General features: G+C 43.3%; 58 protein-coding genes and 2 riboswitches (1 of these 60 cut by a window edge). Of the genes, 13 read left to right on the forward strand and 45 right to left on the reverse strand.

Annotation, left to right across the window (positions count from 1 at the left end; genetic code table 11):
- The 4 genes from CEF21_RS18165 to CEF21_RS18180 all read right to left on the reverse strand — a co-directional run.
- Positions 1-213: the 5' portion of a hypothetical protein gene (locus CEF21_RS18165; RefSeq protein WP_206427783.1), read on the reverse strand. It extends 54 nt beyond the left edge of the window; 213 of the gene's 267 nt are visible here — the first part of the coding sequence; it begins with the start codon at positions 211-213; its stop codon lies beyond the left edge, outside the window.
- 261 nt (positions 214-474) lie between these two features.
- On the reverse strand, positions 475-1,860 hold the full coding sequence (locus CEF21_RS18170) for a nucleoside recognition domain-containing protein (RefSeq protein WP_123918797.1): 1,386 nt from the start codon (positions 1,858-1,860) through the stop codon (positions 475-477).
- Positions 1,838-2,554, reverse strand: a complete 717-nt coding sequence (locus CEF21_RS18175; RefSeq protein WP_123918799.1) for a FeoB small GTPase domain-containing protein — start codon at positions 2,552-2,554, stop codon at positions 1,838-1,840. Before CEF21_RS18175 ends, CEF21_RS18170 begins: the two co-directional genes overlap by 23 nt.
- Entirely contained in the window at positions 2,547-2,798 is a 252-nt protein-coding gene (locus tag CEF21_RS18180; RefSeq protein WP_123918801.1) for a FeoA family protein, read from the reverse strand. The genes CEF21_RS18175 and CEF21_RS18180 overlap by 8 nt, the downstream gene beginning before the upstream one ends.
- A 233-nt stretch (positions 2,799-3,031) precedes the next feature.
- On the opposite strand from CEF21_RS18180, the gene CEF21_RS18185 reads away from it, so the two are divergent.
- Complete coding sequence (locus tag CEF21_RS18185; protein ID WP_123918803.1) at positions 3,032-3,520, forward strand: SH3 domain-containing protein; 489 nt, start codon at positions 3,032-3,034, stop codon at positions 3,518-3,520.
- A gap of 537 nt (positions 3,521-4,057) precedes the next feature.
- Here the strand turns inward: CEF21_RS18185 and CEF21_RS18190 are convergent.
- The gene (locus CEF21_RS18190; protein WP_123918805.1) at positions 4,058-4,990 is read right to left on the reverse strand and encodes a DUF3298 and DUF4163 domain-containing protein; all 933 of its coding nucleotides are present in this window, start codon (positions 4,988-4,990) and stop codon (positions 4,058-4,060) included.
- A 246-nt stretch (positions 4,991-5,236) separates the two neighbouring features.
- On the opposite strand from CEF21_RS18190, the gene CEF21_RS18195 reads away from it, so the two are divergent.
- On the forward strand, positions 5,237-7,279 hold the full coding sequence (locus CEF21_RS18195; protein ID WP_123918807.1) for a molybdopterin oxidoreductase family protein: 2,043 nt from the start codon (positions 5,237-5,239) through the stop codon (positions 7,277-7,279).
- 42 nt (positions 7,280-7,321) lie between these two features.
- Here the strand turns inward: CEF21_RS18195 and CEF21_RS21400 are convergent, their stop codons facing one another.
- The 7 genes from CEF21_RS21400 to CEF21_RS18225 form a co-directional block, all read right to left on the reverse strand.
- On the reverse strand, positions 7,322-7,498 hold the full coding sequence (locus CEF21_RS21400; protein ID WP_164462239.1) for a hypothetical protein: 177 nt from the start codon (positions 7,496-7,498) through the stop codon (positions 7,322-7,324).
- Between the two features lie 266 nt (positions 7,499-7,764).
- Positions 7,765-8,301, reverse strand: coding sequence for a helical membrane plugin domain-containing protein (locus CEF21_RS18200; RefSeq protein ID WP_123918809.1), 537 nt, complete (start codon positions 8,299-8,301; stop codon positions 7,765-7,767).
- Positions 8,294-11,251 carry a formate dehydrogenase subunit alpha gene (gene fdhF / locus CEF21_RS18205; protein ID WP_123918811.1) on the reverse strand — a complete coding sequence of 986 codons (2,958 nt, stop codon included), beginning with the start codon at positions 11,249-11,251 and terminating at the stop codon, positions 8,294-8,296. The genes CEF21_RS18200 and fdhF overlap by 8 nt, the downstream gene beginning before the upstream one ends.
- A gap of 246 nt (positions 11,252-11,497) precedes the next feature.
- Positions 11,498-12,304 carry a uroporphyrinogen-III synthase gene (locus CEF21_RS18210; protein WP_123918813.1) on the reverse strand — a complete coding sequence of 269 codons (807 nt, stop codon included), beginning with the start codon at positions 12,302-12,304 and terminating at the stop codon, positions 11,498-11,500.
- A 380-nt stretch (positions 12,305-12,684) separates the two neighbouring features.
- A complete protein-coding gene (locus CEF21_RS18215) occupies positions 12,685-13,173 on the reverse strand; it encodes an STAS domain-containing protein (protein WP_123918815.1) in 489 nt (162 codons plus the stop codon).
- Between the two features lie 190 nt (positions 13,174-13,363).
- On the reverse strand, positions 13,364-14,845 hold the full coding sequence (locus tag CEF21_RS18220) for a methyl-accepting chemotaxis protein (protein WP_123918817.1): 1,482 nt from the start codon (positions 14,843-14,845) through the stop codon (positions 13,364-13,366).
- A gap of 229 nt (positions 14,846-15,074) precedes the next feature.
- Positions 15,075-15,842, reverse strand: coding sequence for an SDR family NAD(P)-dependent oxidoreductase (locus CEF21_RS18225; RefSeq protein WP_123918819.1), 768 nt, complete (start codon positions 15,840-15,842; stop codon positions 15,075-15,077).
- 399 nt (positions 15,843-16,241) lie between these two features.
- On the opposite strand from CEF21_RS18225, the gene CEF21_RS18230 reads away from it, so the two are divergent.
- A complete protein-coding gene (locus CEF21_RS18230; protein ID WP_123918821.1) occupies positions 16,242-17,087 on the forward strand; it encodes an STAS domain-containing protein in 846 nt (281 codons plus the stop codon).
- Here the strand turns inward: CEF21_RS18230 and CEF21_RS18235 are convergent.
- From CEF21_RS18235 to CEF21_RS18245, 3 genes are all read right to left on the reverse strand, one after another.
- Complete coding sequence (locus tag CEF21_RS18235) at positions 17,051-17,350, reverse strand: hypothetical protein (RefSeq protein ID WP_123918823.1); 300 nt, start codon at positions 17,348-17,350, stop codon at positions 17,051-17,053. The two genes, CEF21_RS18230 and CEF21_RS18235, sit on opposite strands and share 37 nt — an antisense overlap.
- Positions 17,347-18,108: a sugar phosphate isomerase/epimerase family protein gene (locus CEF21_RS18240; RefSeq protein WP_123918825.1), complete on the reverse strand. Its 762-nt coding sequence runs from the start codon at positions 18,106-18,108 to the stop codon at positions 17,347-17,349. Before CEF21_RS18240 ends, CEF21_RS18235 begins: the two co-directional genes overlap by 4 nt.
- Before the next feature lie 94 nt (positions 18,109-18,202).
- Complete coding sequence (locus CEF21_RS18245; RefSeq protein ID WP_123918827.1) at positions 18,203-19,078, reverse strand: SMP-30/gluconolactonase/LRE family protein; 876 nt, start codon at positions 19,076-19,078, stop codon at positions 18,203-18,205.
- A gap of 266 nt (positions 19,079-19,344) precedes the next feature.
- On the opposite strand from CEF21_RS18245, the gene CEF21_RS18250 reads away from it, so the two are divergent.
- Positions 19,345-20,487, forward strand: a complete 1,143-nt coding sequence (locus CEF21_RS18250; RefSeq protein ID WP_123918829.1) for a SpoIIE family protein phosphatase — start codon at positions 19,345-19,347, stop codon at positions 20,485-20,487.
- Positions 20,488-20,845: 358 nt separating this feature from the next.
- Here CEF21_RS18250 and CEF21_RS18255 read toward each other — a convergent pair whose 3' ends face one another.
- A complete protein-coding gene (locus CEF21_RS18255) occupies positions 20,846-21,703 on the reverse strand; it encodes a CheR family methyltransferase (RefSeq protein WP_123918831.1) in 858 nt (285 codons plus the stop codon).
- A gap of 16 nt (positions 21,704-21,719) precedes the next feature.
- Positions 21,720-24,374, reverse strand: coding sequence for an ATP-binding protein (locus tag CEF21_RS18260; RefSeq protein WP_123918833.1), 2,655 nt, complete (start codon positions 24,372-24,374; stop codon positions 21,720-21,722).
- A 417-nt stretch (positions 24,375-24,791) separates the two neighbouring features.
- On the opposite strand from CEF21_RS18260, the gene CEF21_RS21795 reads away from it, so the two are divergent.
- From CEF21_RS21795 to CEF21_RS18280, 4 genes are all read left to right on the forward strand, one after another.
- Positions 24,792-26,156, forward strand: coding sequence for a L,D-transpeptidase family protein (locus CEF21_RS21795; protein ID WP_123918835.1), 1,365 nt, complete (start codon positions 24,792-24,794; stop codon positions 26,154-26,156).
- Between the two features lie 139 nt (positions 26,157-26,295).
- A complete protein-coding gene (locus tag CEF21_RS18270) occupies positions 26,296-27,789 on the forward strand; it encodes a peptide MFS transporter (protein ID WP_123918837.1) in 1,494 nt (497 codons plus the stop codon).
- Between the two features lie 222 nt (positions 27,790-28,011).
- Entirely contained in the window at positions 28,012-29,238 is a 1,227-nt protein-coding gene (locus CEF21_RS18275; RefSeq protein WP_123918839.1) for an ammonium transporter, read from the forward strand.
- A gap of 17 nt (positions 29,239-29,255) precedes the next feature.
- A complete protein-coding gene (locus CEF21_RS18280) occupies positions 29,256-29,621 on the forward strand; it encodes a P-II family nitrogen regulator (protein ID WP_123920379.1) in 366 nt (121 codons plus the stop codon).
- Between the two features lie 44 nt (positions 29,622-29,665).
- Here the strand turns inward: CEF21_RS18280 and gvpU are convergent, their stop codons facing one another.
- The 14 genes from gvpU to CEF21_RS18350 form a co-directional block, all read right to left on the reverse strand.
- Positions 29,666-30,046 (reverse strand): gas vesicle accessory protein GvpU, encoded by a 381-nt coding sequence (gene gvpU, locus CEF21_RS18285; RefSeq protein WP_123918841.1) that lies wholly within the window; start codon positions 30,044-30,046, stop codon positions 29,666-29,668.
- A 26-nt stretch (positions 30,047-30,072) separates the two neighbouring features.
- The gene (locus CEF21_RS18290) at positions 30,073-30,849 is read right to left on the reverse strand and encodes a YtxH domain-containing protein (RefSeq protein ID WP_164462240.1); all 777 of its coding nucleotides are present in this window, start codon (positions 30,847-30,849) and stop codon (positions 30,073-30,075) included.
- Between the two features lie 55 nt (positions 30,850-30,904).
- The gene (locus CEF21_RS18295) at positions 30,905-31,213 is read right to left on the reverse strand and encodes a gas vesicle protein (protein WP_123920381.1); all 309 of its coding nucleotides are present in this window, start codon (positions 31,211-31,213) and stop codon (positions 30,905-30,907) included.
- Positions 31,214-31,254: 41 nt separating this feature from the next.
- On the reverse strand, positions 31,255-31,563 hold the full coding sequence (locus tag CEF21_RS18300; protein ID WP_051860830.1) for a gas vesicle protein K: 309 nt from the start codon (positions 31,561-31,563) through the stop codon (positions 31,255-31,257).
- A complete protein-coding gene (locus CEF21_RS18305) occupies positions 31,538-31,798 on the reverse strand; it encodes a gas vesicle protein (protein ID WP_123918845.1) in 261 nt (86 codons plus the stop codon). The genes CEF21_RS18300 and CEF21_RS18305 overlap by 26 nt, the downstream gene beginning before the upstream one ends.
- Positions 31,776-32,618 (reverse strand): GvpL/GvpF family gas vesicle protein, encoded by an 843-nt coding sequence (locus CEF21_RS18310; RefSeq protein ID WP_123918847.1) that lies wholly within the window; start codon positions 32,616-32,618, stop codon positions 31,776-31,778. Before CEF21_RS18310 ends, CEF21_RS18305 begins: the two co-directional genes overlap by 23 nt.
- Positions 32,619-32,627: 9 nt before the next feature.
- The gene (locus tag CEF21_RS18315; RefSeq protein ID WP_123918849.1) at positions 32,628-32,885 is read right to left on the reverse strand and encodes a gas vesicle protein GvpG; all 258 of its coding nucleotides are present in this window, start codon (positions 32,883-32,885) and stop codon (positions 32,628-32,630) included.
- The gene (locus tag CEF21_RS18320; RefSeq protein ID WP_481747604.1) at positions 32,882-33,646 is read right to left on the reverse strand and encodes a GvpL/GvpF family gas vesicle protein; all 765 of its coding nucleotides are present in this window, start codon (positions 33,644-33,646) and stop codon (positions 32,882-32,884) included. Before CEF21_RS18320 ends, CEF21_RS18315 begins: the two co-directional genes overlap by 4 nt.
- Positions 33,647-33,651: 5 nt before the next feature.
- Positions 33,652-34,572 (reverse strand): gas vesicle protein GvpN, encoded by a 921-nt coding sequence (gvpN, locus tag CEF21_RS18325; protein WP_123918853.1) that lies wholly within the window; start codon positions 34,570-34,572, stop codon positions 33,652-33,654.
- A 27-nt stretch (positions 34,573-34,599) separates the two neighbouring features.
- On the reverse strand, positions 34,600-34,866 hold the full coding sequence (gene gvpO, locus CEF21_RS18330; protein WP_035412425.1) for a gas vesicle protein GvpO: 267 nt from the start codon (positions 34,864-34,866) through the stop codon (positions 34,600-34,602).
- Positions 34,867-34,945: 79 nt separating this feature from the next.
- Positions 34,946-35,209, reverse strand: coding sequence for a gas vesicle structural protein GvpA (gvpA, locus tag CEF21_RS18335; RefSeq protein ID WP_123918855.1), 264 nt, complete (start codon positions 35,207-35,209; stop codon positions 34,946-34,948).
- A gap of 22 nt (positions 35,210-35,231) precedes the next feature.
- Positions 35,232-35,810 (reverse strand): gas vesicle protein GvpQ, encoded by a 579-nt coding sequence (gene gvpQ / locus CEF21_RS18340; RefSeq protein ID WP_123918857.1) that lies wholly within the window; start codon positions 35,808-35,810, stop codon positions 35,232-35,234.
- 387 nt (positions 35,811-36,197) lie between these two features.
- On the reverse strand, positions 36,198-37,055 hold the full coding sequence (locus tag CEF21_RS18345) for a LysR family transcriptional regulator (protein ID WP_123918859.1): 858 nt from the start codon (positions 37,053-37,055) through the stop codon (positions 36,198-36,200).
- Positions 37,052-37,423: a winged helix-turn-helix transcriptional regulator gene (locus tag CEF21_RS18350; RefSeq protein WP_123918861.1), complete on the reverse strand. Its 372-nt coding sequence runs from the start codon at positions 37,421-37,423 to the stop codon at positions 37,052-37,054. Before CEF21_RS18350 ends, CEF21_RS18345 begins: the two co-directional genes overlap by 4 nt.
- A 132-nt stretch (positions 37,424-37,555) precedes the next feature.
- On the opposite strand from CEF21_RS18350, the gene CEF21_RS18355 reads away from it, so the two are divergent.
- From CEF21_RS18355 to CEF21_RS18370, 4 genes are all read left to right on the forward strand, one after another.
- Positions 37,556-38,536 (forward strand): zinc-binding dehydrogenase, encoded by a 981-nt coding sequence (locus CEF21_RS18355; RefSeq protein WP_123918863.1) that lies wholly within the window; start codon positions 37,556-37,558, stop codon positions 38,534-38,536.
- 316 nt (positions 38,537-38,852) lie between these two features.
- Positions 38,853-39,650 (forward strand): aminoglycoside phosphotransferase family protein, encoded by a 798-nt coding sequence (locus tag CEF21_RS18360; protein WP_123918865.1) that lies wholly within the window; start codon positions 38,853-38,855, stop codon positions 39,648-39,650.
- 475 nt (positions 39,651-40,125) lie between these two features.
- Entirely contained in the window at positions 40,126-40,656 is a 531-nt protein-coding gene (locus CEF21_RS18365) for a DUF420 domain-containing protein (RefSeq protein ID WP_123918867.1), read from the forward strand.
- 133 nt (positions 40,657-40,789) lie between these two features.
- Positions 40,790-41,620, forward strand: coding sequence for an undecaprenyl-diphosphate phosphatase (locus CEF21_RS18370; RefSeq protein WP_123918869.1), 831 nt, complete (start codon positions 40,790-40,792; stop codon positions 41,618-41,620).
- A 168-nt stretch (positions 41,621-41,788) separates the two neighbouring features.
- Here the strand turns inward: CEF21_RS18370 and CEF21_RS18375 are convergent, their stop codons facing one another.
- The 13 genes from CEF21_RS18375 to gnd all read right to left on the reverse strand — a co-directional run bounded on the left by CEF21_RS18375 (position 41,789) and on the right by gnd (position 54,841).
- Positions 41,789-42,958, reverse strand: coding sequence for an AI-2E family transporter (locus CEF21_RS18375; RefSeq protein WP_123918871.1), 1,170 nt, complete (start codon positions 42,956-42,958; stop codon positions 41,789-41,791).
- Positions 42,959-43,046: 88 nt separating this feature from the next.
- Complete coding sequence (locus CEF21_RS18380; protein WP_123918873.1) at positions 43,047-43,526, reverse strand: hypothetical protein; 480 nt, start codon at positions 43,524-43,526, stop codon at positions 43,047-43,049.
- Between the two features lie 236 nt (positions 43,527-43,762).
- A complete protein-coding gene (gene amyS / locus CEF21_RS18385; protein ID WP_123918875.1) occupies positions 43,763-45,304 on the reverse strand; it encodes an alpha-amylase in 1,542 nt (513 codons plus the stop codon).
- 515 nt (positions 45,305-45,819) lie between these two features.
- Positions 45,820-47,340 carry an osmoprotectant update ABC transporter permease/substrate-binding subunit OpuFB gene (gene opuFB, locus CEF21_RS18390; RefSeq protein WP_123918877.1) on the reverse strand — a complete coding sequence of 507 codons (1,521 nt, stop codon included), beginning with the start codon at positions 47,338-47,340 and terminating at the stop codon, positions 45,820-45,822.
- Complete coding sequence (locus tag CEF21_RS18395; protein ID WP_123918879.1) at positions 47,337-48,302, reverse strand: ABC transporter ATP-binding protein; 966 nt, start codon at positions 48,300-48,302, stop codon at positions 47,337-47,339. Before CEF21_RS18395 ends, opuFB begins: the two co-directional genes overlap by 4 nt.
- Before the next feature lie 287 nt (positions 48,303-48,589).
- On the reverse strand, positions 48,590-49,612 hold the full coding sequence (locus CEF21_RS18400; RefSeq protein WP_123918881.1) for a ThiF family adenylyltransferase: 1,023 nt from the start codon (positions 49,610-49,612) through the stop codon (positions 48,590-48,592).
- Positions 49,605-50,375 carry a thiazole synthase gene (locus CEF21_RS18405; protein WP_123918883.1) on the reverse strand — a complete coding sequence of 257 codons (771 nt, stop codon included), beginning with the start codon at positions 50,373-50,375 and terminating at the stop codon, positions 49,605-49,607. The genes CEF21_RS18400 and CEF21_RS18405 overlap by 8 nt, the downstream gene beginning before the upstream one ends.
- Before the next feature lies 1 nt (position 50,376).
- Positions 50,377-50,574, reverse strand: coding sequence for a sulfur carrier protein ThiS (gene thiS / locus CEF21_RS18410; protein WP_241156890.1), 198 nt, complete (start codon positions 50,572-50,574; stop codon positions 50,377-50,379).
- Entirely contained in the window at positions 50,564-51,667 is a 1,104-nt protein-coding gene (gene thiO / locus CEF21_RS18415; RefSeq protein ID WP_123918887.1) for a glycine oxidase ThiO, read from the reverse strand. Before thiO ends, thiS begins: the two co-directional genes overlap by 11 nt.
- Positions 51,664-52,278, reverse strand: coding sequence for a thiamine phosphate synthase (locus tag CEF21_RS18420; protein WP_123918889.1), 615 nt, complete (start codon positions 52,276-52,278; stop codon positions 51,664-51,666). Before CEF21_RS18420 ends, thiO begins: the two co-directional genes overlap by 4 nt.
- Positions 52,279-52,350: 72 nt before the next feature.
- A riboswitch (TPP riboswitch) is annotated at positions 52,351-52,455 on the reverse strand.
- 188 nt (positions 52,456-52,643) lie between these two features.
- Positions 52,644-52,750, reverse strand: a riboswitch (TPP riboswitch).
- 44 nt (positions 52,751-52,794) lie between these two features.
- Positions 52,795-53,127: a CHY zinc finger protein gene (locus tag CEF21_RS18425; protein ID WP_123920383.1), complete on the reverse strand. Its 333-nt coding sequence runs from the start codon at positions 53,125-53,127 to the stop codon at positions 52,795-52,797.
- A 237-nt stretch (positions 53,128-53,364) separates the two neighbouring features.
- Complete coding sequence (locus CEF21_RS18430; RefSeq protein ID WP_123918891.1) at positions 53,365-53,655, reverse strand: hypothetical protein; 291 nt, start codon at positions 53,653-53,655, stop codon at positions 53,365-53,367.
- 283 nt (positions 53,656-53,938) lie between these two features.
- Positions 53,939-54,841 (reverse strand): phosphogluconate dehydrogenase (NAD(+)-dependent, decarboxylating), encoded by a 903-nt coding sequence (gene gnd / locus CEF21_RS18435; RefSeq protein ID WP_123918893.1) that lies wholly within the window; start codon positions 54,839-54,841, stop codon positions 53,939-53,941.
- A 377-nt stretch (positions 54,842-55,218) separates the two neighbouring features.
- Here gnd and CEF21_RS18440 point away from each other — a divergent pair, with 377 nt between their 5' ends.
- Complete coding sequence (locus CEF21_RS18440) at positions 55,219-56,394, forward strand: glycosyl hydrolase family 18 protein (RefSeq protein WP_241156706.1); 1,176 nt, start codon at positions 55,219-55,221, stop codon at positions 56,392-56,394.
- 45 nt (positions 56,395-56,439) lie between these two features.
- Here the strand turns inward: CEF21_RS18440 and CEF21_RS18445 are convergent, their stop codons facing one another.
- Positions 56,440-57,474 carry a glucosaminidase domain-containing protein gene (locus CEF21_RS18445; protein WP_241156707.1) on the reverse strand — a complete coding sequence of 345 codons (1,035 nt, stop codon included), beginning with the start codon at positions 57,472-57,474 and terminating at the stop codon, positions 56,440-56,442.
- Between the last annotated feature and the right edge of the window lie 197 nt (positions 57,475-57,671).

A 57,671-nucleotide genomic window follows, 5' to 3' on the forward strand; every position in this document is an offset into this window, starting at 1 on the left:
AAGTTCGTTAAATTGTGAATCAAAGCTGTGATCATCCAAGGTGAGAGAGGTTGTTCCATTGATAGGAACGTTGCAGACAGGGGAATGAACTTTTTCCAAATCAGCCTCCTGCCCCATCAGCTCAAAATACCATTGGGCAGAAGCCTTTAAATTCCTCACGTGAACAAATACAGCATTCATTTGGTTTTTAATCGGGACTGCAGCAGCTTTCATTTTCAACCTCCTATGGATGTAGTAACTCTATTTTATTCCTTTTGTTCCCAAACAGGAAGCTCTACTCGACTGTTCATTTCTGCTCCTGGCGGCCGGTGACCCTTCAGTCTGCGAGGTCTCATCTGTCCCGCTGCTTCCGCAGGTCCTCCTCTCCATTAAGCAGGTGTTAAAAAATCAGCATCATTTATTAACCCAGCCAAAAAGAAAAAAGCAAAAACCCTTTTGATTGAGGATTTTTGCTTCTTTTCCATTACTCTTTCCTTAAACCCACCCAAACAGCTGCGCCGCCCTGGCAAGAATAAACGTCACCGCAATTGCTATAACCGTCGGAATGATAAAGGACATGAACGTCCATTTCTTGCTTTTTGTTTCTTTATAGATATTGATTAGTGTCGTGCCGCACGGAAAGTGAAGCAGGGAGAACAGCATCATATTTAAAGCCGTCAGCCAAGTCCATCCATGATCAAGGAAAATTTGTTTTAGATCCATTAAATTATCGACTTCCGTCAAAGATCCTGTGGAGAGATACCCCATTAAAAGGACAGGCAAAACAATTTCATTTGCCGGCAGGCCGATTATAAAGGCAGCTAAAATATATCCATCCATTCCGAGCATTTTCCCAAATGGATCGAGAAAATTGACGAAGTACATAAGGATGCTCGTATCTCCGATAAAGACGTTTGCCAGAATCCATGTCAGCATCGCAGCCGGTGCAGCAATCTTTACGGCCCTCATGAGGACGGAAATGGACCGGGTAAGAGAGGCACGGATAACGGTATCCCAGACTTTCGGTTTCCGATATGGCGGCAATTCCAGCGTATAATGGGTCGGTACCCCTTTTAAAGCCGTCTTTGACAAAACGTAAGAGACCGCAAAGGTAACGATAATTCCAAAAAGAACAATTCCAACAATGACAGCGGTTGTGATTAGAGAAGCCAGGCCTCCCGTAAATCCTGCTGCCATAAATAACGAGGACAGAACAATGAGCGTTCCCCATCTTCCATTGCAGGGGACAAAGTTGTTCGTGAGAATGGCAAGCATTCTCTCTCTTGGTGATTCAATAATTCTCGTAGACAACATGGCAGCGGCATTGCATCCGAACCCCATTGCCATCGTCAGCGACTGCTTCCCATGTGCCCCAACCTGTTTGAAAATACGGTCCATATTAAACGCAACCCTTGGAAGATATCCAAAGTTTTCAAGGAGGGCAAATACAGGAAAGAATATGGCCATTGGAGGCAGCATAACGCTGATTACCCAGGTTGTTCCTCTAAAGAGACCGAGCACCAGGATTCCATACAGCCAGTCAGGGGCTTTAGCCCATTGAAAAAAGACGGACAGATACCCTTCCAGCCAGCCAAAAAATTCACCAAGCATGGAAGAAGGAATATTGGCTCCCGCAATTGTCAAATAAAAGACTGCCCCGAGCATCACAAGCATAATAGGAAAACCGAATACAGGAGAAGTCAGCACAGCATCAAGCTTTTCAGTACGAACATCCTCCTTCGTTTTACTGTACGTCACCGTTCTGGCACAAAGCTCTTTGCTTCTTTCGTGGAGGCTTTGGACAATCCCGTCCCTTATTTCATCGGAAGATATGTCCCTTGCTTCTCTAAGGACCTGATCAAACTGAAGACTTAATTCCACTGGGAAGTCCCTCCTTTTCCGCCATACGTCCTTTTAATTCATCCAGCAGAGATTCGTCTCCGTCCAACAGCCTCAGGGCCACCCATCTTGCCGAAAGTTCATCATCGATGAGCGGACTGACAAGAGGTTCAATCCGGCTGATTTTCTCCTCAATCACTTCATTGTAGCTGATCAATTTAGGCTGGCATTCTATGACTCCTTTAACCAATCGGTCCATCGTGTCAAACAGGATGGGAAATCCTGTTTTATTGCGGGCTGATATTTTGACGACAGGAACACCGAGTCTCCTTGTCAGCTGCTGTTCATTAATATGAATGCCCCGTTTAGCAGCTTCATCTATTAAATTGACACATACAATAACATTTGTTGTCATTTCAAGAACCTGCAAAGCAAGGTTCATGTTGCGCTCAAGGGATGTAGCATCGAGCACAACAAGCGTAAGATCCGGTTTTTCAAAAACAATATAGTTCCTCGCAACCTCTTCATCCTTTGAATTGGAAAATAATGAATACGTTCCCGGCAAATCAATTAGCTTATAGGTTTCGCCCTTATGCTGCATCGTTCCTTCAGCCATGTCGACCGTTTTTCCAGCCCAGTTTCCGGTATGCTGCTTTAATCCAGTCAATGCATTGAACAAAGTGCTTTTCCCCGTGTTTGGATTTCCGGCTAATGCTACGCGGTACACATTACTCATCAGCGATCAACTCTCCTTCGATCTTCATGCTTTCTTCTTTTCTTAATGCAATGATTGTTTGACTGACCCGGAATGCGATTGGATCTCCAAGCGGACTTTTTCTGACTACCTTGACAACAGCGCCGGGAATAAAACCTAAATCAAGGAGTCTTCTCCTCATCACCCCTTCAAGAGAGAGGGAGGTGATTCTTAAGGTATCTCCCTTATTCGCTTGGCTGAGACAAACTGTTTTAGAAATACCCATTTATTTTTCACCCTTACTATTATTTTTACCTAACGCAACTTTTTCTTTTATATTATGATTCTATTCATAAAATGTCAATTGCCAATCCAAAGTGAAGAAAAAATTTTTAAATGAAAACAAAAAACCTTCTGCCGAGAACGAAGGTTTTTTGTTTTATCTGAGTTTAACTTGTAACAATCTGCTTGTTCAGGCCGTTCTATTTTCGAATACAAATAACGATTGAGGTGGATAAAATGAACAGATGGTTCAAAACAGCAGGTACAACGGTTCTTGCCATTGGTATACTCTCGTCGCCGCTCAGCACAAATCTCCCTTTTGCAGAAACACATTCAGCTAAAGCATCCGCTGCCTACACGTATGAAGTGACGGCCAGTCAATTAAATATCCGTGCTGCTGCCAGTACGAAAGCAAAAATCGTCGGAACCCTTCCAAAAGGAGCAGCCGTTGAGATAAAACGGATCACCTCAGGGTGGATTTCTTTTCAATATAAAGGGAAAACCGCTTATGCCAGCTCTAAATACGTCCTTCCAATCGCCGGCACCGGGATAGCAAAAGCGAATGTAAACTTGAGATCATCCTCCAGCACGAAAGCGAAAAGCCTGACGGTCATTCCAAAAGGAGCAAAAGTGAAGGTTCACGAATGGGGTTCTGAATGGTCGAGAATCGACTATCGGGGAAAAAAAGGATGGGCCAGCTCCAAGTATTTACTTGGATTTGATTGATCGGGCCTTGGGGAAAAGGGGAGGTCCAGCCCTCTTTTCCCCAAGGGACTAGCCAGTCATATTAAATGAAAACAGGGAAATGCATAGAATGCGTTTCCCTGTTTTCATTTGATGAGATTTTTTAGTTTTAGAGACTCCATATCAATCCTTTTTACTCACAATGAGCGGCAAAGCATCAACAGACTTAAACTCCTCTTTATTAAACAAGCAAACTTCCATTAACTCTTTTATTGTCCCAGCTTGAGTTACCTCTTTTTGATCGATGGGGACAGTCCGGAGCTGCTGCTTCACCGGTCCGTTTGAGTTAGGTTCAATACAATACTCGGCTCCTGCCCGTTTCTGCTTCTGCGATGATTCCTCCACCCAGACAGGCAGTCTGAACGTCCATAACTGGCGGTTCTTCCCCTTTTTTCTGGTCTGCTGATTTTCAAAGGCGCTTGGCTGGCTGCCTTTATCCCCCGTCTTCTCTGTATGCCGAATCAGGGCGGTGCATTTTATTCTTTTCTCTAAGCATCCTGTTTAGACAAATCCAAAAGGCTATTGATATACAGAAATCGGTACGGTCACTTCCGGCATTCCGGATGCGTAAGGGCCCACTTCATATTGTTGAAAAATAAGCTTTATCCCTTTGCTGTGAAACGTCCATGTCCTGCTGTTGTTTATTGTTATATCTTTTAAAGCGTCTTCGAAAATAGCCGTCTGCTGTTTATTCGCCTGATTTCTCAAATCAGCAGCTGCATAATTTTTCAGTTTGGCTATTTTATCATGGATGACTTTTGTTAGTTGAAACGGAGTGCCATTAAGCGTATTAAAATTAAGCGTTTTTGCGAAGGTCGTCCCATGGGCTCCCCCTAAATACTGGTATTCATAAAATACAATACTCAGAAGATGATTTTTATTGAAGTGGATTTCATAAGTCGATTTGTACTCATATGGGACCCATTTATAAGGTTTGCCGTCTTTTTCCCATTGCTCTTTATCCTTCTCTTCTTTTTCTTTAAAGGCCTTGTATTGAACGGCACTTTTTCCCGCTTGGTTCTTCAGCTCCTGATTAATGGCTTTCTCTGCTTCCCGGTTCGTCATCCCGATCATTTGAGGATACTCTACAGGAGCAGAGCCCTCTCTCATTCTTATGGACTTGATCCCGTTTACTGCTTCATAACGGGACCTGGATGGAGTTTCATATTTTACTGTTCTGTCAGATTGGACATATTTCCCTCCGCCGATTCCAAACCAGCCGCCCCGATTTGTATAAACTCTTGATACATGGTTTTGTTTTAGAGTTGAAATCTTTTTGTAAGCAGAACCTTCTTTTGTATAAATGGAGGTATCTGTCAATGCTGTAACCCTTCCGATTTGCCCGGGTTTTAATTCTGAACCGGACCATGAAGCGGCTGCTAGAGCAGGCTCATGAGGCATTGCGCCGAAAGCAATTCCCAGTGCAAGTAAAGCCAACCATGCTTTTTTCATTATGCTGCATCCCTTCCTCTTGATTTGCAGAGAACCTCTCTGCTTACCTATAAAACGAAGCCAAGCGGAAAATAGTTTCCTTCCAATTAACCCATTCTTTATTTACGGTCAAATCCCTGCTTTTCATTTGCTCTGTTTATCAGTATGATAAAAAAAACAAAAACCGGAAAATATTTGCCCAGTCCTGCTCTTACCTGCCAGCTGGCAGGTAAGAAAGCTTCTATCCGAATCTCAGGAGGTTCTTCTATGAAATCTTTTGTCAGCCAGAAAAACGGGATATTCAAATCTGTATGCTCACTGGACTGTCCCGATCAGTGCGGATTGCTTTTGCATAAAGAGAATGGAAAAATCGTTAAGGTGGAAGGTGATCCGGAGCATCCTGTGACGAAAGGAAGCATTTGCAACAAGGTCCGTCATATGACGGATCGTATCTATGATCCGAAGCGCCTTGCTTATCCGATGAAGAGAGTTGGACCCAAAGGGGAAGGGCGCTTCGAGAGAATCAGCTGGGAAGAGGCGATTGAAACCATTAAATCCCGCTGGACCAAACTCATTCACTCCGATGGCCCGGAAAGCATTCTTCCATACAGCTTTTACGGAAACATGGGCCTCCTTTCTTCCGAAGGGCTGGACCGCCGGTTTTTCCATAAGCTGGGTGCCAGTTTGCTTGACCGCGCAATCTGCAATGTTGCGGGTTCGATTGGCTATCGATATACGATGGGAGGCAGTCTGGGAATCGATCCGGAAGAAACCATTCACTCCAAGCTGATTATTTTTTGGGGAATCAATGCAGTAAGCACCAATATGCACCAAGTGGCGCTCGCCCAAAAAGCGCGGAAAAACGGAGCGAAAATTGTGGTCATTGATGTGCATAAGAATCAGACCGGACGAATGGCTGACTGGTTTATCCCCATTCTTCCCGGAACCGACAGCGCTCTTGCCCTTGGCTTAATGCATATCCTTTTTAAAGAAAACTATGCTGATGAATCGTTTCTTGAAAAATACACGGTTGGTTATGCAGAATTAAAAGAACATGTCATTCAATATGATCCGGATACGGTATCCGCTATTACTGGAGTTCCTGTCGATGACCTCTTTCAACTAGCGAGGATGTATGGCGAGATAAGTCCCTCTTTTATTCGGATCGGAAACGGGCTTCAGCATCATGACAATGGAGGGATGAATGTCCGGACCATTGCCTGTCTCCCTGCTGTTACCGGACAATGGCTTCATAGAGGGGGCGGGGCAATTAAAGGAAATTCCAGCTACCTTCAGCATAACAGCGTGGCGCTGGAACGATTGGATTTGCTTGAAAAGAAAAACACCCGGATCATCAATATGAATCAGCTTGGACGAAGCCTGCTAGAGCTCAATCCGCCTATACAATCGCTTTTTGTTTATAACAGCAATCCCGCTGTTGTTGCTCCGGAAGCAAATAAAGTTAAAGAAGGGCTTTCCAGAGAAGATCTTTTCACGGTCGTTCATGATTTATTCTTAACGGAAACCGCAGCCTATGCCGACATCGTCCTGCCCGCAGCCTCTTCCTTTGAGAATACGGACTTTTATTCATCCTATTGGCATCACTTTATGCAGATCCAGCGGCCTGTGATTGACACATATGGGGAGTCCAAATCCAATACAGAGCTTTTTCGTATGCTTGCCAAAGCGTTTCATATGGATACAGAGCTTTTCGATGTGTCAGAGGCTGAATTAATTAAGCAGGCTGTGGATCAGTCAGATAACCCATATATTAAGGAAATAAGCTATGATGCCCTGATGGAAAACGACTATGTAAAAGCAGACGTCAAACCGCTGTTCCCAGGAAAGCTGCCGACGCCGAGCGGAAAAATTGAATTGTATTCTGAACAGATGATGAAGCATGGATACCCTGCTCTTCCATCCTACTCACCTCTCGTAAAAGACGGAGATTTTCCATTTCTTTTTGTTCCTGGACCCAATCATAATTTTTTAAACTCAACATTTAATAACAACCAAAAGCATGTTGAGCTTGAAAAGCAGCCTCGGGTGCATATCCATGAACTGGATGCCGGGCGTTTAGGATTGATCAGCGGAGATTTGGCCAGGGTCTGGAATGACCGCGGAGAATGTGAACTTGCAGTATCAGTAGGAACAAACGTCCTTCCCGGCGTTTTGGTCAGTCAAGGTTTATGGGCGGATACTAAAGAAAAGAAGCACCTTGTAAATTCGTTAACCCCTGACCGGCTTGCAGACATGGGCGGTGGAGCCGTCTTTTTTTCCGGACGTGTAAATGTTGAAAAATTGAACTAAAAAACAGGCAGCTTTGGACACAGCTGCCTGTTTTTATGCACCTTATTCAGGTTTCTGCAGTTCCTCTTCGAAATAAAAGGTACTGGGATTTTCGTTTACGATATACGAATACTTCTTCATATGTTTGACATATTGGCATTTTGCAATCGTCACGGGTTCTTTCGTTTTCTTAATAATGGCCCTTTCACCAGAGTGAAAAAGGTTGTTTGAGTTTTTCAAAAGGACACTCCCTCTCTATAGCAATTATACCATATAATACCCGTTCTAATGCCTGTATATAGGGATTGTGCCGCGACTATTTATCTAAAGCGCTTTCTTTTCCGGTTAGAGGACCAGTGAAAAGCATTCAAATACAAACAGGTACGGGAACACGTACCTGTTTGATTATTCTTTATGGCTGGTTCAGCCTGACTGTCTTCCTTTTTCTTCCGCTGAAAAACAAGGCACTTTCTGCTTCAAGTCTCGAAGCTCTCATCATCTTTTGCTTAATTATTTTCTCCTCTGTCTACACGTTCATGTGCTTCTTGCTGTTTATTTTTTTCCATATGCTCTGTTTCCTCCCCAACCCCCTTTAAAAAGGTCAGCATCAAGGTTAACGCTCTATTAATTTCCGGGTCCTTAAGTGCCCGGGCCATATCCAGATAGCCCGTTTTTTTATTTGTATCCTTTGCTTCAGCTACCCGCTCAACTCCCTTATTCAATTTGATGAGCAGAGGCTCAAGCTGCTGAACGTTAATTGTTCCAAGCACCCCAAGCATGAGCAGCATGTTTTTTAATGTATTGGTGTTTTCCGGCTTATCCATCGCTTTCACTAATACGTGAAGCACTTTATCGCCTTGCCCGAGCAGTCCGTTTAAAAGGGGCAGAATTCCTCTGTCCTGCATATGCTGCATCAGTTTCAGCGACTCCAGAATGGCTGTTTTATTAGACACCAGGGCATCTTCCACTTCACGCAAGTCCCTCTTCCGCTTATCCTCTTCACTTAATTCAAGTTTCGTGATTTTAGTCGTCGCGTTAGCCATTATTCTTCCGCTCCTTCCTGACCAGATCCCCAGGGAATACATAATCTTTTCTTGCCCATTTCCGCTGTACCTCTACTCCCGTCTGCGGATTCGGATTTCCGTTGCGGTGATTAACCCTTGGCAATGGATCAATTCCTTCTGTTTCAAGCACTTCAAGCCTCGCCTTTACTTCTTTATAGGCCGGTGTATCCGTATCTTTATCCGCATGGCTGCTTGTCAGGAGATTAATGGCTGCCTCCCCGCTGTCGTTCATCGGGAGATACACTTCTTTTCCCCTGACCCTGTCTGTCACATGCGCCTGTACCTTCACCTGTCCGTATGGCGTCACTAATCTTACTAATGAACCGGTCTTAATTCCTCTTTCATCTGCAAGCACTTCCGATACCTCTAAAAAAGCACGTGGAGTTTTGCCTGTAATGCCTTCAGATTTATATGTCATATTCCCTTCATGGAAATGTTCGAGCAAGCGCCCGTTGTTCACATGAACATCATACTCAGAGTCGTAAGTCAGCGGCTGTGTCCATTCAAGCGGAACAAGTCTTGCTTTCTTATCAGGGAATGGGAAGCCATCCGTAAAGAGCAGCGGGGTATCCTTTCCATCCGCTGCAACCGGCCATTGAAGACTGTTATATCCTTCAAGCCGGTCATACGTCACTCCTGCAAACAATGGAGCAAGCTGGGCCGCTTCCGCCATGATTTCACTTGGATGATCATACTTCCAGCCCGCACCAAGTTTATTGGCGATTTCCATGATGATCTTCCAGTCCGGCTTTGAATCGCCGAGCGGTTCTAGTACCTGATAAAGGCGCTGGATTCTTCGCTCCGTGTTCGTAAAGGTCCCCTCTTTTTCAAGACTTGGACTGGCAGGGAGAACCACATCCGCAAATTGCGCTGTCCGGGTGAAGAAAATATCCTGAACGACAAAGAAATCCAGTTTTTCATAGGCTGCCTGCACATAATTGATATTGGAATCCACAATTCCCATTTCTTCTCCTTTTACGTACATCGCTTTTAAGTTACCGTCATGGATCGCTGCAATCATTTCATGATTGTTCAATCCGGCTTCGGCCGGGATTTTCACTCCCCATGCTTTCTCATATTTCTCTCTCGCTTCAGGATTCGTGACTTTTTCATAAGAAGGGAACCGGTCCGGCATGCTTCCAAAATCACTCGCACCCTGGACGTTGTTATGGCCTCGAAGCGGATACGCTCCGGCGCCGGGCTTTCCGTAATTTCCCGTAATTAAAAGCAGATTGGATATAGCTGTGCTCGTGTCGCTGCCTCCAAGATGCTGGGTCACTCCCATCGCCCATAGCGCACAAACTGTTTTTGCTTCGTGAATCATTTCAGCCATTTTTTTCAAGTCTTCTATTTTGATTCCTGTTGCTTCGGACGCATACTCCATTGTGTATGGCTCCAGACTCCTTGTGTAATCTTTCAGTCCGTTTACTTGATTCGCCAAAAAGCTTTCATCCGCCCAGCCTTGGTCCAAAATGTATTTAGACACCGCTGACAGCCATACGATATCAGAACCCGGATTCGGATTTACAAACAAATCAGAGCGCTCTGCCATTTCATGCTTCCGTATGTCGGCTACAATCAATTTCTGATGATGCAGTTTGTGAGACCGCTTAATTCTTGTTGATAAAACGGGATGAGATTCCGATGTATTGGAGCCAATCACCAAAATAAGCTCGGACATTTCAATATCTTTAATGCCCCCTGAATCTCCGCCGTGTCCTACCGTTCTGAATAAGCCCATCGTTGCCGGAGTCTGGCAGTACCTTGAACAGTTATCAATGTTGTTCGTGCCGATGACCGCTCTGCCAAGCTTTTGCATCAGGTAAGACTCTTCATTTGTACATTTTGAAGAGCTGATGAAGCTCAGGGCATCCGAACCGTGCTCATTTTTTATCTCCGTAAATTTATTGGCAATCAGATTGAGCGCTTCCTCCCACTCTGCTTCACGGAAACCGTCTCCTTCACGGATGAGAGGCTTTGTCAGCCGCTCTTCGCTGTTCACAAAATCCCAGCCGAATTTTCCTTTTACACAAGTTGAAATACCGTTAGCCGGGGCTTCTGCCTGAGGCTCCACTTTTAAAATATCCCGGCCTTTTGTCCAGACGTCAAAACTGCAGCCAACGCCGCAATATGTGCAGACCGTTTTGGTTTTTTTAATTCTTTCTTCCCTCATAGCGGATTCCATATCGGAAATAGTCAAGATGGAGCCATAGCCAGTCTCCACGTTTTTGGTAATTTCGATCATAGGACGAAGTGTTTCCTTCTGAATGTCGGTCATATATCCAGCTTCGCCTTCCATTCCTTTTTCCATCATGGCGTTGCACGGACATACTGTAGAACAATGCCCGCAGGATACACAGGAGGACTCATTGATCGGCACATCGTTATCCCAGATTACGCGTGGTTTCCCTCTTTCCCAGTCAATCGAGAGGGTTTCTGTAACCTGAACATTCTGACACGCTTCCACACAGCGGCCGCAAAGGATGCATTGATCAGGGTCATAGCGGTAAAATGGATGAGAATTGTCGACAGGGTAGGGCTTTTGGGCAAAAGGAGTGCTTTGATGGTTGATTTTCATTTCTTTTACGGTGTTATGTATTTCACAGCCGCCATTGTTATAATCGCAAACTGTACAGTACAGCTCATGATTTTTCAAAATGCGGTCCATCGCGATAATTTGTGCTTCCTTCACTTCTTTGGAAACCGTGTCAATCTGATCTCCTTCTTTTAGAGAAGTCGAACAGGATCTTACAAATTCTCCGTTTACTTGAACTAAGCATGTGTCACACGTTTCAATGGCCCCAAGACTTGGATGATAGCAGACATTTGGAACCTCAATAGATGAATGAGATAAAAGGTCAAGGATGGTTTGATTCTCATGGGCTCTAGCATCTGTGCCATTAATTTTTACATTAAATGTTTCCGGCATATTTCCGCTTCCTCTCTGCACGAAAATTTCATGAAAAGCTTCTACCTTTTTCCTTTCCCCAACTTTATAGATGTAAACAGTATTGGAAAAAAATACTCTAATCCCGGTGGTTTGACAGCTAAAAAAAGGATAGAAGGCACACAGCCTATTTTTACCATTTTTTTGTTCTTTTATTACCCGGACCGCAATGTCTGGAGAGGATGACGATACAAAAAAACGCCCCTTTACAGAGGCGGTATCACAGCATTATTTCGTTTCAAAATATTTCGCAAGCTCCACAATCGCACTTCCCATTCGCTCATGATCCGGAACCACTATTCTGCTTATTCCTTCTTCCCTTAAAGACTGGGCCGTTACTTTTCCGACTGCGAGCGCCGCCACACTCTCTGAAAAGGCGGAAAGAACCTGTTGATCTGTACCGCAGTTTCTTGCGAATTCCATTAGAAATTTTGCCTGCGGCTTACTCGTGAAATAAACCGCGTCAATTTTTTGGCTGATGATTTCGTCCAGGAGCGTATGCATCGTTTGCTCATCCGGGGCAACGTGGAGATAAGGCTGGATTTCCTTGCATTCTGCTCCTTGCTGCTGAAAAAATTCAACAAGCATAGGGGCGCGTTCCCCATGCAGCTGAAGAACGACTCTCTTTCCTTTGAACTCATGTTTAGCAAGTTCCCTCAGCAATCCTGCATTGCTTCCATCATCATCCTTTGCTGCTGCGGAAAGATTCCTGCTCTTCAGGAATTGAGCTGTTTTGTAGCCCCGTATTCCGATAGACATCCGCTCCAGCTCATCAAGAAACTGCTTCTCTTTTCCCATCTCCTCCGCTTTTTTTACAATGGCTTCAGAGCCCATTCCTGTCGTCAAAATGATCCAGTCATAATGATGGTTGATCATATCCAGTACATCAGCTTTCAGCTTTTCATCATTGAGAAACACCGTTCCCTGTGCCGGACGGTGCAGGAACGTTCCCCCCATGTTCTCAATCATTTTTTTAATTTCGTCTGCTTTCCGCTGTCCTGCAAACACGATCTTTCTGTCTAAAAGTTTTTTCAATCGAATCCTCCCCTGTTCCTTTTCACGTGTTGAATAAAAGAGGCAAAAGCCCCCAAAAATAAGCAATTATTGAACGGAAGAAGTTCCCATCTGAATTACATATGTATCCTTGTTAAGAAGATATTTCAGTGCGGGGCTGATTGCAAAAGGCATAACAATTATGTATTTAAAAAGCTCTGTTAAACTTGGCTGTTGAATTCCTTTACAGGCGCTCTTCCTTCCGCGGGGCGGGCGGCAAGCCTCCTCGCCGCTTTGCGCCTGCGGGGTCTCACCCGCCCCGCTGCTCTAAGCAGGAGACTCACGCCTTCCACTTCGATCAACTGGTGTTAAAAATCAACATTAGGCTTTAACAGAACCATTTAAAAAACAAATCAGGCTGATTAAGAGAGTGTACGAAAAGCTATTCCCTTTTCCTTCATTAAATACTGCAAAGCGGTTTTAAACGTAGAGAATGTTTTTAATTCTTTCACAAAGGATAGGCCGGATTCTACAAGTACTTGTGTAATGGCCGGTGTAAAGCCGACATACAGAACCTGGACTCCCATTAAATTCAGGGTAGATGTAAGATTTTCAACGTATCTTCCAAACACGGAAACTTCACCAATTTCCTTTTTAGAGATAGCCGTAAAATCGATAACAGCTGTATTCACAGGTCTTGAAAATGTGTATTCCGTTATTTTGGCAATCATCATTTCAAACCGTTCCGCATACAGCATGCCGGTAAAAGGGACAAGGATTGTGTCGGGAATAATAGATGGAATAATGGGAGCGGACAAATCTTTGATCAGCTGTTCATAGTCAGCTACTATTTGTTTAAGTCTTTCTATTTCAGATTTTAATCCGTCAAGTTCGTTCTCTTCGCCTTTCATGCTCCACCTCGTCATTCCGTTTTATTTGAGAAGTCTATTATTCCATTCTATCACTTATTTCCTTACACAAAAAGAAGCCGGCCAGCGGCTTCTTTTTTTCACTCTTTAACTCTGTTAAATTTGGCTGTTGATTGCAGATGGCTGACGTTCGCTATTAAAAATCAACAATATGCTTTACATAGCCAACTCTTTACATTTGATGAATATCCATAATATTCTTTGCTTTTTCGGATGTCTGGCTCATCAGCTCTGCAATTTTCCCATTATCCTCTGTCAGCGTCTCGACGGCTGCATTCATTTCCTGAAGTCCTGCACTCGCCTGTTCAATAATAGCTGCCAGTTCTGCTGTTGCTGCTTCTACTTCTGAACTATTATCCAGCACTTGGCTGTATACCGTTTCAGCTGTTAAAAAATTTCCGTTCATTGTCTGAATCATTTCTTTTAATTTCCCGAAATATTTCCCGACATCTTCAGAAGACCCAAGAACATCGGCAATTTTCTTTTCGCTTTCCTCCATTTTTTGAAGGGTTGATTCATTATCATTGTTTACCTGAAGCAGGTTTTCTGTAATACTTTCAGCTGTTTTATTGGTCATTTCAGCCAATTTGCGGATTTCTTCCGCAACAACCGAAAATCCCTTTCCTGCCTCCCCTGCTCTTGCCGCTTCAATGGAGGCATTCAATGCAAGAAGATTGGTTTGTTCAGATATTTGTTTAATGCTGTTGGAAAAAGAATTCGTTTCCTTCACTTTCTCACTCAGCTTTTGAAAAGCACGGTTCAGATCCAATATGGTTTCCTGAATGTCAGATACATCCTTGGTAAAGTCGATTACCTTCTTTTCCCCTTCATTCGTAATGCCCTTCGTCTGTTCAGTCTTTTCTAAGAGCATTTTCATTTCGCCACTCAAGCCTGCCATCATTTCATGGGAAACAGCTGTATTCTGGGAGATATTCGAAATCTGTTCTGCTTGCTGGTAGCTGCCGGCTGCTATTTCGTTCACTCCTGCCTTCATATCACCCTGTGCGCTTAAATTGCTTGCAATCCGCTCGCTTGCAACGGTTACACTCTCAAGAATCTGGAGCATGTTTTCATGCAGCTGTTCTGCTTTGTTTTTTTGATCTGCTGCTCTTTCTTCCGTTTCAATCACTAGATGCTGGATTTTTTCAGACTGTTTTTTATTCAAATGTATGAGGACCGCCAAAATCAAACCGGATAAGATATAAGCCAGGATGACCATGGCCATGTTCGCCTGAATTTCGGCCAATTCCTTTGTACTGAAAACGGCGGCCAGCAATATAGTAATAAACCCAAGGGTGTAACCAATCGCAAAAATCAGTTTGCGGAAATGAACCGCTGCAAAAATGGCCAAAAAGAATGTAATGATGACTACTGTCCATCCTCCCCCGGCTACATAGATACCAATCATCGTAAATACATTGACCAGGACGACACTAATATAAGGAAACAGAATGAATTTCTTAAGGAACTTTTGAGCAAGGAAGAAAACGGCGGTAAATAAGATGAGTTCAGATGCAAAGAGGACCGCAGTTTCCGATTCTTTTACTGCGGCAGATTTTAAAAGGGCCAAAACAAGTGAAATTGTGAACGCAGTATACATTAATACATTTTTCTTTTTGATGTCCGCTGTAATCATTTGCTGAACATTCTCCATGTGAATACCTCTCCATCCAAATATTTTTAAAAAGCCAGCTCTGTTTAACCTGGCTGTTGATTGCAGCTGTCAGACGTTCGCTTATCCTCAGGCGGCCGGCAAGCCTCCTCGCCGCCTTGCGCCTGCTTGAGCCTCACGCCTTCCGTTCCAATCAGCAGGTGTTTCAAAATCAACACCATGCTTTCAACATAGCCAAAAAGATAAGCGGCACTTCTGCCGCTTATGCTGTTTATGGTCTGATGTCAGACTTAAAGCTCGCAAAACCGTCATCGGCCATTACGACAGAGCCATTGAGAGAACGCGCTTCATCTGTTGCGAGGAAAGCCACAATCGAAGCAATTTCTTCCGGTTCAATCAGCTTGCGCGTCAGCTGCTGCTGCTTCATGTATTCAAGCAGTCCTGCGTCTTTGTATCCTTGTACAATTTTTGTATTAACAGCCGCCGGACCTACTCCCACTACCCGGATTCCATAAGGGGCAAGCTCCAGCGCTCCATGCTTTGTCAGCATAACGACCGCTCCTTTCGCAGCCTGATATCCCGTAATGCCAAGTGTTCCAACAAAGCCGAAGACAGACGCATTATTGATAATGACTCCTTTTATGCCCAGTTCCTTCATCTTCCTTGCTGCTGCAAGCATTCCGTAATAAACACCATGCTGATTCACATCGACAACCTTATGGTAATCCTCGGGAGAGTGTTCTAAAAATGGCTTATTAAACCCGATACCCGCGTTGTTAAACATGACATGAACAGCGCCGTAAGTTTGAACCGCAAATTCTACGAGTGCTTCTACTTGATCAAACTTAGTTACATCTGTCTGGAAAAAAACCGCTTCTCCCCCATTTTCCTTAATGAGGCGAACCGCTTCTTCCCCCAGTTCCTTATTAATATCAGAGACAATGACTTTGGATCCTTCCGCCGCCAATCGAAGCGCCGTTTCTTTCCCAATTCCTTCTGATCCGCCGGTTACAATACTTACTTTATTTTTTAATCTCATCCGTGCTTACCTCCTCATTCTTCCTTCTACCAATATATAAATCGGCTAATTTAGGAAAATGTGAAGAGAAAAGGAAAAATTAGTATCGCAGGGTACTATTTAGCTCTCGTTTTACAGACTCTTTAACCATGTGTCTGATTAGTGATTAAGGCGAATCTACAGCGTCAAAGCATGGTTCGCTGTGAATCCCGTTCTAGTTGTCTGAAGAAGGATGAATAGCCGGGTCATCAAGTAATTTTTCTTCCTGTGAAATTATGCTGAAATATTGTTTTTCTTAATTGCATAAACACCCGGATGAATCAAGCGGCTCAGGCGGTTTATATATTTTCTCTCATACGGGTAACCGATTGTTATTTCTGGTAAAATGGCTAGTAGACAGACTATTTTAGGGGGAAACTTATGAATATCAATCAGGCGCTTCGAGACTATTTTAATGCTAACGCCAACAGACTCACTGAGGACTGGTACAGTACTCTGGAGAACTATGATTCCTCCACGGTTTACGGATCAAAAGACCCTGAAATCATTAGCGGGATTAAAGCCCAAAACTTGGAATTCCATCATATCGCACCTGATATTTTTATAGAGGATAAAGAAAAATTCATGGACCGTTTCTATGAATGGGTTCATAGAATTGCAAGAGACGGAGCCCATTTAAGAACTCCAAATCACTTCGTAATCAAGGAGTTTAAAAGAACGAGAAAACAGTATATTGCTCTGGTCAAAGAGTTTATCAGAGATCATGCTGATGATGTCTCCTGGGAACTGGAGGAGCGCTGGATTAATGATATGACAGAAGTATTTGATACAGCCATTTTAAAGTTTGTCGAAGAAGCTGAGAACAATGCGAAACAGCAGCTGAAAGCCCAGCAGGAAATGATATACGAGCTCAGTTCTCCGGTTATCAGCCTGGCGAATAAGGACGCACTCTTGCCTCTTGTCGGTGACATAGATACAGCAAGAGCAAAAATCATCCTTGAAAACACGCTGGAACAATGTTCACAGAAAGGAATCGAGCATTTGTTTATTGATTTATCCGGAGTCGTGATCATTGATACGATGGTTGCACAGGAAATTTTTCAGCTGATTGACACCCTCGCTCTCATCGGAGTGAAAACGACAATTTCAGGCATTCGTCCTGAAATTGCGATGACAGCCATGCAGCTTGGCCTCTCTTTTGAGAAAACCAATATTCGTTCTACTCTATCTCAGGCGATTGCTTCATCAAAAAGGACATCTGAATGATGTCCTTTTTTTGCTTCTCTGCTTTTCAATGAAATGATTCCAGGATACAACGTTTTCTTTGTTTTGAATTCCAGGGCCTTAAGCTGCAATCCTGCACTTTTCCCTCTGAGGATTGCATAAAATTCACCGTCCATTGACGCTGCGGCTTCATAATGGCTGTCTTTGAGAGGAATGGAAAGTTCCTTTTCAAACGTGTTCGTTCTGAGGCTGCAGCGCTGAATAGAAAATGAAAAAAGCTGAGCAGATGCCCAGCTTTTCGTCATATTTTGATGGATAAGCCCTTTAAATAGCTATAGCTTGCTGACACACTTTCAAGGGGAGATCTCTTACAAATATCCTGCTCCACGACCAGCCATTCTGCATTCGCTTTGCCGGCTTCTTCAACAACTGCTTTTAGATTTAAAATTCCGGCTCCAAGTTCAGCAAATGCTTTGTCTTCACCAGTTTCCATATCCTTCATGTGAACGAGCGAGACTCTGTCGCTGTATCGCTTAATCCAATCGGCAGGATCTTTGCCTGCGTGGGTTAGCCAGTAAATATCCAGTTCGAATTGAACCCATTCAGGATTGGTTTCCTCCATCAAGATTTCCATGCCCGTTCTCTGGCCAAACGTGAGCAGTTCAAATTCGTGATGATGGTAGCTGAGTGTAAGCCCCGCTTCATGAACTTTCTTCCCCATTCCGTTAAGCTTGGCCGCGAGCTCATGATATTCTTCTTCTTTTTCCATGCGGTCATACGGATAGGCAATGATAAGATGCCTGCTGCCTAAAATGGCTTGAGCCTCTATGCAGAAATCGAGGTTCTCTTCCATCTCTTTCAGCACGAAATGGCTTCCGGAGGCACGAAGGTTCAGTTCATCGAGGTATTTCCGGAGATCAGCCGGATTTACTCCGTAATACCCGGCGAATTCCACTCCATCAAACCCAATCTCAGCCACCTTGTTAAGCGTTTTCAAAAAGTCTTTTTCACATTCGTCTCTTAGCGTATACATCTGAACAGAAATAGGAATTTGTGTCATCATCAGAACCCCCTCTTTTGATGTTGCTCCTTCATTTTAGCATGAATATGAGCAGAAATTGTCAAAAAAGAGAACCAGCTTCCGCTGATTCCCGGTATTATCCTTTATAGCGGTTTGATTTTACCCCCTTTGTATCGGTCTTATATTTAAAAATGGCGCCTGCAAGCGGCTGTTTTGCAAGCTCTTCGCCTTCGAGGTTTTCACGTCCTGTTGTGATATATAATTCGTCCAAGTCTTTTCCGCCAAACGTGCAGCATGTGACTTGGGATACAGGAAGATGAACTTCTTCAAGCTTTTCGCCTGTATCCGGATTCCATCTTGAGACACGGGATCCGTTAAAATGAGCAATCCACAGATTCCCCTCCGCGTCGATTGTCATGCCATCCGGATGCCCTTCTTCTTCCGGGATTTCAATCACGGTTCGCTTATTGGACAAATTTCCGGATGCCAAATCATAATCGAAAGCCGCAACTTTCTGGGTCGGTGTATCGATATAGTAAAACGTATCACCAGATTGATTCCATGCCAGCCCATTGGATATTCCCGCTTCGTCAAGGAGCTTCCTTACATTTTGGTGTTCATCCAAACTGTAGAGAGCACCGGTTGTTCCCTGTCCCTCTTTTTGCATCGTTCCTGCCAGAAATCTCCCTTTCGGATCGCATTTCCCATCGTTAAACCGGTTATCAGGCTTTTCTTTTTCCGGATCTGTAATGAAGCTTTTTTCTTCTGTTTGAAGATCTATCTTGTAAAGGCCATTTTCCATCGCAGCGATCAAACCTTCTTTTTCCATCAGAGAAATCGCGCCGATTTTCTGTCCTGTATGGATGATCTGATCCCTTTTTGATTCCGGATTATAGATATGTATCGCCTTCCCGTGAATATCTATCCAGTACAGCATGCTTTCACGGTCATCCCATACCGGGCCTTCCGCCAAAATTGCTTTCCCGTCATATACAAGTTCCGCCTGTTTCATTGAACTTCCCCCTTAAATATAAGATGCTCCTTTTTCATTTCCCTATAAAGGGATGAATTATGCCAGTCATTGAAAATATAAGTGCCCGGGTCTGCAGGTTCAAATAGTCATTTCATCCTGACTGTTTTGAAACTGAACCTTATCCGGCATGGCCTCTATTTGCACTCCCCCATTCTTTTGTGATATTTGTGCAAAACACCAAAAGCTCCCTCTTTCAATCGTCTTCTAGTATAATAATAGTATTAAATCTAAGTATGGAGCCCGTAATGAAAATTCTAATTGTAGATGATCATCCAGTAAATTTATTTGTTGTTGAAAAAATTCTTAAAAATGCAGGATACGAGGACAGCGTATCCCTATCTTCCGCACAGGCTCTATTCGATTATTTAAAAATCGATTCGCCAAACAGTCCCGCCCCTCAAGCGGATCTGATTCTGCTTGATATCATGATGCCTGAAATCGACGGAATTGAAACATGCAGGAGAATACAGCAATATGAACACCTGAAAGAGATTCCGATTATCTTTGTTACCGCTCTTGAGGACTCCAACAAACTTGCCGAAGCTTTGGACGTGGGAGGACATGATTACATTACAAAACCTATTAATAAAGTAGAACTGCTTGCAAGAATCAGAGTGGCACTCCGCTTGAAGCAGGAGAAGGACTGGCATGCTGAGCAAGAGCAAAAATTGTCTCATGAACTGGATCTTGCCATGCAGATTCAGAAGAGTCTCTTAAATCCTCCTCTAAATGAAGACAATATTCAGATCCATGTATCTCATATGCCCTCGAATAAACTGGCTGGGGATATGTACTACTGGCACCGTTTTAACGATCATAAATACGGAGTGATCCTGCTGGATATGATGGGGCACGGCATCTCTTCCTCACTGATTTGCATGTATATTTCATCGGTTTTGCGGGATTCCATCAAACAGCTTGAACATCCTGTTCTCGTTATAAAAGAGCTAAACCGGTATATGGCTCTTTTATCAGACCAGACGAAAGAACATAATTATTATTTCACAGCGATATACCTTGTCATTGATACGAAAGCTAAGACAGTGGAGTATGTGAATGCCGGCCATCCTCCAGGCTATGCCCTTTTGGATAACAGGGAATTAGTTTCACTGGATACAGGAAGCTGTGCAGTCGGATTTTTTGAAGAAATAAACATTACCAGCAAAATGCTTACTTATTCAGATAACGTCCAGCTTTTATTGTTTACTGATGGAGTGTATGAGAATGTTGGAGAAGATGAAAACGCGATGCTTGAAAAGCTTCAATATATCGCCAGCCAAAAATGGTCAGGCAGCACACTCTCTCCCATTCACCTGCTTGGCCTCCATGAACAGAATACTCCTCAAAAAGATGATATGTGCCTGCTGATGATTCAGGGCAGCAGCTAAAAAGAGGCTGGGACATAACTAAAATTGTTGTCCTTAAGCCCAATATTTCTTTTGAAAAAAGCATGAAAAACAATAAAACCGAACGATTAAGAAGCTCTATACCAGAGTTTCAAATAATCGTTCGGTTTTTTTATTTCGCTATGTTAAAGTGTATAGTTGATTTTTTAAACCCAGTTGATTGCAGTGGAAGGCGCGAGACTCCTGCGGGAGCTGCCGGACAGGTGAGACCCCGCAGGCGCAAAGCGGCGAGGAGGCTCACCGCCGGCCCCGCTGGTCGCTGAGCGCCTGTAACGGAAATCAACAGCCAAGTTTAACAGAGCTTTTTATTAGCATGTAACCTTATGTCACAGTCTCTTTTTCATTTGATTTTCCGATAGATTTTTTCACTGGGAACAAACTCCTGATAATGATAGGCAACTTCCGTGAATTTTAAAGATTCTTTATCTCCCAATCCAACAAACCCGCCGTCGGATAAGCTTTGATGGAACAAATGATGCACTTGATTTTGAAGAGCTCCTGTAAAGTAAATCAGTACATTTCTGCAAACGATGACATGGAACTCATTAAAAGACTGATCCGTTACAAGATTATGCTGGGCAAAGCTTATATTAGTCAGCAGCTTGGGATGGAAATAAGCAAATCGTTCATCTGTCGTATAAAATTCCGATAAAGAGCGCTGTCCACCGGACAAAAAATAATTTTTTGTGTAATTTTGCATTTTTGCAAGTGCAAATTTCCCTTGTTTTGCCTGCTCCAGCACTCTTTCATTCATATCAGTAGCAAATATATGGGTCCGATCTGCAAGACCCTCTTCCTCAAGAAGGATGGCCATCGAGTAGACTTCCTCTCCTGTTGAGCATCCGGCATGCCAGATTCTAATCACAGGGAGATCTCTCAGCTGCGGAACGACTTTTTCTCTAAAGGATTTAAAGAAACTTGGATTGCGGAACATCTCGGTTACATTGATGGAGAAATCATTTAGCAGCTTATTCAGTATTTCGGGTTCATAAATTGCCTGTTCAAGAAGTCTCGATATACTTGGAATTTGTTCCATTCGCATCCTGTTTCTGATTCTTCTTCCAATAGAAGAACGCATGTAATTCCGAAAATCATAGCCAGACAGGCGGTAAACACCTTCCAGCAGCAGGTCAATTTCAATCTCTTCCCTTTGACTGAAAGATTCCTCTTCCATTTTGTTAAACTGTTTATCTGCCATTTACGTCCAACCTCTTTTACTTAGTAAGCCAAACTCTCATTGCCGATAGCAGCTGCTCAATCTTAAGCGGTTTGCTAATATAGTCCGAGGCTCCTGCTTCTAAGCATTTTTCCCTGTCATTTTTCATGGCTTTAGCCGTTAAAGCAATAATCGGTACATCGTTCATCTGGTATTCTCCACGGATCGTTTGCATCGTTTCGTACCCGTCCATAACCGGCATCATGATATCCATTAAAATCAAATCAACGGATTTGGCTGACGACTGCAGAACTTCCAGACATTTTTGTCCGTTTTCAGCCGTCAGAACATTCATGCCGACATTTTTTAATGCCGTCTCAAGAACATAAATATTACGATGGTCATCATCCACAATCAGCACATTCCTGCCTTCAAACACATCTTGCTCCGTGTAAGAATCAGCATCGCTTTTATCCTGTACAATCTTTAACTCAGCAGCTGCAGCCGCCTCATATTGCGTTTTCTGCTCTTCTGTGATTCCGGACAAATCCGGATGTGCTGGAATGAGAAGTGTAAAGGTACTGCCCTTCCCTTCTTCACTTTCAAGCGTAATTCCTCCGCCAAGCAACTTTGCAAGTTCACGGCATATGGATAAACCAAGACCGGTGCCGCCATATTTTCTGACCGTCGCTCCGTCTCCCTGCTGAAACGCTTCAAATATGATCTCATGCTTGTCCTTAGGTATTCCAATTCCAGTATCCGTTACAGCAAGGCGGATTTGATTGCCCGGCACATGATCAATAGAAACGGTAATTCCGCCATGAGACGTAAATTTAAATGCGTTGGAAAGAAGGTTTTTAATGATTTGGTTCAGACGCTTTTCATCCGTATAGATAAGATCAGGCACTTCATCTGCTTTATCTATTTTTAAATATAACCCCTTCTGGGCTGCAAGATGAGCAAAATTCCGCTCAATATATTCTGGGATGCCGGCTGCATTCACTTCCCCGAAATGTACCTCAAGCTTTCCGGATTCCACTTTAGAGAGATCCAGAATTTCATCAATTAAGTTCAAGAGGTCCTGTCCGGAAGAATGGATGATCTCTGCAAACTCCTGTTCCTCTGAGGCAAGTTTCTTCCCTGTGTTCTCCGCAAGCATCTCTGACAAAATCAGAATGCTGTTCAGCGGGGTACGGAGCTCATGTGACATATTCGCCAAAAACTCTGATTTGTATTGGGAACTTGCCATCAGCTGTTTTGCCTGGGCCTCAAGCTCTTCTTTTGCCTGCTCGAGTTCCTTGGATTTATCTTCTGCATCTTCGCTTCTGGATTCCAGCTGCTCATTAATCATCTGCAGCTCTTCAGACTGCATTTGAAGCTCTTCTGATTGAGTCTGGAGTTCCTCAGACTGCGTTTGAAGTTCTTCTGTCATAGCCTGTGATTCTGCAAGAAGCCTTTTAATCTTCATTTGCCCAAGGACGCTGTTAATGGTGAGTCCCATTGATTCCGTCAAAGCGTTCAGCAGTTCGATGTGCTTCGGCAAATATTCTCCGAAACTTGACAGTTCAATAACAGCAATCGCATTGCTCTTATACAGGATAGGAGCTACGAGAAGACTTTTAGCCTTGATATTTCCCATTGCTGAGGAAACGGGCTGATAATCTGCGCCCAGATCGTTCACAACGACTACTTTTTTATCTATGGCTGCCTGCCCTGCGAGACCATCGCCATAAGAAAAGGTCTCTTTCGCATTTTCTGTTCCAAATGCATATCCGGCTTTTTTCACAAAAACATCGCCGTCTTTTACGTAAAAAGCGCCCATTGCCGACTCAGTAAAATCCGCAAGATTTTTAAGGAAAGTCTCCCCAAGAGGTTCAAGGGACGATATCCCCTGATTCTGGTTATTCACTTGATTGATGCCTGTCTGAACCCAGCTGCGTTCTTCCATGACATCAAGCAGACGGTTCGTTGCCATTGCAAGTTCTTTGATTTCATCCTTTGTCCGGACGTTCAGCCTCCGGGATAAATCTCCGCCGCTTGTCATCGCTTTAATATTTCCGATTACCTGCTGCACAGTCGAAACGATTGATTTGGAAATCGCCATTCCAATTACGATTGCCACAATCGCAGTCAGGAGCAGAAGGCCATACATCATATATCTTAACCATAAGTTCTGACTGTCTAAATCAGCTGCTCTCTGTTTCGTTAAATTCAATTCTGTACCCTTGAACGTTTCAAGCTGATCACGAACAGATTTAATGGCACCGGCATCAGGGTTTTGCGCATAAAACCTTTGGATCTCCTGATCTCTTCCATTATTTTTCAGCTTGATGACAGGGTCACTTGTTTCGGTAACCCAGTTATCAATGGAAGCTTTAATCGCTCTCAGTTTGTCCTGCTGGGAAGAATTATCGCTGATTAAGCTGTAGAGTTCTTTATAATCGTCATCCAGATGAGTTCCGGCAAGCTCATATGCATTCATATACTCCGCATTTCCAGTAATCGCATAGCCTCTTTGCCCGGTTTGCATTTCAAGGAGAGACCTTTCCACCTGGCCGGTTAAATTAAAAACTTGAATATCATGATTTATGATAAAGTTTCTCTGTTTTTGCATTTGTGAAATCTGATTGCTGATTAATAGAATCGACACGATTAAGCAAACCAATATGACCCCATAGCCGAATAGGATTTTATTCCTAATTCCGATTTTCATATTTTCCTTCGTCCCCTTTTTTCATCTCCTTGAAATTATATACTAATTCCTTCTTACTGCCTACGAAGAAAGCACATTGAAATTCAATGAGAACGGCCTTCACAAGAGATTGCCTTTTTTCATGATGTATGATACTATACTAGAGCGATGAGCTGAGTTGCATAAGCCGGGGGACGCACCTTATAGGTACAAACGATGTGGCGTTTGGTCTCCCGCCGCAATACGCAAAGGCACCTGACTAGTCAGGTGCCTTTTTTATTTCCATTTCCTGTTTCCTCTTCCGCCTCTCCTTCCCTCCATTTGATACACTTTCAAACAAAAAATTTTCCAGCAATACAAATTTCTACATATTTTATAGGCCATTGCGTTTATAATTAATTGGCATATTTATATAATTATAGAAAAACAGGGGGCATTATGAAAAAAATCATTTTAAGCTTTATCCTTCTATTCAGTTTTTTTGCCGGAGGAAACTTCACTTCCGCTTCTGCGAGCGGAAGCCAGTTAATCATTGTGAACAAAGCAATAAACAAATTAGCTTTCTTCGACAGCGGCAAGCTCGTCCGGGTGTTTAGTGTAGGGACAGGCAGAAGCGATGATTTAACGCCGGAAGGGACATTCAGGGTTGTCACCAAAATCGTAAATCGTCCTTATTATAAAGACAACATTCCTGGCGGCGATCCAAGAAATCCTCTTGGAGACAGATGGCTCGGACTCGATGCAAGAGGAACGTATGGGACTACCTATGCCATACACGGGAATAACAATGAGAATTCCATTGGAAAATACGTGAGTTCAGGATGCATCAGGATGCACAATGCTGAGGTAAGATGGCTATATCCAAAAGTCGAAAAAATGACGAAGGCCGTTATCTTAAAATCAAATGAATCATTTGAAGCGATTGCCAGGAAAAATGGCTATCCTGTGAGCAAAGAGAATGCAGCCTATTCGGCTGCTGAAGAACAGGGAAAAGTCCTTCTTCAAAAAACGGCGGCTTATCAAACAGCTGTCAATAGCGGAAGTATTTCAAAAGTAAATGGTTTGTATAACGGATTAAACGGAGAACTTAAATCAGCAGAAGCACTGATAGGAAAAGTTTCCGGGAAGTCTATCCGAGACGCACTTGGCCAGAAATATGTAAACCCTGCCAAAAAAACAATTGAGAGAACCATATATGAAGTTTCACAATACAGATTAATGAATTCCATTAAACCTAGCGGGGATAACCTCTCAAAGTCTGAAGCGCAGCTCCGGGTGTTGGACCGTCTCCAAACACGCGCAGCACAGATAAAAAAAGACGGCGGCTATTCCGCTCTTCCTGCCGGCATAACGAGAAGTCTCGAGAGTCAGGAAGCAACCCTTTACGGTATGATCGTTCAGGTTCGGACGGCCGATTACAATAAAGCGATTTTAAACTCGAGCATGACATCCATTGATCGGCTGTATGACAGGTTTACATCATCTATCACTTCAGCCGAAAAAGAAATCGGAGAGGTATACGGTTCCGCAAACCGCAGCTCAATTCTGAACGTGTATGTAAAGCCGGCTAAAATTGCCCGTGAACGAACCATTTATCAAATATCCATGCACAGGCAAATGAATAAAATTGACGCTTTATTGAAATCCGGTTCCTCAGCAAAAGCAAAACAAGAGCTTCAGAAATTGGAGAGGCTTCAAAGCAGGTCTATTGAAATCCAAAAAGAGCTCGGTTATCCCCAGCTGAAAACCCTTGATGCAAGCTTAAGTAAACGGTATAGAGAATTACAGGAAAAGTTAGTGTAGAAAACCCTTTTCGAAGGGTTTTTTTTATGCAATTCTTTAACAACACCATGCTTTTTACCTAATTTTTCAACTCGAAATATTTTGACAACAAAATAAAGATAATAGTAATATAGTATTTTATAAGAGGGAGGTAATTCAAATGACACCTTTGGACCATGATAAAATTGCGGCAAGTGTCCCTCAAAAGGGATTTTTCGGTCATCCAAGAGGCTTATTCACTCTATTCTTCACAGAATTCTGGGAGAGATTTTCCTATTACGGAATGAGAGCAATTCTTGTTTATTACATGTATTACAGCGTTTCTAAAGGCGGGCTTGGTATTGACCAATCAACCGCTCTCGCTATTACCTCCATTTACGGATCCCTTGTATATATGTCCGGGATCATCGGCGGCTGGATAGCAGATCGTATTTTAGGATCTACGAGAACAGTCTTCTACGGCGGAATATTAATTATGCTGGGTCATATCGTTCTTGCTTTACCAGGGACGTTTACTGCATTCTTAATTTCTATGGTATTGATTGTTCTTGGTACTGGTCTGTTAAAACCAAACATCTCAAACATTGTCGGAGATCTTTATACTGAAAAAGATGAGCGCCGCGATTCAGGCTTCAGCATTTTCTATATGGGAATCAATATGGGTGGTTTCCTTTCCCCACTCGTTGTCGGAACAGTCGGAGAAATGTATAGCTTTCATTTAGGTTTCGGACTGGCTGCAATTGGAATGCTTTTTGGATTGATTGTTTTTGTGGCAACCAAGAAGAAAAGTCTTGGACTAGCAGGTTCTTTCGTTCCAAATCCCCTTACACCTGCTGAAAGAAAGAAGACCTTTACACAAATCGGAATTGCAGCAGCAGCTGTTCTCATTATTGGTTTTGTATTAGCTCAGCAAGGAATCTTAACCATTGATTTATTTATCTTAATTGTAAGTATCCTTGGAATTCTAATTCCTGCCGCGTATTTCATCGTGATGTACAACAGCAAAAAGACAACGGCTGTTGAAAAATCAAGGCTGCTTGCCTACATCCCGCTGTTTATTGCCGCAATGGTATTCTGGGCAATTCAGGAGCAAGGCTCTACAATTCTGGCGGCGTATGCTGCTGAGCGGACTCAATTGAACATCGGCGGTTTTGAATTAAAGGCTTCTTGGTTCCAATCACTGAATCCTCTATTCATTATTACATTGGCACCGCTATTCGCCTGGATGTGGTTAAAGCTTGGTGATCGCCAGCCTTCCACTTCAAAGAAGTTTTCTTTCGGGCTGATTTTCGCAGGTATTTCTTTTATCGTTATGATTTTCCCGGCTTCCATTAATGGAACAGAATCACTTGTTAATCCATGGTGGCTCGTTCTCAGCTTCTTCCTTGTCGTGATCGGAGAGCTATGCTTGTCTCCAGTCGGATTATCTGCAACAACAAAACTTGCACCTTCTGCATTCTCTTCACAGACAATGAGCTTATGGTTCTTAACAAGTGCAGCAGCACAAGCAATGAATGCGCAAGTCGTTAGATTCTACAAACCTGAAACTGAGGTTGTATATTTTGGAATTATCGGCGGAATCGCTATTGTTCTTGGTCTGATTTTGTTTTTGGTTTCTCCTTCCATTCAAAGGCTGATGAAGGGCGTAAGATAAGAAAGTTGCTATTAATCCACTCTCTGCGGAGGGTGGATTTTTTTATGTTTTATCATGTTAGATTTTCTAACAAATTGTATTCGCTTCCAAAATAATCTTTAAATATATTTGAAAATTCTTATTGATATTCCTTCTACTTTCACATATGATACTTTATATACCAACTGATGTTATATAAACTAACATGACGTATTTCAATTGACTTATAGGGAGGAATCAGCAATGCAGATGGGCGACTCGATTTTAATGTTTGTGGCAACATTGCTTGTTTGGCTTATGACACCTGGAATTGCCTTATTTTATGGAGGGATGGTCCGAAGCAAGAACGTACTCAGTACAGCGATGTACAGCTTAAGTTCTATCGCAATTATTTCGGTTTTATGGATCATTGCAGGCTATTCACTTGCTTTCTCAACTACAGGGAATCCTTTTATAGGAGGTCTTGACTGGGCCGGACTTCAAGGCGTATCGTTTGAGCCTAATGCTGACTACAGTGCTACCATTCCTCACAGCTTATATATGATGTTTCAGCTTACTTTCGCCGTTCTGACATGCGCCATCATTTCCGGTGCTTTTGCCGAACGTATGCGTTTCTCAGCTTTTGTTCTTTTCAGTGTTCTTTGGACATTCCTCGTCTACTCTCCTGTTGCCCACTGGGTTTGGGGCGTGGGAGGCTGGCTTCGTGATTTAGGTGCTTTGGACTTTGCGGGCGGGAATGTAGTTCATATATCTTCCGGTGTAGCAGGTCTTGTGCTGGCATTGGTCATTGGAACAAGAAAAAGCAAAAATTCCGTTTCTCCTCATAATCTTCCGTTAACTTTACTGGGAGGAGTCCTCATCTGGTTTGGCTGGTTCGGGTTTAATGTCGGGAGCGCTCTTACTCTCAATGATGTAGCTATGATCGCATTTATCAATACAAATACGGCAGCTGCTACCGGAATTATCGGATGGATTGCAGTTGAGTGGATTATTAACAAAAAACCTACAATGCTCGGTGCTATTTCCGGGGCAATAGCGGGACTTGTCGCTATTACTCCAGCATGCGGATTTGTCACTCCTGCCGCTTCCATTTTAATCGGGCTTGTGGGCGGCGCTGTTTGTTTCTGGGGAGTGTTCTTTTTGAAAGAGAAGCTGGGCTATGATGATGCTCTGGATGCATTCGGATTGCATGGAATTGGCGGTACATGGGGCGGAATCGCAACGGGCCTATTCGCTACCACCTCTGTAAACTCTGCAGGCGCAGACGGGTTGTTTTATGGAAATGCCGGGCTTTTGCTGAAGCAGCTGATTGCGATAGGAGCAACCTACGTATTTGTCGGAATCGTCACCTTTCTTATTATTAAGGCTGTGAGCTTTGTGATTAGCATTCGGGCCAGTGAAGAAGAAGAATCAATGGGTCTTGACCTGACGCTGCACGGCGAAAAAGCCTATCAAGAGTCTAACCTTTAGGAAGCGGGGAGTATATGATGAGTGAGGTCTTAACGAAAATAGAAATAATCTCCCGTCCAGACCGATTTGAAGAGTTTAAAAGGGAACTCGTTAAAATTGGTGTGAGCGGAATCACCGTATCCAATGTTTTTGGCGCCGGGCTTCAAAAAGGATTCACTGAGCTGTACCGAGGTGTAAAAAGGGAAATCAATATGTACGAACGGCTTAAAATTGAAATAGTTGTATGTAAAGTTCCTGTACAGGATGTCGTAGATCTCGCGTGCAAAATTCTCAAAACAGGAAAGCCTGGAGACGGGAAAATATTCATTTACGAACTGGCCAACGCTGTAAAAATCCGCAATGGAGATGAAGGGTGCAAGGCACTGCAAAATGAAGATGAATAGAAAAAGCCAGCCGGGATTAGCCGGCTGGCTTTTTTATTTCTTATTTACTCATCCTCAGATATTTTCCCGATAAAGAAGCCATCGGTCTGATCGAGTCTTCCTCTCCATAGGAACTCACTTTTCGACGGAGTCGGTTTGCTGTCCCCGCAATATATTCTCGTTTCTTTCAGATGAATAAACGTAACATCCTCGGCATGTTCGACATTTTGGGTGCTCGCGTGAAGAAGCTTTTCGCTGATCGCTCTTGAGAGGTCACTACCGCCTTCGAACTTTTCACTCATGTTTTCGAAATACTCTTTAGCTGATATAAGGGTTCCTGTTATAAGAGAACCTTTCATGTTTAACGTGATATCGAGTGAAAATTGATGTTTATTCGCTGCATGCGTCAGCATTTCCAGAATGCTGTCCTTCGTATTTACGCTCATGTCAGGTCCTCCTTTTCAACTTCCAATTATTTAGAAGATTGAACAGTATCATCTTCATTTTTAATAACCGTTCCATTGGCTGGTTTTTTAGGTGCTGCCGTTTTCTTTGCTTTTGCTGTCCTTGTTTTCGCAGCTGTTTGGGCCGGAGCCGGCTTAGGCTTTTCTATGTCCATTTTTTGATCCGATGAAGGTTCTTCTTGGCCGTCCTTTTGTCCGTTTACTTCAATCTGGTTGTCCTCGTCTTCCTTGCTGTCCTCTTCAAGATCGGTTTCCTCTTCATGATCGTTTTCCTCTTCATCCTCGGCTGTTTCATTTTCATCCGATACAGCCTGCTGCAGTTTTTTCTTGTTTTCCTGTTCGGACGATGTTTCATCCTTTTCCTTCGTTTCTGTCACGGCCGTCTGTGCCTGAGCTTCCTGCTGCTCATTTTCAGCGGCTCCCTGCTCATCAGACTTATTCTCTTTTTTCACAATGTATAAAGCTGACTTTTTAATCTTGTCTGCTGCTTCCTGTGTTTTTGCTGTGCCTTTTTCTTTCAGTGAAGAAAATTTATCTTTTGTGCTCCCCCCGAACTGTTTGCAGCTGTCTAAAACAGACGAAGATTGTTTGCTGATTGAGGACCTCATGTCTTTTCCCGTTTTAGGCGCAAGCAGTAACGTTGCTCCTATTCCTGCCAGGGCACCGACAAGAGATCCTGATAAAAAGTTTTTGTCTACTGCAGCGCGTTTTCCATTAGCCTGCTGTTTGCTCTTCGTGTTTTCTGCTGCTTTCGTAGTTGACTGTTTTTGATTGTTTTTTTCCATTTTTAATTCCTCCCAGGGTTCAATTAAACTCATCTATTCGTAATCTTGTTTTTTGTTAAACCAATCTTTGAGTATCCATTTTTTCCTCTAACAATTTAATTCGCTCATTAAGGCGCTTGTTTTCTTCTTCTAAAGCCTCGTTATTATGATTAGAAGCTTTTGAACTGAGGTAAGGATCATTTTCCCACCAGTCCATTCCAATTTCTTTCGCCTTATCTACAGAGGCGACAATCAGTCTGATTTTAATCGTAAGAAGCTCTACATCGGCCAGGCCGATTTTGATGTCCCCTGCAATCACTACACCTTTATCCAAAACTTTTTCAAGAACGTCTACAATGGAACTCGAACCGCCGTTATGCTGAATCTCATTCACCTTAATTCCTCCTCATTGCTCACAGTCCCTATTTATATCAAATTGCCAAGAGGGCCAAGGTCGATGTTCAAGTCTTCATCTTTCAAATCAAAGATATCTTTCATTTCTTCCATTTTTATTTCTAGATTCGCAAGAGCCACTCCGAGATCCTCGATTTGCTGATCGGTCAGTGTCCCTCCGTCTACACGGCGAATGGCATGGCGCTCCACCAGCTGCCTTAAAAGCTCGATTACCGTCAACACAAGCTGGGCCAGACCCTGCTCAGCAGAATCCGGATCCAGATTGATTTTCCCGTTGCTGCTCTGCAGTCCGGTTTTAGCGCCTGCGGGATTCTGTGACATAAACAAGCTCCTCTCTTTCCCGATCCATCTCGGATGATGAAAGTGTGTTATTTCCGCTTGCCTCTACAAGCGTTTCTACAGCAGAAATCAAAACTCTCAAGTCGAGATAAATTAAATCGATTCCTGCTATCGAAATGATAAGGTCCCCTCTTAGAACAACACCTTTGTCGAGAATGACATCAAGAATGTCCAGCAGGGATACATCACTGTTATCAATTTGCCGGGGCTGATCCATGTTTTCTCTCCTCGTTTGATGTCAGACTTGCGAAATGATAGGGAGGCCATGGTCCGGTCGGTTCAAATTTCCAGCCTGATGTCTGATAAGCCTCTGCGGCTTTCAGTATTCTTTCTTTGAAAACGGCAATTTGGTCCTTTGGCAGGAGATAGACACTATTCCAGCACATTTGCTCTTCTCTGCCTGTTACGTCCTGGCTCCACGTTTTTTTAACGGTGCTGTCAATGGCAAATGGGACAAGCTCATCATGGATTTGTTCACAAATTCTGTTTTTTTCAAGCTCCATTTCCCGCTCAACGAGCTGTTCAAGCTTTCTCTTCTCAAAATACTGCCTTCCCGGCGGGAGCTGGGCTATCTCTTCTCTTTTAGCCATAACGGTAGGGTTATGGTCTCCAAATGATTCTCTCATCTGAGAATCATCACTGAAAATTTTCAAGTTCCATTCCTCTTTACCATCGAGATAACCAAACAGTTCAGCCATTCGCTCCTGATGTGTGTGAACCGTTTCGTTTAAGCTGTCCAGTGAGGAGTAAATGGTACAGAATTTTGTCGGAATGAGCGTGTACTCCTTCTCAAGCATCATAAGCATTTCGTGATGATGGAAGGCTTTCTCATGCAGCCATTCCATTTCATTTACTTTCTCTTTTATTTGATCTTCAGAGTACTTAACAGGATCCAGTTCACAGATGACGGCCGTTGCGCTGCCGTAGTTTACAGCATAACCGTCATGCTCCTGGTCAAATCCCTTGAAGGATGGCAATGGCGCTTTCGCTGCCTCTTCAGCAGGGATTAATCCGTATAAATAAATTAAATTGCTCATTTAAATCCCTCACTTCTCCTGATTCAGCATTTCTTCATACTGCTCCATTTCAAGTCTTTTGGCAGTTTCATATCTCATTAGCAGCTGTTCTTCCTGTTCTTTGTAGGCCTGTTCCTCGATTTCATCCAGTTCGTACATCATTTGAAGCTGAATAAGCTTTTGCTGTATCGTTGGAATATCATACAGTTCCTTATCTGCCTCTTCCTTAATTTTCTCTCCTACCTTGACCACTAAATTCAATGGAGCGGTAAAGAGCTTATGAATCATTTTGCTTCCTCGACCTTCAGCTGAATATTAATAAAGTTATAGGCAGGCCATGGTCCTGAATAATGGAAATTCACTTTATCTTTCCATTTTTCGTTGATCTCATTTACTTTACTGTCAAAAAGCTCTTCGTATTTCCCGTCCACGAGGAATGCTCCATTTAAGAGCATCTTCTCGCCAATCGGCTTATTAAGGGTTCCGGCTTCTGATATTTGCTGCAGCGGTTCATATACTTCTTTTTTTATTTGTCTCTGCAGTTTTTCAAAGAAATCCTGTGCCATTCCGCCAAGTTTAATTCGCTCATAGTAGCTCGCATCTTCCGATTTTCCTTTTACCGAATCTTTCAGTTTGAGAATGTCATTCCTTTCGGAAAGCTCTTGATTGATCCAGTCTTCTTTCGCCACTACTTTCAAGCCGAGTTCCATTTTCCCTTTAATCTCGGGAAAGAGCTTTGAAAATTGTGGATACAGGTTTTTCAAAAGCATGTGCACATCTTCTTTAGATTTAAATACATTTCCGAAGCTAATGGGAATCACGGTGTCGTTTTGCTTCATTACGGAAGAAACTACATGCTGATGAGCCATCACGTTTTCCTTATTAGGATGGTAAATTTTCATCGGAACCTCGGCAGCAACGATTGCCGCATCCTCATGATGAATGGTAAAAATAGAGTACTCCTGTCCTTCAAGCTTCATTTTCCCAAAGGACTGTTCTTCTCCTGCTGACTGTATTCCGCAAAATATATAAATTCCTGTTTCGCTCATTATTGTCACCCCTGAATTTTCTTGCATTCTGATAAAATAATTTGCTGAATCTTACTATCATTTTCATTTTCAAGTGCTTTTCTCATCTGGTACCACACAATATCCTGACATAGCTGCTGAAATGCATCATTTTTCCCGTCTATACCAATCTTCTGATCATGTGCCAGCTGGGCAATCATGATGGAGGCTCTTAAGCTCGGGCCTTCTTTGCCCTTTTTTCTGCAAAGCTCTCTTAAACTCCCGATAAATTGAGAGATGCTTTTCGCTTTTTCAGCTGATACACCGGTCTTTTTCGATATGATTCCCGCTTCTGTATCCGGTTCAATAAAAGAAAGGGGGATTGTAATGAGCCTATCGAGCAAGGCTTCCTGTGTTTGGTAAACCCCTGCATATTCATCCGGATTGCTTGTGAAAATCACCATGAATTCCGGATGTACCTTTATAAATGGCTCAGTGTGCTTCGTGCCGTATAAAGGAAGCACTTTTTCTTCGAGTATGGATAAAAAGAGATTGTTGGTGGAAGGTTTGGACCTTGTAAATTCATCGTAAACGAGCGTATATCCGTTTTTCACAGCCTCCAGCAGCCTTCCGTTCTTCCAGGTTTCTGTCACATTTTCCTCTTTTTTATAAACGGTACGTATATAATTATCCACCGTTTTCGAACTTGTATATCCTGTAAATGATCCGATTAAATCTGCATTGGAAAGTTCGTGATTTCCGTGCATAAGCATAACAGGCCTTTTTCTTTTTTTTGCAAGGTTAAGAGCAAGAGTCGTTTTCCCTACTCCGGATGGACCCGTGAAATGAACAGGATAACCGGCTTTTATATAGGAAGCAGACCGTTCCATAATGTCTTCAAATGCTTCTGTGTAAAAAGTGTCCTTTCCATTTGCATCCGCCTGTTTTGCTTCTTTAAGTACGGTCATCTTTTCCAGCTCCAATCACACGGTCTGCTATTCCTGCTCATCCATCATTGCGCTTCTTGGCCTCAGGCTTTTACGGGTATATGAGGTCACATCATATTCCGCATCCAATGTCACATCATATACCCCAAGCATTTCATCTTTGGCGTACTTTCTCATATATTCACGTTCTTCCACGACTTCCACAACAGCTTTGCATCCTTCTTCAGTAGGTTCAATGGAAGTTATTTTATGAGGGGGAGCGATATGCTCTGAGAAGAATTCATTTAATGATTTCATCACTTCTTTAATCTTCAATTGGATTCACCGCCGTTTTCACATTTAAAAGGGGCCGGCGGTGCAAGAGTATTCCCCCGCCGGCTTCTTTCAGACTGGTTTAAATGCTGAATTGTTTATCCCGTTCATTTGACTGGTGAGGCAGTGCTTCATCTTCCTGTACATCATCTCTCAGAAGCCCGACCGCATTTGCATAGCGCAGCCATGTATCTACACTTGCGATGACAACCCTTGCTTCTATTGTAATTAACTCGATTCCCACTAATGACACGCGGGCAAATACGTCAATGACAACCCCTTTATCGAGAATCCGATCGACTACCTCTGCCAGACTGGAACTATCCGTACTTTTTTGAACAGCCATTTTATCTTTCTCCCTTCCATATTTAAGAATTTGATATTGAACTGATTGTTTTAATGTCCGTTGCTGATTTAATCTGACTTGGCTTTTTCATGTTTGCTGCACTTTTCACCTGAGAGGCGCTCTTAAGCTGGTTCACACCTTTTAGATCCCTTATACTTTTCAGACGGCCTTTGTCGTCGGGTCTGATTTTCTCTTGAAAATCCTCTCCGGCTTCTTTGAACGTTTTCAATTTGGATCTGACGTTTAAAAGCGCTTCCTGAACTTTGTCTCTCATCTCTTCTGCCTTTGAATGAACATTCCCGGCATTTTCTTCTTTTGCTGCTTCCAGTTTTCCCGCAGCATCTTTTACTTTGGACTGCATTTTCTTTTGCACGTGATGCTTCATTTCATGGGCTATTCTGTCTTTAGCTGCATCCTTCAGTTCATCTTTTTCTTCTTTTATTTCTTCTTTCACTTCATGCTTTTTCTCTTCAGCCTTCCCTCTCAATACTTTAGGCAGGACTCTTTTCCGTATTCCCGGAATGAACATGGCACCAGTACCGGCTGCTGCTAAACTTCCATAAACGATTTTTTTATTTCGTTCTTTGCTTCCAGAGCTCATTGACCGCGTCCTCCTTTCTAAACTGAAAGGCGTGAATGCCGCTTTCAATTCCGTTCTACTGAGGGTGTTACCCGAGTCTTTGCTTTTATCAAACTGGGTATTTTTTCTGAAAACTGAAACATCCGTTCAAAAGATATATCTGTAATGAATGTTTCCTGTTTTAATCATGTTTTTCAGCTTTTATTAAAAATATTTCAGTTAGGTTACAATTTAAATTTGGTGGACGTTTCTAAAAAAAAATTAAAATTCCTTTAACTTTTTTTAAAAAAATCTCTTTTTTTTTCACGAAAAAAAACCGGCATCTATAAAAGATGAGCCGGGTTTAATTCGTCGCACATTAAATTATCCGTTTCTTTTTGCTGGTGAACTGGACCAATTGTAAAAGTTTTAATTTAGAAGCTTTTCCATAATATCCAGCAGAAACGGATCACTCTTTTTCTTCACTTTGTAACCTAAGTAGATTTCATTGGCTACTGAAAATTCATTGAGTATGGTCTTCACTCTTTTTTGGATTAATGAATGTTCGATTAAATAATGGGGGAGCAGACTGATTCCGATGCCTTTCTCTACTGCACTCAAGATTCCGCGCAAATCAGGAATAACATAATGAGGTTCCATTTCAGGCCGTTTTTTAAAATGCTCCCGCCACATTCTCCTGATAATCGGGAGCTCCATCCCATAGCTAATCCACTTTTGATTAAGCAGCCACTCTTCGGCATCGGCCGCTTCAGGAATATTCCCATGTTCATACGGGGCCGTGATGTAAAATTGTTCTTTTTCAATTTGCTTATATTCAATGCCTGGTTTACTGAATCGCTGAGTTGTAATGATTACATCTGCACGATTTTGCTCCAGCATGTCAAATAAAGCAGGAGCCTCTCCTTGATGGTGAATCACCTTACTTGGAACGTTTTTCAATTTTTCCAGTCCTCTTATTGAAAAATAATCAATCGGAGAACCAATCGTAACCACAGGTGCTGTTTCAATTGAATGTCTAATTTCCAAAGTAGTCTTTTCAAGCGTTTCAATTAATGGGGCAAGCCGGGAATAAAGTTCCTTTCCCCGTTCGGTGGGAATGATTTTTCTCGTCGTTCTTGTGAAAAGGGCTTCGCCTACTTCTGCCTCAAGTGCCGCAAGATGCTGACTCATAGCCGGCTGGGTAAGAAATCTTGAACGGGCTGCCTCTGAAACAGACTGATGCTTATAAATGCTGATGAAACTGCGGTACCACTCGAAATCAATCACTCTGCTGCTGCCTCGTTCCCTGTCCAGCACTCCTTCATTTCAATTTGATGCTCTTCCGCATATTCATCGCCCCACAAACACATTTCATTCAGGGTCCGCTGCAATTTTTCCCCCATGGCGGTCGTTGAGTATTCCACTTTTGCAGGAACCGTCTGGTAAACTTTTCGTGTAATCAGCCCATGCTCTTCCAGCTCTTTCAGCTGATGGGCAAGTACCTTTTGAGTAACGGCCGGCATGGCCCTGCGAAGTTCGGAAAATCTCTTTGTTCCTCCATTAAGATTCCATAAAATCAGCACTTTCCATTTTCCTCCGATTAAATCGATAACTAAATTAATGGCACATTGATATTCATGATCAAGTTTTTTCACGGTTGTTCCACTCCTTCACCAGTTTCCGATCGGTAACTATCGTACAAAAAAGTGCCTTCTTGTACAAAATAGCTATTTATATCTATTATATACATAGCAATGGACAATACTAACATTAAGGAGATGAGACAAATGAAAGCATTGCTGCTAGAAGCAAAAGGCAAATGGGATCAAATGAAAGTCGGCAGCATCCCTGCACCTTCCCCTCAAAAAGGGGAAATTCTTGTAAGGGTGCATGCAGTCGGTCTGAATCCTGTTGATTATAAAACAGCTACAAACGGAAATCCAACCTGGAACTATCCGCATATTCTAGGGTTGGACGTAGCAGGAACGATCGAAGAACTTGGTGAAGGCGTTACCCAGTGGAAAAAAGGGGACCGCGTTGTTTACCACGGCGATATGACCAAAGGCGGCGGATTTGCAGAGTATGCTGTAACGACTGCCCATACTGTTTCACAAATTCCTGAAGGGGTGTCTTTTAAAGATGCTGCAGCCCTTCCAACGGCAGGCTACACAGCTTATGAAGCTCTTTTCAGAAAGCTGCCCCTTCACACATTTAAAACCATTCTGATCCAGGGCGGCGCAGGCGGAGTAGGCGGATTTGCCATCCAGCTTGCAAAAAATGCCGGACTTGAAGTATTCACAACGGCTTCCGCTTCCAATCATGAGTATGTAAAATCACTAGGCGCCGATCATGTGATCGACTACCGTTCAGAAGATGTCAAAGAAAAAGTATTGGAGCTGACCAATGGACGCGGTGTTGATGCTGTTCTCGATACCGTCAGCCGCCAAACCTCTACGGACGCTTTAGAATATATTGCCTACCGCGGACAGCTTGCTCACATCGCTGGAGCACCGGATACGTCAGAAGTAAAACCATTTACGAAGGTCATTTCCTTCCATGAAGTGGCACTCGGCGCCATTCATAAAGCCGATTTTGAATCACAAAAAGATTTGGCTGCCATGGGGGATGAGATGCTTGAACTGCTGAAAGCAGGAAAAATCGAATCTCTGCTCTCTGAAACCATCTCATTAGAAGAGATTCCTGAGGCACTTGTCCGTTTATCTGAGCGCCATGTAAAAGGGAAGATCGTAGCAGAAATAGCTGAATAACAAAGGAAAGAGTCCGGCTGAACCGCCGGCTCTTTTTTTATTGGTTTTCTCTTTTTGCCTGACATCTCTGAGGTACTGGAGTCGTAAACACGGATGAACTCCAAGCGGGGTTATTTTTTACAAAGAAACAAACCAAAGCAAATTACAACAAAATGGAAAGGTTATGAGGAGATAAGCACCTTCCACTCAGATCTGCCTAAGGATTCCTTTCTATAAAAACCAGCCGGATGCTTATCGGGGGTTTACCATAAAAACGCTCTTGCGATATAATGTAAGTGTTTTCAAAAAAGGGAAATGAAAGAAGGAATTTTTCTAAATGGAACAGCGTTTTGAACAAGAAGAAAAACTCAATGGCGGAAATGTTTCAGCTGTATATAAAAAGGGAGATCGTGTATATAGAATACAAAAAGAAGAAAGCCCAAACGTACATAAATTATTGAAGCACCTAGAATCAAAGGGGCTAAAAGGGGTTCCCAGATTTCTCGGAATCGATGAAAAAGGGAGAGAAATTCTATCATACATCGAGGGAGAGACAGCTGATTACCCTTTAAAAGACTACATGTGGTCCGAAAAGGCACTTAAAGACGTCGCTGTATTATTGAGACAATACCATGATGCCGCCTCTGATTTCGTTATCCCTGACGGCTGGAAGCCGATTGACAACACTCCAGAGCCAATTGAGGTGATTTGTCACAATGACTTCGCGGTCTATAACGTCATTTTCTCCAATCAAAAACTAGCCGGAGTTATTGATTTTGACCTGGCTGCTCCTGGACCGAGAGCCTGGGATATCGCGTACGCCCTCTATACATTTGTCCCGTTAAGCCGCCGCTATCAAGCTGAATCGGGAGAGGTGATTTATTACAATCCGGAACAGGATGACTTAAAATACCAGCGGCGAATCCAGACTTTCCTGGATGCATACGGATGGAATGACCCAAATACAAATATGCTTAATATGGTTCTCTTAAGAGTCGAAGCGTTATGCCTGACCATGAAAAGAAAAGCACAAGAAGGCGATGGCGCTTTTCAAAAAATGATTGATGAAGGTCATTATGACCATTACCAAGAGGAATATCAATTCATAAAAGAAAACGGATGGAAGTGGTTTTAAAAATCAGGGCTATCTGAAACGGATTCTATCCGAAAAACTGGGGATTCTATATAAAGCGTCTCCCTGTTATGGTTTGAAGTTAACATTAGCTGATGGTACTTCAGCCGGGAGCATGGAGACAGATCCCCGCCTTAACCGCTTTATTGCAGATTCATCTGATTAGACATTATTACAGAAGGAGACAGCTATTATGAAGGTTCCGTTACATCCATTGCCATTGCCTGAAGGATGGGAGGCACCTGCATCCTATTTAAGGCTCCGACATTCACTGTTCCTTTATTCCCCCGCCATCTATGAACCATTCTGATTGCCATCAGCCTTCGCAGCCTCTCCCATTTTCACGTTTTCCGCTAAGCCTGTTCAACATTTTGTAATATTTAAAAGAAAAATCCCTCATCGCGCCTCTCTGCATTTTACTCTCTCTTCAAAAAAATCTATAATAGCAAAGTGAAAGCAACTTTAAAGGAGCTACTATATGAAGACTAAAGAGCGTAATTATACACCGATTATTGTTGCATTGACGATTGCGATCAATGCGCTTGTAGCCGTTTTGTATTTCATGCCGAAGGGCAATAACCTCAGTCACATTGATTTAACGTTTTTGCCGTTTTTCAATGCTGTCATGAATAGCTTTACATTTATTTTTCTGCTGGCAGCGCTGTATTCCATCATAAAACAGAAAAATATAAAACGGCACCGAAATTATATTTTCGGCGCATTCACTACGACGGCTCTATTCCTCATTTCGTATGTGACGTATCACGCATTGGCACCAAACACCCCGTTTGGCGGTGAGGGATTCATCCGGCCGGTTTATTATTTCATCCTCATCACGCACATTTTGCTTTCAGTTGTCATTGTTCCTCTTGCTTTGGTTACTCTTGCGAGGGGATTAAATATGAAAGTGGAGAAACACCGGAAAATCGCCCGCTGGACTATGCCGCTTTGGCTGTATGTCAGTCTTACAGGAGTCATTGTCTACCTGATGATTTCTCCGTATTATTAAAACCAGCCCTGTTTATTCAGGGCCATTTTTATTTTCCCTGTAAATGGTCTACCACATGTACGATTAAATATGGTATTTTGGTAAGGACGCTGAATTTGAAAAAGTATGAAAAAAGTTGAGGTTGAGATACGTTATGGATATGTGGAACTTATTTGTAGCCGTGATCCTCGGGATCGTGGAGGGACTTACTGAATTTGCACCGGTTTCTTCTACAGGCCATATGATTGCCGTGGATGACTTGTGGCTGAAATCCAATCAGCTTTTCGGGAGCGAAGTGGCGAACACTTTTAAAGTGGTCATACAGCTGGGCTCTATCTTAGCTGTCGTAGTTGTTTTCCGTCAGCGATTCTTTGATATGCTGGGTATTAAAACAAAGCATTCACCAAGCGACAGCCACGGAGGTTCCAAACTCTCTTTACTGACTGTCATTATTGGGATTTTGCCAGCCGGTATCCTTGGCTTTGCATTTGCTGATTTTATTGATGAAAAGCTATTTTCGGTTCAGACGGTCGTGATCGGCCTTATCGGCGGTGCTTTGCTGATGATTGCTGCTGACTTGCTTCAGCCTAAGGTTAAAACAGAAACAGTGGACAAAATGACATACAGACAAGCCTTTATGATGGGATTGTTTCAGTGTATCGGTCTTTGGCCAGGATTTTCACGGTCAGGCTCCACGATCTCCGGCGGTGTGCTGCTCGGAATCAGCCACAGAGCTGCATCCGACTTTACGTTCATTATGGCCGTACCTGTGATGGCCGGCGCAAGCGGGATTTCCCTTCTTAAGCACTGGGATTACATCACAAGCAGTTCGATGCCGTTCTTTATCGTCGGATTTATTACAGCATTCATTTTTGCACTGATTTCAATTCGTTTCTTCCTGAAAATGATCAACCGTGTAAAATTGATTCCTTTTGCCATCTATCGAATTGTGATTGCCATAATCATTCTGCTAATGATTATGTAAGAAAAAACTGCCGTGACGCGGCAGTTTTTTTATTTTAATCTCAGTTAAACTTGGTAATGATTGCAGCCATCAGGGGCCCGCTTTCCACGCCAAACAGCAGGCTGTAACAGAGCCTGCCTAAAAAAACCTGTATGAGTCCATCGGTCTCTATACAGGCTGTTGACTGTCTTATTCAATTTTTCCTTCTTCATATCGTTCGTCATTTTCTGCTGTTGCATAGTAGCGGTTGTAGCGCCGTTTATACAGTTTATAGAATTGAAAGACGAACGTACGCAAAATAGCGTATGCCGGGATTCCGAGTATTACGCCTATCACTCCAAAGAGGTGCCCCGCTGTCAGCAGCACGAAAATAATGGTGATTGGGTGTACACGGAGCGATTTCCCCATGATTTGCGGCGAAATCAATTTTCCTTCCAGCAGCTGAACAACTGTCCAGACAAAAGCAAGCTTCAGCAGCATGAATGGAGAGGTGACAATCGCTATAATAATGGCCGGAGTGATGGCAATCACCGGTCCTAAATACGGCACTACACTTGTAACACTTGCTATTGCCGCTAAAACAAGGGCGTAATCCATCCCGATGATCAGGAATCCGATATACAGCATAATTCCAATGCACAGGCTGACTAAAAGCTGTCCCTGTATATAAGCCCTTACTTGCTCATCGATTTCCCGAAAAACCTTTCTTGTTCCTCCGCGCATTCTTGGAGGAATGAGCTGGATAAATGCTTTCGGGAGCTTTTCGCCTTCCTTCAGCAAGTAAAAAAGAATAAATGGAACTGTGACTAAACCGATCGTAACACTCGTGACGGCACTCAGAACTTTCGTAAAACCGCTGAGCGTTTCGGTCGCTACATTCGAGGCATTGCTTCCAAATGAGCTGAATATACCCGAGCTCTTTTGTTTTAAATCTTCGTAAATTGGTGCCAGGTAAGACTGGCTTTCTACATACGATTCAAATCCTGTGATAAATTTATCCCAGTATCCGGGAAAGGATGTAAATAGACTTTTGGTCTGTTCGATCAGGAAAGGAACGACCGACATAATCAGCAGGACAATCAGTCCAACAATTAAAATCAGCAGGATAAAAATAGATGTCGTTCTTCCAATGCCGGCCTTCATTAGCAATCTCATTAACGGCCTCAGCAAGTAATAGGCTACAATGGCCAAAATAACGGGAAGAGCGACCGTTTCAACGAATGTAGTAACCGGTTTGAAAATAAAGGAAACTTTTGAATACAGCAAAATGTTTAATCCCAGAAGCAGCAAAATGCCTAATACATAAGCTGTTTTTCTGCCTCCAAGAAAGTGAATAATCGGATTCTTTCTTTTATCCAATGTCCATAAGCTCCTTCTCTATAAAAAAGTTCACTTTGCAGAAGTGATGATTGCTTATTCCCTCTTCTGCCTGTCTTGAATCATCTGATTATCGATTAATTTCTTTATTGGCTATATATTTTAACGCCAGTATTTCATCATCTGACAGCTTATCTTCTGCCATTCTCAGCAGTTCCTCCTGCTCCTGTCCATTAAGGCCGTCCTTTGCCATGGATTGGACCTTTTGAAGATTCCCCGGCCCCGCCTTTTTCAGGATCACCCTTGCAGCTTCTTCTTTTGTTGTAAACGGCAGCGTATCCGGATCAGCCTGAGCTCCTTCTTCAAGAAACTTTCTGACTTGCGGATTAGCATTTGCCTGTTCTCTTATCTTTTCATACCCGCCATTCTTTTCAACTTCTTTATCTAAATAGCCTGAAAGCTCGTCTGAGGCTAATTTAGGCAGAAAATAGTAGGCGGCCCCGGCAATCAGTGCCAGAATGGTTACGGTGAAAAATATCCGTTTCAGCCAGCCGGGCTTCTGTTTATACTTGCGATGATTCTTGGCTCTGGATTCATAACGCGAACTCATATAGTTGCCCTCCTATTAGACTTCCTGTCATATTAAGGATAATCCAACTTAGCAGGTGTGTAAATGGAAGGAATTTTCCTCAGCCATATATGAGCTCTGCTGCTAATGTTTAGATTTATGCTGCCTCCATATCTTCTGTCATCTTAGCATATAGCAAGGCACAAAAAAAAGAAGCGGACACTTGAAAAGGACATTACATCCTCTTTCAGCATCAGCTTCCCTATCGCTAATCAATTTTATTGCTGGACGTAGACGGAGACAGAACCGCCGTTCACATTAAAGGCAGCCCATCCATCAGAACCAATTGTCACTTTATCCGTCCGGTTTCCGGTTATGTCATACCAGACTTCTCCGGCATTCTGGGTGCCGACATACATCCGCTTCGCTCCGCCCGGACCGTCTGTAATGAGAGCAGCCAATCCGGATTTGGCTTTAGAGGTGTTCCCCTCTCTCGTCCAGCCGATTACGTCCTGATTATCGATGTAATCACGCTGCGTTCCATATGCAAAATCTTTTCTGGCTTTTAATAAAGGTTCAATCTTTGTTTTTAATGCAGGTATTTCTCTGCCGCTTGTCCCTTTCGTTCCATAAAGATCTCCGTAAAACACGTTTGGATAGCCTGACTCGCGTGTTAGGATAAATGCATATGCGAGCGGTTTAAACCAGCTTTGGACTGTTGATTCCAGTGCCTGTCCAGGCTGGGTATCATGGTTATCGACAAACGTAACCGACTTCGTAGGATTTGTGGAGGTAACGGTTCCATTTAATAGATTCCTCATATCATAGTAACCGCTCTGTGATGAAGCTGCCTGGAAGTTATAGTGAAGAGGAACATCAAATACAGACTGATTATAGCCCGTTTTATTCAGATAGTTTTGCAGAGCGCCAAGGTTATTCTGCCAGTATTCAGCAACAGTAAACATTTCTTTTCCGGTAGATGTGCGGACTGACGTTACCCAATCCCCAAGAAACGAATGCTTAATATGTTTCGCTGCATCGATGCGGAATCCATCAAGCTTTAACTCATTGGCATACCAAGTGCCCCATTTTTTCATTTCATTAACAACATCCGGATGATCGTAATCGATATCTGCGTACAGGAGGTAATCATAATTCCCATATTCGCTGGAAACTTCCCAATCCCACGCCTTGCCGGTTCCGCGGAATTTATAGATTCTGTTTAAGTTTCTGGATTGATCATAATCCGTGCCATCGAAGTGATACCAGTTCCATTTGAAGCTGGAATAGGTATTGCCGCGGCCAGGAAAGTTAAAGCCTGTGTACGCTTGAATTTGGTAGTCGCCGGATGTTTCCTGATTCCGGTTGTTTGGGTTTACCTCAACCGCTGTTACAGTTTCCGTAAAATCCGCTCCGCCTTTGTGATTCATCACGACATCACCATATACATTTATGCCTCTGTTATGAAGAGAGGTAATGGCCGAAACAAGCTCCCCTTTTGTTCCATATTTTGTCCGGACCGTGCCTTTCTGATTAAATTCTCCGAGATCATAAAGATCATAGGCGCCATAGCCAACATCTGCCTGGCTTGTGCCTTTATAAGCTGGCGGAATCCATAGTGCGGTTATTCCGATACTGGACAGATACGCTGCATCATTGTTCATTTTATTCCAGTGCTGGCCATCATTCGGAAGATACCATTCAAAATACTGCATCATCGTCCCATTGTCAGCTGCTCTTGACCGTTCTGCCGGAAGAATGAGTGCAAACGTTAGCACAAAAACAAACACAATCCCTATCATCCTTTTCAGATTTACCATTTACCCGCTCCCTCTCCTTTAGTAAATTAAAGCGCTTACAATATTGAATATACAATGGACGGGGTTTTTTCCACATGAGCATTTGGATTGATATTTGAATAGGCATGTATGAGTATTTATCCGTGTCTGTTTCACATATCACTTGCTCTTGGCAGCTTCAGCTGATGTCCCCGGAACATTTCGAAAAATATCCGTATGTCTTTCCTTACCCGGTTCCGCTTTCATCCAAAAAAGAAGGGGCTGTCCAGTAAGTCCAGTCGCCCTTTTTCCCCTTCGCTTGTTTTGGTGATTTCCGCTCCAGGATCCTTGCTTATCCTTGAACAGACGGCGAGCGTCTCAGCGCTTTTCGCCTGCGGGGTATCACCTGTTCCGCTGCAGCAAGGTCCAGCACCTGCCGCTCGGCAATACCAAAAAAAGATAAAAAAACCTCCTGAGTGCCGTGAGCGCTCAGGAGGACTTGATTTCTTTATTTCCTTTCTTCAGGACTTTCAGACATCCCCTTCTCTGTCAGCCAGCTATTCTTTTAAAAGCTGTGCCTTCGTTAAAAAGTCTCTTGCAACTTTTTCAGCAGATTCCCCTTTTACGTTTACAAGATAATTCATGTTTCTCATCTCATCGTCCGTAATTTTTCCGGAGAGTTTATTGAGCGTTTTTTCCAGCTCCGGATATTTCTTCAGCGTTTCCTGCTTCAAGAGAGGTGCCCCCTGGTATGGGGGGAATAGACCCTTATCATCCTCGAGAGTCACAAGGCCGTATTGTGCAAGCTCACTGTCGGTTGAATAGGCATCAATCAAATTCACTTCACCGGACTTGATGGCGCTGTATCGAAGTTTCGGCTCCATGGTTTTGAGGGCAGGAAAATTGATGCCATAGAGCTTTTGAATTCCTTTGTACCCGTCTTGACGGTCCGAGAACTCCAGGGTGAAGCCTACTTTCATGTTTTGCTGAACCTGTTTCAGATCAGAGATGGTTTTCAAGGAATATTGTTCTGCTGTATCCTTTGGAACAGCAAGGGTATAAGTATTGTTGAACTGCATAGGCTCCAGATAAGCCATACCATACTGCTCCTGCATTCCTTTTTTCGTTTGTTCATAAACCGCTTTTTTATCTCCGCCTTTTGGCTCCTCTTTCAGGAAAGTGGAAAGTGCTGTCCCCGTGAACTCCGGATAGATATCCACATCGCCGGATTTAAGAGCATTGAAAAGAAAAGAGGTTTTCCCGAGACTTGGTTTCAGTTCAACATCCAAGTCTGTATCCTGCTCAATGAGCAGTTTATACATATTGATGAGTACTTCTGGTTCTGAGCCGAGTTTACCGGCAATGACAATATCTTTCTTCCCGCTTCCCCATGCAAGGGGTACGGCAATAATTAACGCGATAATCAAAGCAATGATACCTGCTTTTTTTGCTGATCCTCTTGTGGATGATTTTTCAGCAAATCTGAGAAGGACATCAAAAAGGATGGCCAGAAGGGCTGCCGGGATCGCTCCAAGAATAATCAGCATATTATCGTTGCGGTCTATCCCGAGCAGGATTAGTTTTCCAAGTCCTCCTGCTCCAATTAATGCAGCAAGTGTTGTCGTTCCTACAATAAGAACCATTGCTGTCCGGATTCCGGCCATAATGACGGGCAGAGCAAGAGGAAGCTCTACTTTGAACAGACGTTTGCTGCTGTTCATCCCCATCCCTCTCGCTGCTTCAATCAGGGATGGATCCACTTCTTTAATCCCTGTATAGGTGTTTCTTAAAATCGGCAGGAGTGCGTAGATGATAAGTGCAATGACGGCCGGGACAACCCCTATGCCTACAAGCGGAATTAAAAGTCCGAGCAAAGCGAGAGAAGGGATGGTCTGTAAAACCGCTGTTACACCGATTACTCCTTCTGCAAGCTTCGGCTTTCTTGTTAAAATCACACCAAGCGGAATCGTAATAATGACTGCAATGAGCAGAGCTATAAAGGAAATCTGAATATGCTCGATTAAGGCTGACCACAGCTGATCCTGCCTTTCCTGGAAAGTCGTCATGAACGAATTCATTGAACACCCTCCATTCCAAGCTGTTCAGCCAAGTATTCCATCATAAGTTCAGCAGTAACCACCCCGATAATCACGCCGTCCTTTTCGACAGCTAGTGCCGGGTTGCCTTTTAAAAGTTCAACCGCCTTTGAGACAGAAGTTTCATGAGCGATGCACGGTTCTGTAAATCCGGCTGGAGCCGGCTGAAAAGCATGGGCTAAGTCGCCGATCTTCGTTTGCCGGATTCTCCGTTCCGGCACAGCTCTTGAGCCAATAAATTCTTTTACAAACTCGTTCGCAGGATGTTCAACGAGGGCATCCGGTGTATCCACTTGGATAATTTCCCCGTCTTTCATGATGGCTACCCGATCACCGAGAGCGAGGGCTTCCTGCATATCATGGGTGACAAATACAATGGTTTTTCGTATTCGTTTCTGCAGGTCCGCAATATCACGCTGCAGCTTTTCTCTGCTGATCGGATCAAGCGCACTGAATGGCTCATCCATCAGAATAATATCAGGGTCTGCCGCGAGTGCCCGGACAACTCCGATTCTTTGCTGCTGTCCCCCTGAAAGCTCGCTTGGCTTCCGGTTCCTGTAGGTTTCCGGATCCAGCCCAACCATATCAAGCAGTTCATCAACACGCTGTTTCACTTTATCTGCTTTCCAATTTTTCAGTTCGGGCACAATGGATATATTTTGTTCTATCGTCATATGTGGAAAAAGGGCAATTTGCTGCAAAACATACCCGATGTTCCAGCGCAGCTCATGAATGTCATAATCCCGTACATTTTTCCCCTGTATGAGCACTTTTCCGTCAGATGCATCTATTAGGCGGTTAATCATTTTCATTGTTGTCGTTTTACCGCATCCGCTTGGGCCGATAAACACAAAGAACTCGCCTTTTTTAATTTCCAAATCCATCGTATGTACAGCTTTCGTTCCATCTGGATAAACTTTTGTCGCCTTTTCAAATCGAATCATTCTCTCTCACCTGTTTCTATGGATAATTTCAAAAACACCTTATCTCTTACCCTTTTTCGGAATACAATAAGCCTTTTTTTTTGAAACCCTTAAAAAATCAAAATGGAATTATCCCGGTACTCTTCTTTTTTTCGATCCTTTAACCTCTTTTTCATAGAGGAAAATCCAGTTTTTCCTGAAGAAAAATTCACCCTCTCCAATTCCAATCTTCCCGTCGTTTCCTCGTGAAAAACCTATCCTGCTAAGCTAATAAAAATAAGGAGCCCGCAGATTGCCGGCTCCTTATTTTAACCAAAATAGCGGGAATATAATGATCTTGCTTCATTTGTGTTCTTTGTTCCATGAACAAGAACTCTCCCGTCTTTAAAGGCAACGACTCTGTATGCCCCCTTTTTGAAAGAAAGCAGAAAGGGGGTAAGAGAGAGATTTTCCACTTTCCCCGCAAGTCTTTCAGCTGACTCTTCCAAACTGATTTGACTGTCTTTTGGCGGCCGGATTTGAACGGTATCTCTTCCGCAGAGGACCGCCGTTCTCGAAGTGTTCTCCATTTGAAGAAACGGATAATCCGGATTGGATCCGCATGTTGAGCAGTCATTTTTCTTCATTTTGTCTATTTTCATTGAAGCATACCGATTATTCCATACGTCAAAGGAGTACAGCTCTGTTCTTACTGCCTCCTTGCTGCCGGATAGGATCTTCAGTGCCTGGGCAGTCTGATGAGAAACGGTCATGCTGACTGCAGGTGCAATAATTCCTGCAGTATCGCACGTTTCCCCGCCCATTGGCATTTTCCCCATCAAGCATGCCAGACAGGGGCCATTTCCAGGGATAAATGTACAGGACAGCCCATAGCTTCCGATGCATGCACCATAAATCCATGGAATTCCGTGACGGTATGCCAGGTCATTGATCATCCATCTTGTTTCGAAATTATCTGTTCCATCCATGATTAAATCGATGCCCGAAGAAATGATTTGCTCCATCATCCTTGGGTCGGCATGCAGGACATGGGCTTCTAGATGAGTGTGGCTGCTTATTTGCTTCAGCCTCCTCCTCGCAGCCTCCGCTTTCGGCATCTGCTCCACAGCATCCTGTTCCGAGAACAGCTGCTGGCGCTGAAGATTGCTTTCATCCACATAGTCGCGGTCAACGATAATCAATTTTCCTATTCCCGCCCTTACAAGCGTTTCAGCAATTCCGCTCCCAAGCGCTCCGCAGCCAATCAGCAAAACCGTCTTCGCAGAAATTTCCTCCTGCCCTCTCTGGCCATTCGGAAAAAAAAGAACCTGCCTTGAATACCGCTCATTCAATGACGCTCATTCCTTCACTCGGGCTGCTAGCTGAAGCGTACCGCTTTTTCGGAATTCTGCCTGCTTCCATTCCAAGGCGGCCTGCCGCTACAGCTAATTTCATAGCAGCTGCCATTTTCACCGGATCCTCAGCTGCGGATACAGCTGTATTCAAGAGCACGCCATCTGCTCCCATTTCCATAGCCAATGCTGCATCAGCAGGACTGCCGATTCCAGCATCCACGATTACAGGCACGTCGGCCTGCTCGATAATCAGCCCTAAATTCAGAGGATTGACGATTCCCATACCAGAGCCAATTGGTGAAGCGCCAGGCATTACAGCATGTACACCCAACTCCTGCAGACGTTTGGCTAAAATGACATCATCTGAAATATAAGGGAGAACAATGAATCCTTCTTCTAATAGAGTTTCACATGCCTTCATCGTTTCAAAAGGGTCCGGCAAAAGGGTCTGAAAATCTCCAATCACTTCCACCTTAATCATCGTACATAGACCTGAAGCTTTAGCAAGCCTTGCAATCCTTACCGCTTCCTCCGCATTTTTCGCACCAGCTGTGTTCGGCAGGAGAGCATATCGGCTCAAATCCAGTTTTTCTAATAGATTAGGCTGGGACTGATCGAATACATCCATTCTTCTTACAGCAAATGTTAAGATTTCGGTCTCCGATTCCTCGATTGCTTTTTTTTGAGTGTCAAAATCCGGATATTTTCCAGTTCCAAGCAATAATCTTGAATCAAATGATAAGGGTCCAATTTTCAGCATATTATCCGCCTCCTACAAATGTCACAATCTCAAACACATCTTCCTGTTCAACAGGTTCTTCCTGATGTGACGCCCGTTCAAGTATTTCCGTATTTTTCTCTATGATGATTGTTTTTCCGTCAATCTCCAAATGCCTTGTCAATTCCGAAACTAAACGGATCGAATCCGGAATCTCCGTCCAATTCCCGTTAATTTTCACTTTCAAATTGATTCCCCCCGGTGAGTACAGGCTCTCTTTCCATAAGCTCCAGCATCATTTTACCCGCAGCAGGACTCAGCAGAATTCCATTGCGGTAATGCCCAGTACATGCATACAGCCCTTTCACTTCAGGATGTCTTTCCATGTATGGGTCCTTGCTTGCGCTTTGCGGCCGGAAGCCGCTCCATGCCTTTTCAAAGTTTGCATTTTCAATCGATGGAAGAATCCGCTTCGCTGTCTCCATTAAGCTGCTCATCCCGGTAAGCGAAACCTCTTTTGTAAAATCGCGTTCCTTTACGGTAGCACCGATTATGTACCGGCCCCCTCTTTTTGGAACGATATAAAATCCATGTTTGTACAAAGGAGAGCCAACCAGCTTTTTCTTACTCAGCACACTGATTATTTCTCCCTTAACCGGATACGTTTCGTACAGCAGATTAAATGATTTCAAAAAAGCCGAGCTCCAGGCCCCTGCAGCAATCAGGACGGTATCGGCATGAAAAATCCGGCCATTTGCTCTGACTCCTGCCGTCTTGCCGTTTTCCACTATGATTTTCTCTACAGTGGTATATTCAAAGATTTCTGTCCCGTAATGCAGGGCAGACTGTTCAAATGCCTTCGTTAACGCGGGGGCTATCACGTGGCCATCCTTTGGATAATACACACCGCCCGTGACATGATTTGAAAGAAGAGGCTCCTGTTTCAGCAAATCCTTCCTTGTCAGCAATTCGGCGGGTTCTCCTGTTTCTGACTGCCATACCGCTGTCTTTTCAAGTGCAGCGAGCTCTTCTTCTGTTTCTGCTATCTTATAAATCCCTTTTTCCTCATAGCCAATATCAATTCCCGATACCTCTCTTAATTCTTTTGAAAGGTCCGGGAACATGGCTCTGCTTTTCCTCGCGAGATCGAACAATGGATCATATTCATCCCACTCCGCCTGAACTCCCAGCAGACCGGCTGCCGCACCTGAACTTTCCTGTCCTGCTTTTCCTTTTTCTAAAATGACTGTTTTGTATCCTTTTTTTGATAATTCATAGGCAGCTGAGCAGCCCATTACGCCTCCTCCGATAATGCATACATCGTATTTATTCATAGGGTCGCCTCCTTGCACCGCGTAAGGGCTTTTCTATATTGATCTGCCGCCTCCGCAGGATTACTGCTATCCCATATTCCGGACATCACGCAGATTCCATCTAAATCCGCCTTTGCTAAATCTTGAATATGCTCAGGAAGGATCCCGCCGATCCCAAGGACATGAATAGAAAGCTGATTGGAGATTTCTTTGGCTTTTTCAATTCCCCGGGGCTGTAACGCCCTCTTGCTCCCTGTTTCAAATAAGTGGCCAAACAGCACTGAATCTGCTCCTTCTGCCTCTGCAGCAGCCGCTTCTTCAAGAGAGTGGACAGACTTTCCCGCATGTAATTCGGGCCATTTCTTTTTTACGAGGAATGGGGAAAGGCTTCTATACCCAAGCTGCACTCTGCTGATCCCTGCGGCCGCTGCTACATCAACCCGGTCATTCATTACAATTTTCCTTCGCGGAATGCCATTTTGTACAAGCAGCATGACTCCTTCAAACACTTCCATGGCTGTTTTCTCTTTTTCGCGAATGTGCAAATAATCTACTTTTGAACCCGCTTCCTTCATAAAATGGAGCACTGCACTGAATGGAAGTTTCCCATTTGTTACGGCATGAAATTCCACCAGATCCCCCCTAACTCGGAATGTAAATCATAAAAAAAAGCGCTTTCCAAAGGGAAAGCGGCTGCAAAAATACCTATTTGCGAACCACTTCCCTTCGCCGGCATTATCCGGATCAGGTGATAAGGGTTAAAGCGTTTCCGCTTCTCTCAGCCTCTGCAGGCACCCCCAGTGAAATGTTCCTATTCATTTAATCTTTTCCTTTGCACTGTCAAGCTGATTTGCTTCGTAATGGCTTTTTCACCTGATCCTGCTGCTCCGGGCATGGGAATGGGTGATTCCGCAATGATGAAAACCTTACAAGACAATAGACATTTTGACCATAATAAAAGCCCATTTCACTAAAAGGAAATGGGCTTAACATACACAAGTACACATAGCCGCTTCCCTCCGCTAGTACGAACTAGATCAGGTATAAGGGTCAAAAACTCAGATTTTTCTCTCAGCCGGCCTACCGGCTCCCCTAGCAAACTTTTCTATTGGTCTTATTCTATAATTATACCATTACAGGTAAATAAATCAAATTTCCTCAAAATACAAATGGGCATGCAGGCTGCACCCCGGATTGAAATCCATTTTGCATTCAGGGCATTTCGAATCACATTCTGCATATTCTCGAACAGTCCATTCTGAACCGCATCCCCCGCAAAGAACAGCTTTTTCATCAAACTTTTCTTTTGGCCATACGGCGGCTGGATGGCTGGCATGCTCCTCATGGCATAAATGACATGGATAGTACTCCATACAGCAATAAAATTTAATCGCGATGATATCAAGCCGGCTATGGTAATGGGTGCAGCGCGTCTCTTCGTCAATAGCGGACCCTTTTACCTCTGCCCGATGATTCCTGATCAGATTCGGTCACTCCTTATCTTCGAAATTGCAGCATCCCGCTGCCCTCTTTATCGAGCATAACATAAATCATACAGGAAATTGAATCTTCTGGATGGCTGGATTCTTATGCACCTGAATCCAGGTCATGTTTCAGCAGACGATAAAAAAAGAACCTCCCGGAATGGCGCACTTGGCGTTCCAGAAGATTCTTTTCATTGATTTTTGGCGCTATGGACTTTTACAAAAAGTCTTTTTTCACTTATCTTCTTTTGTATCGTTGTAATACTGGACGCTGTACTGTGCGCCCTCAGAAACCATTTTGTTATCTTCAATATCCTGAGGATCAGGGTTTCCGCCCTTTTCAACCGGGAAATGATCTTCTTTATTTTTTTCCTTTGAGAACATGGATACAACTTTTCCCTGAGCCTGCTTTACGTTATCAGTCAATTTTTCACGTCTTGACTTGTCCTTAAGATACACCGTTGCCGCAACTCCTGCTGTTGATAAAGCTACACCTGAAATAATAAATCCATTGCGTTTATTCATGGATGATTCTCCTTTCAAAACCAATGATTTGATGTTGATATTAAATTACCCCTCTCTAAATTTGTTAAACATAAAGCTCTGATAAACTTGGCTGTTGATTTCCGTTCTTTCCTTGGGCGGTCGGTAAGGCTTTGCGCGCCTGCGTGGTCTCACCTTTCCCGCTGCTCTAAGCAGGAGTCTCGCGCCTTCCACTTCAATCAACTGGTGTTAAAAATCAACATCAGGTTTTAACAGAGCGAAACATAAAAAAAGAGCCCCTCCAAAATATGGGGGCTCTTGCCGCTTATTCTTCTGATTTTACTACAGCATGACCGCCAAACTCATTTCTTAGTGCAGAAACAACTTTGCCGTGGAATGTATCATTTTCCTGTGAACGGTACCGCATAAAAAGGGACATGGCAATGACAGGAGCAGAAGCCTGGAAATCAAGGGCAGCTTCCACAGTCCATTTCCCTTCTCCCGAAGAGTTCATTACTCCGCGGATTCCTGAGAGCCCGGGATCCTTTGAAAAAGCATTTTCCATTAATTCCATTAACCAGGAACGGATAACGGATCCATTGTTCCAAACTCTTGAAACTTCTTTATAATCATAGTCGAAATCACTCTTGTCCAAGATCTCAAAACCTTCAGCAATGGATTGCATCATTCCGTATTCAATACCGTTATGAACCATTTTGAGGAAATGTCCGCTGCCCGGCTTTCCGGCATGAAGATATCCATTTTCCACAGAAAGGTCACGGAATAGTTTTTCCACCGATGCAAATGCTTCCGGTTCAGCGCCAATCATCGTACAAATCCCGTTTCTTGCCCCTTCTGTACCGCCGCTTGTTCCGCAGTCTACAAAATAAATTCCTTTTTCTTTCAGTTCCTTCCCCCGTCTGATGGTATCTTTGTAATTGGAATTACCGCCATCAATCAGGATATCGCCTTCTCCCAAATGAGAAGAAACTTCTTTAAGAACATTCTCTGTGATGTCTCCGGCCGGAACCATCATCCAAATCACTTTTGGAGAAGGAAGTTTTTCAGCAAGCATTTGAATGCTGTCTGCTGTATCAATTCCTTCAGCCTTTATGTTTTGCAGTGCTTCAGCACTTACGTCATTTGCGATCACTTCATAGCCATGATCCTTCATATTCAGGGCGAGATTGTATCCCATTTTCCCCAGCCCAATTAAGCCTATTTTCATGATGCTGCCTCCTTCAATCTGTACACAAACTCTATGTATTCCTCCACATTACTATACCATTATTTGATGAAAACTGACGAAAAAACTTCTGGAAAGCATTTCAAAATCCAATTGCCGCTCTTCTTAACCAACCATGCATAAATAACCTTCTTCAAGACAATCTAAGAAAAAGGCTATGTTAATGCATGTTGTTTATTTTTAACACCTGTTGATAGGAGCGGAGGGCGTGAGACTCCTGCGGGAGCAGCATGACCTGTGAGACCCCGCAATGGCGAAGCCAGGAGAAGGCTCACCGCACGCCCCGCGGAAAGTGAACGACTGCTAGCTGCAATCAACAGCCGAGTTTAACAGAGCTAGAAAAAAAAGGAGGGATCCGAATGAAAAGAATGACACTTTTCCTTCTTGGATTCACCATGCTTCTTTCCGGATGTATGGGAAATGGAAATGCCAGTGACAGCGGTACACAAAATAAAATGATGAATTCCGCTAACAGCGTGAATGAAAAACCGCGAGTAGATCAAATAAGCAATAAGACAAAAGATATTACTCATTCAGAAACGGAATTTAAGAAAAGAAAAATTGAAACCATAGGATTTCTTGAGCCAGTGGATGCGAATGCTGCGGCTAAAGAAGTGCGGAATACTGGAAATCTGCTCTCTTATACGGCGTTTTTCAGCTATCGGGTGAAGGAAGATGGGAGCCTGATTCCGCTCGATGATAAAAAGCCGCTCGCAGCTGTTAAGGAAACATCAACTACACCGATGCTCGTACTGACCAATTTTATGGACGGCAATTTTTCTCCGGATATTGCCCATAAAATATTTACCGATAAAAAGGCCTCCGAAAATTTAATTGCGTCTGTTCTCAAAACGATGAAAACAAATGGCTACAAGGCTTTAAATATTGATTTTGAACATATCCGCGAAAAAGACAGAGATCTTTTTAATGGCTTTCTTGAAACCATCATTCCGCGCATTCAAAAAGAGGGCTATATCGTCTCCACCGCCCTTGCCCCTAAAACAAGTGATAAGCAGGCCGGGCCGTGGCACGGGGCCCATGATTACAAACGCCATGGGGAATTAGCGGATTTTGTTATTCTCATGACATATGAATGGGGCTGGTCTGGCGGACCGCCGATGGCTGTATCTCCAATCGAGCAAGTAAAAAGCGTTGTGGACTATGCCCTGACAGAAATTCCAAGAGATAAAATTGTAATGGGAGCTCCGCTATATGGATACGACTGGATTCTTCCTTACAAAAAAGGCAACTCATTCGCAAAAAGAATCGCTCCTCAGGAAGCAGCAGATTTAGCAGTGGCCAAAGGGGCTGAAATCCAGTTTGATAATAAAAGCCAATCCCCTTTCTTCTATTACAAAGCAGCGGATGGGAAAAAGCACGTGGTTTGGTTTGAAAATGAGCAAAGTGCGCGGGCAAAGTTTAAATTGATTCAGGATTACAAACTTCGCGGAGTTGCTTATTGGGTTCTTGGAGAACCGTTCCCTGAAAACTGGGAATTATTAAATGAGCAGTTCAAAATTAAGCATCCTAAATAAGAGAAGAAAAAAACCGGACAGCATACACCAGCTGTCCGGTTTCCGTTAATTGATATAGGTCATCGTTTTTTTATCATAGCGGATCGTATACCCGCCGCCCAAGTCCAGGCTGTTTCCATCAATGCCATAAACCCGGTATTCTTTATTTTTATTAAGAACAGTGAAAGGAGTTCCATCCGGACTGTAAAAATCGGTATCAGCTGACAGTTTAATGCGTCCTAAATGGTAAACCGGCTTGTCCGATGCTGAAATATAATATCCGCCGCCTACCTGGTATCTGCTGTCATCGTAATCATATACTCTCAGCGCTTCACCTTTTTGGAAAATTCTGTGCACTGAGCCATCCGGACTGTACATGATTGTATTTGTATTATTTACAAGCGCTCTTCCTATGTACGCACCCATCTTGCTGCTGTTTGCTTCAATCAGGTAGCCTCCGCCTACATCATAGCTATTGCCGAGTACTCCATATACACGAATGCTCTCATCTTTTTTGACCGTTTTATAAAAGGTTCCATCCGGATTCAGCATATCGACATCTGAACTGATCATAAGCCTTGCTACAGGAAGACCGTGGTTTGCCGGAAGATAAACGTTCGGAATGGCAAGCGTCATTTTTGCCATATCCATATGGATTTGTAAGACTTTCTCTCCATATCCTCTTCCTGGTACAGCCCATCTTCCATTTAAATCAGACCACAAAGGAGCAATGCCTCGTTTAACCAGATTAAAGCGGGGATCGGCAAGAACCGTATTGAGTGGCTCCGTACTCGCATATGCCTTTAAATGCTGGATATGGGCACGCACCCCTTCATCAGGTGAAGAAAAATAAGCTCCTTTGACACCGCCGCCGGTTGTTCCTATTCCTGCATAATTATTTTGTTCGGGAACGACATCTCCCCCAAATTTAAAAAATCCAGTTTCATGGACAGCCTGAGCAAAGGCGATATCACCGCGTACCCCCTCTTTTCGTCCAATTTCAAGATAAAGATCAGCAAGCTGATAAATATTTACACTTGTTAGTTTGGGAGTCGGATAGGTTAGGAGAACATAATCACCCATTTGCTTCGAGGTCAGCATAGAGGCCCCCATAATAGGCATTGAATCCGCTTTGGCAGGGGAATTTGGAATAATAAAACTCAAAAGGAAAATAACCACTAAAACTAAGGGATAAGGACGGGTGTCTTTTAGCATATTTGTATAACTCCTTTTTCCATTTAGTAAACAACAAGTCATATTATAGCAAATAATAGATAAATAGTTATTTATTTCTTGTA

This window comes from Bacillus sp. FJAT-42376, assembly GCF_003816055.1.
In the GTDB taxonomy this organism is placed as follows: Bacteria; Bacillota; Bacilli; order Bacillales; family Bacillaceae; genus Metabacillus_B.

Excerpts from the sequence above, each read along its gene's own strand:
- CEF21_RS18175 (WP_123918799.1), bottom strand. The coding sequence starts at position 2,554 with ATGAGTAATGTGTACCGCGTAGCATTAGCCGGAAATCCAAACACGGGG.
- CEF21_RS18180 (WP_123918801.1), bottom strand. The coding sequence starts at position 2,798 with ATGGGTATTTCTAAAACAGTTTGTCTCAGCCAAGCGAATAAGGGAGAT.
- CEF21_RS18185 (WP_123918803.1), top strand. The coding sequence starts at position 3,032 with ATGAACAGATGGTTCAAAACAGCAGGTACAACGGTTCTTGCCATTGGT.
- CEF21_RS18190 (WP_123918805.1), bottom strand. The coding sequence starts at position 4,990 with ATGAAAAAAGCATGGTTGGCTTTACTTGCACTGGGAATTGCTTTCGGC.
- CEF21_RS18195 (WP_123918807.1), top strand. The coding sequence starts at position 5,237 with ATGAAATCTTTTGTCAGCCAGAAAAACGGGATATTCAAATCTGTATGC.
- CEF21_RS18200 (WP_123918809.1), bottom strand. The coding sequence starts at position 8,301 with ATGGCTAACGCGACGACTAAAATCACGAAACTTGAATTAAGTGAAGAG.
- fdhF (WP_123918811.1), bottom strand. The coding sequence starts at position 11,251 with ATGCCGGAAACATTTAATGTAAAAATTAATGGCACAGATGCTAGAGCC.
- CEF21_RS18215 (WP_123918815.1), bottom strand. The coding sequence starts at position 13,173 with ATGAAAGGCGAAGAGAACGAACTTGACGGATTAAAATCTGAAATAGAA.
- CEF21_RS18220 (WP_123918817.1), bottom strand. The coding sequence starts at position 14,845 with ATGGAGAATGTTCAGCAAATGATTACAGCGGACATCAAAAAGAAAAAT.
- CEF21_RS18225 (WP_123918819.1), bottom strand. The coding sequence starts at position 15,842 with ATGAGATTAAAAAATAAAGTAAGTATTGTAACCGGCGGATCAGAAGGA.
- CEF21_RS18230 (WP_123918821.1), top strand. The coding sequence starts at position 16,242 with ATGAATATCAATCAGGCGCTTCGAGACTATTTTAATGCTAACGCCAAC.
- CEF21_RS18235 (WP_123918823.1), bottom strand. The coding sequence starts at position 17,350 with ATGACGAAAAGCTGGGCATCTGCTCAGCTTTTTTCATTTTCTATTCAG.
- CEF21_RS18240 (WP_123918825.1), bottom strand. The coding sequence starts at position 18,108 with ATGATGACACAAATTCCTATTTCTGTTCAGATGTATACGCTAAGAGAC.
- CEF21_RS18245 (WP_123918827.1), bottom strand. The coding sequence starts at position 19,078 with ATGAAACAGGCGGAACTTGTATATGACGGGAAAGCAATTTTGGCGGAA.
- CEF21_RS18250 (WP_123918829.1), top strand. The coding sequence starts at position 19,345 with ATGAAAATTCTAATTGTAGATGATCATCCAGTAAATTTATTTGTTGTT.
- CEF21_RS18255 (WP_123918831.1), bottom strand. The coding sequence starts at position 21,703 with ATGGCAGATAAACAGTTTAACAAAATGGAAGAGGAATCTTTCAGTCAA.
- CEF21_RS18260 (WP_123918833.1), bottom strand. The coding sequence starts at position 24,374 with ATGAAAATCGGAATTAGGAATAAAATCCTATTCGGCTATGGGGTCATA.
- CEF21_RS21795 (WP_123918835.1), top strand. The coding sequence starts at position 24,792 with ATGAAAAAAATCATTTTAAGCTTTATCCTTCTATTCAGTTTTTTTGCC.
- CEF21_RS18270 (WP_123918837.1), top strand. The coding sequence starts at position 26,296 with ATGACACCTTTGGACCATGATAAAATTGCGGCAAGTGTCCCTCAAAAG.
- CEF21_RS18275 (WP_123918839.1), top strand. The coding sequence starts at position 28,012 with ATGCAGATGGGCGACTCGATTTTAATGTTTGTGGCAACATTGCTTGTT.
- CEF21_RS18280 (WP_123920379.1), top strand. The coding sequence starts at position 29,256 with ATGAGTGAGGTCTTAACGAAAATAGAAATAATCTCCCGTCCAGACCGA.
- gvpU (WP_123918841.1), bottom strand. The coding sequence starts at position 30,046 with ATGAGCGTAAATACGAAGGACAGCATTCTGGAAATGCTGACGCATGCA.
- CEF21_RS18290 (WP_164462240.1), bottom strand. The coding sequence starts at position 30,849 with ATGGAAAAAAACAATCAAAAACAGTCAACTACGAAAGCAGCAGAAAAC.
- CEF21_RS18300 (WP_051860830.1), bottom strand. The coding sequence starts at position 31,563 with ATGTCACAGAATCCCGCAGGCGCTAAAACCGGACTGCAGAGCAGCAAC.
- CEF21_RS18305 (WP_123918845.1), bottom strand. The coding sequence starts at position 31,798 with ATGGATCAGCCCCGGCAAATTGATAACAGTGATGTATCCCTGCTGGAC.
- CEF21_RS18310 (WP_123918847.1), bottom strand. The coding sequence starts at position 32,618 with ATGAGCAATTTAATTTATTTATACGGATTAATCCCTGCTGAAGAGGCA.
- CEF21_RS18315 (WP_123918849.1), bottom strand. The coding sequence starts at position 32,885 with ATGATTCATAAGCTCTTTACCGCTCCATTGAATTTAGTGGTCAAGGTA.
- CEF21_RS18320 (WP_481747604.1), bottom strand. The coding sequence starts at position 33,646 with ATGAGCGAAACAGGAATTTATATATTTTGCGGAATACAGTCAGCAGGA.
- gvpN (WP_123918853.1), bottom strand. The coding sequence starts at position 34,572 with ATGACCGTACTTAAAGAAGCAAAACAGGCGGATGCAAATGGAAAGGAC.
- gvpA (WP_123918855.1), bottom strand. The coding sequence starts at position 35,209 with ATGGCTGTTCAAAAAAGTACGGATAGTTCCAGTCTGGCAGAGGTAGTC.
- gvpQ (WP_123918857.1), bottom strand. The coding sequence starts at position 35,810 with ATGAGCTCTGGAAGCAAAGAACGAAATAAAAAAATCGTTTATGGAAGT.
- CEF21_RS18355 (WP_123918863.1), top strand. The coding sequence starts at position 37,556 with ATGAAAGCATTGCTGCTAGAAGCAAAAGGCAAATGGGATCAAATGAAA.
- CEF21_RS18360 (WP_123918865.1), top strand. The coding sequence starts at position 38,853 with ATGGAACAGCGTTTTGAACAAGAAGAAAAACTCAATGGCGGAAATGTT.
- CEF21_RS18365 (WP_123918867.1), top strand. The coding sequence starts at position 40,126 with ATGAAGACTAAAGAGCGTAATTATACACCGATTATTGTTGCATTGACG.
- CEF21_RS18370 (WP_123918869.1), top strand. The coding sequence starts at position 40,790 with ATGGATATGTGGAACTTATTTGTAGCCGTGATCCTCGGGATCGTGGAG.
- CEF21_RS18380 (WP_123918873.1), bottom strand. The coding sequence starts at position 43,526 with ATGAGTTCGCGTTATGAATCCAGAGCCAAGAATCATCGCAAGTATAAA.
- amyS (WP_123918875.1), bottom strand. The coding sequence starts at position 45,304 with ATGGTAAATCTGAAAAGGATGATAGGGATTGTGTTTGTTTTTGTGCTA.
- opuFB (WP_123918877.1), bottom strand. The coding sequence starts at position 47,340 with ATGAATTCGTTCATGACGACTTTCCAGGAAAGGCAGGATCAGCTGTGG.
- CEF21_RS18395 (WP_123918879.1), bottom strand. The coding sequence starts at position 48,302 with ATGATTCGATTTGAAAAGGCGACAAAAGTTTATCCAGATGGAACGAAA.
- CEF21_RS18405 (WP_123918883.1), bottom strand. The coding sequence starts at position 50,375 with ATGCTGAAAATTGGACCCTTATCATTTGATTCAAGATTATTGCTTGGA.
- thiO (WP_123918887.1), bottom strand. The coding sequence starts at position 51,667 with ATGAATAAATACGATGTATGCATTATCGGAGGAGGCGTAATGGGCTGC.
- CEF21_RS18430 (WP_123918891.1), bottom strand. The coding sequence starts at position 53,655 with ATGAATAAACGCAATGGATTTATTATTTCAGGTGTAGCTTTATCAACA.
- gnd (WP_123918893.1), bottom strand. The coding sequence starts at position 54,841 with ATGAAAATAGGCTTAATTGGGCTGGGGAAAATGGGATACAATCTCGCC.
- CEF21_RS18440 (WP_241156706.1), top strand. The coding sequence starts at position 55,219 with ATGAAAAGAATGACACTTTTCCTTCTTGGATTCACCATGCTTCTTTCC.
- CEF21_RS18445 (WP_241156707.1), bottom strand. The coding sequence starts at position 57,474 with ATGCTGACCTCGAAGCAAATGGGTGATTATGTTCTCCTAACCTATCCG.